This is a genomic window from Mycolicibacterium llatzerense, assembly GCF_025331195.1.
In the GTDB taxonomy this organism is placed as follows: Bacteria; Actinomycetota; Actinomycetes; order Mycobacteriales; family Mycobacteriaceae; genus Mycobacterium; species Mycobacterium llatzerense.
Map to the genome: position 1 here is coordinate 1,372,912 of NZ_LXOV01000001.1, position 54,781 is coordinate 1,427,692.

At 66.5% G+C, this 54,781-nt stretch carries 57 protein-coding genes and 2 pseudogenes; 32 read left to right on the plus strand and 27 right to left on the minus strand.

The window, feature by feature from the left end; genetic code table 11:
* The 3 genes and pseudogenes from A7G45_RS06905 to A7G45_RS06915 form a co-directional block, all read right to left on the minus strand.
* Nucleotides 1-410, minus strand: a pseudogene (locus A7G45_RS06905) (hypothetical protein); the annotation flags it as partial.
* A 61-nt stretch (nt 411-471) separates the two neighbouring features.
* The gene (locus A7G45_RS06910) at nt 472-1,041 is read right to left on the minus strand and encodes an orotate phosphoribosyltransferase (RefSeq protein WP_043402363.1); all 570 of its coding nucleotides are present in this window, start codon (nt 1,039-1,041) and stop codon (nt 472-474) included.
* Between the two features lie 10 nt (nt 1,042-1,051).
* Nucleotides 1,052-1,852 carry a HugZ family pyridoxamine 5'-phosphate oxidase gene (locus A7G45_RS06915; protein WP_260935211.1) on the minus strand — a complete coding sequence of 267 codons (801 nt, stop codon included), beginning with the start codon at nt 1,850-1,852 and terminating at the stop codon, nt 1,052-1,054.
* 38 nt (nt 1,853-1,890) lie between these two features.
* On the opposite strand from A7G45_RS06915, the gene treS reads away from it, so the two are divergent.
* Both treS and A7G45_RS06925 read left to right on the plus strand, forming a co-directional pair.
* A complete protein-coding gene (gene treS, locus A7G45_RS06920; protein ID WP_043402370.1) occupies nt 1,891-3,615 on the plus strand; it encodes a maltose alpha-D-glucosyltransferase in 1,725 nt (574 codons plus the stop codon).
* The gene (locus A7G45_RS06925) at nt 3,615-4,886 is read left to right on the plus strand and encodes a maltokinase N-terminal cap-like domain-containing protein (RefSeq protein WP_260935213.1); all 1,272 of its coding nucleotides are present in this window, start codon (nt 3,615-3,617) and stop codon (nt 4,884-4,886) included. The genes treS and A7G45_RS06925 overlap by 1 nt, the downstream gene beginning before the upstream one ends.
* On the opposite strand, the gene A7G45_RS06930 is transcribed toward A7G45_RS06925, so the two are convergent.
* Genes A7G45_RS06930 through A7G45_RS06940 form a run of 3 tightly spaced genes read right to left on the minus strand, consistent with a single transcriptional unit; the run spans nt 4,883 to nt 7,015 of the window.
* Nucleotides 4,883-5,956: a cellulase family glycosylhydrolase gene (locus A7G45_RS06930; RefSeq protein WP_260935215.1), complete on the minus strand. Its 1,074-nt coding sequence runs from the start codon at nt 5,954-5,956 to the stop codon at nt 4,883-4,885. The genes A7G45_RS06925 and A7G45_RS06930 overlap by 4 nt on opposite strands.
* A 54-nt stretch (nt 5,957-6,010) precedes the next feature.
* A complete protein-coding gene (locus tag A7G45_RS06935; RefSeq protein WP_260935217.1) occupies nt 6,011-6,304 on the minus strand; it encodes an SDR family NAD(P)-dependent oxidoreductase in 294 nt (97 codons plus the stop codon).
* A 45-nt stretch (nt 6,305-6,349) separates the two neighbouring features.
* The gene (locus A7G45_RS06940; RefSeq protein ID WP_260935219.1) at nt 6,350-7,015 is read right to left on the minus strand and encodes a TetR/AcrR family transcriptional regulator; all 666 of its coding nucleotides are present in this window, start codon (nt 7,013-7,015) and stop codon (nt 6,350-6,352) included.
* A gap of 101 nt (nt 7,016-7,116) precedes the next feature.
* Between A7G45_RS06940 and A7G45_RS06945 the strand changes: the two genes are divergently transcribed.
* Nucleotides 7,117-7,968, plus strand: a complete 852-nt coding sequence (locus A7G45_RS06945; RefSeq protein ID WP_260935222.1) for a hypothetical protein — start codon at nt 7,117-7,119, stop codon at nt 7,966-7,968.
* 3 nt (nt 7,969-7,971) lie between these two features.
* Nucleotides 7,972-9,345, plus strand: a complete 1,374-nt coding sequence (locus A7G45_RS06950) for a cytochrome P450 (RefSeq protein WP_260935223.1) — start codon at nt 7,972-7,974, stop codon at nt 9,343-9,345.
* A 16-nt stretch (nt 9,346-9,361) separates the two neighbouring features.
* Here the strand turns inward: A7G45_RS06950 and A7G45_RS06955 are convergent, their stop codons facing one another.
* From A7G45_RS06955 to A7G45_RS06965, 3 genes are read right to left on the minus strand one after another with little or no spacing between them, the layout of a single operon-like run.
* Entirely contained in the window at nt 9,362-10,102 is a 741-nt protein-coding gene (locus A7G45_RS06955) for an ABC transporter permease (RefSeq protein WP_276554991.1), read from the minus strand.
* 58 nt (nt 10,103-10,160) lie between these two features.
* Nucleotides 10,161-10,982, minus strand: a complete 822-nt coding sequence (locus tag A7G45_RS06960; RefSeq protein ID WP_260935227.1) for an ATP-binding cassette domain-containing protein — start codon at nt 10,980-10,982, stop codon at nt 10,161-10,163.
* A complete protein-coding gene (locus A7G45_RS06965; RefSeq protein WP_260935229.1) occupies nt 10,979-11,437 on the minus strand; it encodes a MarR family winged helix-turn-helix transcriptional regulator in 459 nt (152 codons plus the stop codon). Before A7G45_RS06965 ends, A7G45_RS06960 begins: the two co-directional genes overlap by 4 nt.
* A gap of 55 nt (nt 11,438-11,492) precedes the next feature.
* On the opposite strand from A7G45_RS06965, the gene A7G45_RS06970 reads away from it, so the two are divergent.
* Complete coding sequence (locus tag A7G45_RS06970; protein ID WP_260935231.1) at nt 11,493-12,293, plus strand: enoyl-CoA hydratase/isomerase family protein; 801 nt, start codon at nt 11,493-11,495, stop codon at nt 12,291-12,293.
* Between the two features lie 26 nt (nt 12,294-12,319).
* Here A7G45_RS06970 and A7G45_RS06975 read toward each other — a convergent pair whose 3' ends face one another.
* The gene (locus A7G45_RS06975) at nt 12,320-12,868 is read right to left on the minus strand and encodes an isochorismatase family protein (protein WP_260935233.1); all 549 of its coding nucleotides are present in this window, start codon (nt 12,866-12,868) and stop codon (nt 12,320-12,322) included.
* Between the two features lie 55 nt (nt 12,869-12,923).
* On the opposite strand from A7G45_RS06975, the gene A7G45_RS06980 reads away from it, so the two are divergent.
* Complete coding sequence (locus tag A7G45_RS06980) at nt 12,924-13,493, plus strand: TetR/AcrR family transcriptional regulator (protein WP_260935235.1); 570 nt, start codon at nt 12,924-12,926, stop codon at nt 13,491-13,493.
* Here A7G45_RS06980 and A7G45_RS06985 read toward each other — a convergent pair.
* Nucleotides 13,470-14,096 (minus strand): TetR/AcrR family transcriptional regulator, encoded by a 627-nt coding sequence (locus tag A7G45_RS06985; protein ID WP_043402388.1) that lies wholly within the window; start codon nt 14,094-14,096, stop codon nt 13,470-13,472. The two genes, A7G45_RS06980 and A7G45_RS06985, sit on opposite strands and share 24 nt — an antisense overlap.
* Nucleotides 14,097-14,199: 103 nt before the next feature.
* Here A7G45_RS06985 and A7G45_RS06990 point away from each other — a divergent pair, with 103 nt between their 5' ends.
* Entirely contained in the window at nt 14,200-15,543 is a 1,344-nt protein-coding gene (locus tag A7G45_RS06990) for a cytochrome P450 (protein WP_260935237.1), read from the plus strand.
* Between the two features lie 9 nt (nt 15,544-15,552).
* Entirely contained in the window at nt 15,553-16,371 is an 819-nt protein-coding gene (locus tag A7G45_RS06995; RefSeq protein WP_260935238.1) for an alpha/beta fold hydrolase, read from the plus strand.
* Nucleotides 16,372-16,416: 45 nt separating this feature from the next.
* Here A7G45_RS06995 and msrA read toward each other — a convergent pair whose 3' ends face one another.
* The gene (gene msrA, locus A7G45_RS07000; protein ID WP_260935240.1) at nt 16,417-16,920 is read right to left on the minus strand and encodes a peptide-methionine (S)-S-oxide reductase MsrA; all 504 of its coding nucleotides are present in this window, start codon (nt 16,918-16,920) and stop codon (nt 16,417-16,419) included.
* A 92-nt stretch (nt 16,921-17,012) separates the two neighbouring features.
* On the opposite strand from msrA, the gene A7G45_RS07005 reads away from it, so the two are divergent.
* The 3 genes from A7G45_RS07005 to A7G45_RS07015 all read left to right on the plus strand — a co-directional run bounded on the left by A7G45_RS07005 (nt 17,013) and on the right by A7G45_RS07015 (nt 19,426).
* Nucleotides 17,013-17,525, plus strand: a complete 513-nt coding sequence (locus A7G45_RS07005) for a nuclear transport factor 2 family protein (protein WP_260935242.1) — start codon at nt 17,013-17,015, stop codon at nt 17,523-17,525.
* Nucleotides 17,489-18,541, plus strand: a complete 1,053-nt coding sequence (locus A7G45_RS07010) for an NAD-dependent epimerase/dehydratase family protein (RefSeq protein WP_260935243.1) — start codon at nt 17,489-17,491, stop codon at nt 18,539-18,541. The genes A7G45_RS07005 and A7G45_RS07010 overlap by 37 nt, the downstream gene beginning before the upstream one ends.
* 63 nt (nt 18,542-18,604) lie before the next feature.
* Nucleotides 18,605-19,426, plus strand: coding sequence for a class I SAM-dependent methyltransferase (locus A7G45_RS07015; protein WP_260935245.1), 822 nt, complete (start codon nt 18,605-18,607; stop codon nt 19,424-19,426).
* Between the two features lie 16 nt (nt 19,427-19,442).
* On the opposite strand, the gene A7G45_RS07020 is transcribed toward A7G45_RS07015, so the two are convergent.
* Complete coding sequence (locus A7G45_RS07020; protein ID WP_043402412.1) at nt 19,443-19,913, minus strand: SRPBCC family protein; 471 nt, start codon at nt 19,911-19,913, stop codon at nt 19,443-19,445.
* Nucleotides 19,914-20,062: 149 nt separating this feature from the next.
* On the opposite strand from A7G45_RS07020, the gene A7G45_RS07025 reads away from it, so the two are divergent.
* From A7G45_RS07025 to A7G45_RS07035, 3 genes are all read left to right on the plus strand, one after another.
* Nucleotides 20,063-20,641, plus strand: coding sequence for a chitin-binding protein (locus A7G45_RS07025; RefSeq protein WP_260935247.1), 579 nt, complete (start codon nt 20,063-20,065; stop codon nt 20,639-20,641).
* A 99-nt stretch (nt 20,642-20,740) separates the two neighbouring features.
* Nucleotides 20,741-21,106, plus strand: coding sequence for a DUF427 domain-containing protein (locus tag A7G45_RS07030; RefSeq protein WP_260938036.1), 366 nt, complete (start codon nt 20,741-20,743; stop codon nt 21,104-21,106).
* 9 nt (nt 21,107-21,115) lie between these two features.
* Nucleotides 21,116-22,012: a DNA-3-methyladenine glycosylase family protein gene (locus A7G45_RS07035; protein ID WP_260935250.1), complete on the plus strand. Its 897-nt coding sequence runs from the start codon at nt 21,116-21,118 to the stop codon at nt 22,010-22,012.
* 7 nt (nt 22,013-22,019) lie between these two features.
* Here A7G45_RS07035 and aqpZ read toward each other — a convergent pair whose 3' ends face one another.
* The gene (gene aqpZ, locus A7G45_RS07040; RefSeq protein ID WP_260935251.1) at nt 22,020-22,724 is read right to left on the minus strand and encodes an aquaporin Z; all 705 of its coding nucleotides are present in this window, start codon (nt 22,722-22,724) and stop codon (nt 22,020-22,022) included.
* A gap of 563 nt (nt 22,725-23,287) precedes the next feature.
* Between aqpZ and gltB the strand changes: the two genes are divergently transcribed.
* Together gltB and A7G45_RS07050 are read left to right on the plus strand one after the other, a co-directional pair.
* Complete coding sequence (gene gltB, locus A7G45_RS07045) at nt 23,288-27,895, plus strand: glutamate synthase large subunit (RefSeq protein ID WP_260935253.1); 4,608 nt, start codon at nt 23,288-23,290, stop codon at nt 27,893-27,895.
* A complete protein-coding gene (locus tag A7G45_RS07050) occupies nt 27,888-29,354 on the plus strand; it encodes a glutamate synthase subunit beta (protein ID WP_260935255.1) in 1,467 nt (488 codons plus the stop codon). Before gltB ends, A7G45_RS07050 begins: the two co-directional genes overlap by 8 nt.
* A gap of 81 nt (nt 29,355-29,435) precedes the next feature.
* Here the strand turns inward: A7G45_RS07050 and A7G45_RS07055 are convergent, their stop codons facing one another.
* On the minus strand, nt 29,436-30,140 hold the full coding sequence (locus tag A7G45_RS07055) for a helix-turn-helix transcriptional regulator (protein ID WP_260935257.1): 705 nt from the start codon (nt 30,138-30,140) through the stop codon (nt 29,436-29,438).
* A gap of 76 nt (nt 30,141-30,216) precedes the next feature.
* Here A7G45_RS07055 and A7G45_RS07060 point away from each other — a divergent pair, with 76 nt between their 5' ends.
* The 3 genes and pseudogenes from A7G45_RS07060 to A7G45_RS07070 form a co-directional block, all read left to right on the plus strand.
* Nucleotides 30,217-31,923 carry an amidohydrolase gene (locus A7G45_RS07060; protein ID WP_260935259.1) on the plus strand — a complete coding sequence of 569 codons (1,707 nt, stop codon included), beginning with the start codon at nt 30,217-30,219 and terminating at the stop codon, nt 31,921-31,923.
* Nucleotides 31,920-33,356: an amidase gene (locus tag A7G45_RS07065; protein WP_260935261.1), complete on the plus strand. Its 1,437-nt coding sequence runs from the start codon at nt 31,920-31,922 to the stop codon at nt 33,354-33,356. The genes A7G45_RS07060 and A7G45_RS07065 overlap by 4 nt, the downstream gene beginning before the upstream one ends.
* A gap of 46 nt (nt 33,357-33,402) precedes the next feature.
* A pseudogene (locus tag A7G45_RS07070) lies at nt 33,403-34,239 on the plus strand (nitrilase-related carbon-nitrogen hydrolase); the annotation flags it as partial.
* A 229-nt stretch (nt 34,240-34,468) separates the two neighbouring features.
* Here A7G45_RS07070 and A7G45_RS07075 read toward each other — a convergent pair.
* The 4 genes from A7G45_RS07075 to A7G45_RS07090 all read right to left on the minus strand — a co-directional run bounded on the left by A7G45_RS07075 (nt 34,469) and on the right by A7G45_RS07090 (nt 38,028).
* Entirely contained in the window at nt 34,469-35,803 is a 1,335-nt protein-coding gene (locus A7G45_RS07075) for a 9-bladed beta-propeller domain-containing protein (protein WP_260935263.1), read from the minus strand.
* Nucleotides 35,804-35,867: 64 nt separating this feature from the next.
* Nucleotides 35,868-36,350 carry a hypothetical protein gene (locus A7G45_RS07080; protein ID WP_260935265.1) on the minus strand — a complete coding sequence of 161 codons (483 nt, stop codon included), beginning with the start codon at nt 36,348-36,350 and terminating at the stop codon, nt 35,868-35,870.
* The gene (locus A7G45_RS07085; RefSeq protein ID WP_260935266.1) at nt 36,350-36,673 is read right to left on the minus strand and encodes an ESX-1 secretion-associated protein; all 324 of its coding nucleotides are present in this window, start codon (nt 36,671-36,673) and stop codon (nt 36,350-36,352) included. The genes A7G45_RS07080 and A7G45_RS07085 overlap by 1 nt, the downstream gene beginning before the upstream one ends.
* A 20-nt stretch (nt 36,674-36,693) precedes the next feature.
* On the minus strand, nt 36,694-38,028 hold the full coding sequence (locus A7G45_RS07090) for an EspA/EspE family type VII secretion system effector (RefSeq protein WP_260935268.1): 1,335 nt from the start codon (nt 38,026-38,028) through the stop codon (nt 36,694-36,696).
* A 247-nt stretch (nt 38,029-38,275) separates the two neighbouring features.
* On the opposite strand from A7G45_RS07090, the gene A7G45_RS07095 reads away from it, so the two are divergent.
* Nucleotides 38,276-39,067, plus strand: coding sequence for a polysaccharide deacetylase family protein (locus tag A7G45_RS07095; RefSeq protein WP_260938038.1), 792 nt, complete (start codon nt 38,276-38,278; stop codon nt 39,065-39,067).
* Between the two features lie 246 nt (nt 39,068-39,313).
* Nucleotides 39,314-39,454 carry a hypothetical protein gene (locus tag A7G45_RS07100; RefSeq protein ID WP_260938201.1) on the plus strand — a complete coding sequence of 47 codons (141 nt, stop codon included), beginning with the start codon at nt 39,314-39,316 and terminating at the stop codon, nt 39,452-39,454.
* Between the two features lie 142 nt (nt 39,455-39,596).
* Here the strand turns inward: A7G45_RS07100 and A7G45_RS07105 are convergent, their stop codons facing one another.
* Nucleotides 39,597-40,448 (minus strand): LLM class F420-dependent oxidoreductase, encoded by an 852-nt coding sequence (locus A7G45_RS07105; RefSeq protein ID WP_260935270.1) that lies wholly within the window; start codon nt 40,446-40,448, stop codon nt 39,597-39,599.
* 71 nt (nt 40,449-40,519) lie between these two features.
* Here A7G45_RS07105 and A7G45_RS07110 point away from each other — a divergent pair, with 71 nt between their 5' ends.
* From A7G45_RS07110 to A7G45_RS07125, 4 genes are read left to right on the plus strand one after another with little or no spacing between them, the layout of a single operon-like run.
* On the plus strand, nt 40,520-41,521 hold the full coding sequence (locus A7G45_RS07110) for a PHP domain-containing protein (RefSeq protein ID WP_260935272.1): 1,002 nt from the start codon (nt 40,520-40,522) through the stop codon (nt 41,519-41,521).
* 10 nt (nt 41,522-41,531) lie between these two features.
* Nucleotides 41,532-41,954, plus strand: coding sequence for a hypothetical protein (locus A7G45_RS07115; RefSeq protein ID WP_260935274.1), 423 nt, complete (start codon nt 41,532-41,534; stop codon nt 41,952-41,954).
* Nucleotides 41,955-41,970: 16 nt separating this feature from the next.
* Entirely contained in the window at nt 41,971-42,294 is a 324-nt protein-coding gene (locus A7G45_RS07120) for a DUF4333 domain-containing protein (RefSeq protein ID WP_260935277.1), read from the plus strand.
* Entirely contained in the window at nt 42,291-42,683 is a 393-nt protein-coding gene (locus A7G45_RS07125; RefSeq protein ID WP_260935278.1) for a hypothetical protein, read from the plus strand. Before A7G45_RS07120 ends, A7G45_RS07125 begins: the two co-directional genes overlap by 4 nt.
* A gap of 15 nt (nt 42,684-42,698) precedes the next feature.
* Here the strand turns inward: A7G45_RS07125 and A7G45_RS07130 are convergent, their stop codons facing one another.
* Nucleotides 42,699-43,130 carry a pyridoxamine 5'-phosphate oxidase family protein gene (locus tag A7G45_RS07130; protein WP_043985817.1) on the minus strand — a complete coding sequence of 144 codons (432 nt, stop codon included), beginning with the start codon at nt 43,128-43,130 and terminating at the stop codon, nt 42,699-42,701.
* A gap of 28 nt (nt 43,131-43,158) precedes the next feature.
* Nucleotides 43,159-44,364 (minus strand): DNA polymerase IV, encoded by a 1,206-nt coding sequence (gene dinB, locus A7G45_RS07135; RefSeq protein ID WP_260935280.1) that lies wholly within the window; start codon nt 44,362-44,364, stop codon nt 43,159-43,161.
* A 76-nt stretch (nt 44,365-44,440) separates the two neighbouring features.
* Here dinB and A7G45_RS07140 point away from each other — a divergent pair, with 76 nt between their 5' ends.
* The 3 genes from A7G45_RS07140 to A7G45_RS07150 are packed head-to-tail and all read left to right on the plus strand — an operon-like array spanning nt 44,441 to nt 46,798.
* A complete protein-coding gene (locus A7G45_RS07140) occupies nt 44,441-45,103 on the plus strand; it encodes a TetR/AcrR family transcriptional regulator (protein WP_260935281.1) in 663 nt (220 codons plus the stop codon).
* Nucleotides 45,104-45,113: 10 nt separating this feature from the next.
* Nucleotides 45,114-45,617: a nitroreductase family deazaflavin-dependent oxidoreductase gene (locus tag A7G45_RS07145; RefSeq protein ID WP_260935284.1), complete on the plus strand. Its 504-nt coding sequence runs from the start codon at nt 45,114-45,116 to the stop codon at nt 45,615-45,617.
* A complete protein-coding gene (locus tag A7G45_RS07150; RefSeq protein WP_260935285.1) occupies nt 45,614-46,798 on the plus strand; it encodes an FAD-binding domain in 1,185 nt (394 codons plus the stop codon). Before A7G45_RS07145 ends, A7G45_RS07150 begins: the two co-directional genes overlap by 4 nt.
* Nucleotides 46,799-46,813: 15 nt before the next feature.
* Here the strand turns inward: A7G45_RS07150 and A7G45_RS07155 are convergent, their stop codons facing one another.
* A complete protein-coding gene (locus A7G45_RS07155) occupies nt 46,814-47,446 on the minus strand; it encodes a TetR/AcrR family transcriptional regulator (protein ID WP_260935287.1) in 633 nt (210 codons plus the stop codon).
* A gap of 78 nt (nt 47,447-47,524) precedes the next feature.
* Between A7G45_RS07155 and A7G45_RS07160 the strand changes: the two genes are divergently transcribed.
* Entirely contained in the window at nt 47,525-48,994 is a 1,470-nt protein-coding gene (locus A7G45_RS07160; protein WP_260935289.1) for a flavin-containing monooxygenase, read from the plus strand.
* 67 nt (nt 48,995-49,061) lie between these two features.
* Here the strand turns inward: A7G45_RS07160 and rraA are convergent, their stop codons facing one another.
* Genes rraA through A7G45_RS07175 form a run of 3 tightly spaced genes read right to left on the minus strand, consistent with a single transcriptional unit; the run spans nt 49,062 to nt 50,725 of the window.
* Nucleotides 49,062-49,541, minus strand: coding sequence for a ribonuclease E activity regulator RraA (gene rraA / locus A7G45_RS07165; protein ID WP_260935290.1), 480 nt, complete (start codon nt 49,539-49,541; stop codon nt 49,062-49,064).
* A gap of 24 nt (nt 49,542-49,565) precedes the next feature.
* Nucleotides 49,566-50,048, minus strand: a complete 483-nt coding sequence (locus A7G45_RS07170) for a hypothetical protein (RefSeq protein ID WP_260935292.1) — start codon at nt 50,046-50,048, stop codon at nt 49,566-49,568.
* Between the two features lie 20 nt (nt 50,049-50,068).
* Entirely contained in the window at nt 50,069-50,725 is a 657-nt protein-coding gene (locus A7G45_RS07175) for a DUF6474 family protein (protein WP_043402454.1), read from the minus strand.
* Between the two features lie 307 nt (nt 50,726-51,032).
* On the opposite strand from A7G45_RS07175, the gene A7G45_RS07180 reads away from it, so the two are divergent.
* The 3 genes from A7G45_RS07180 (at nt 51,033) to A7G45_RS07190 (ending at nt 54,189) form a co-directional block, all read left to right on the plus strand.
* On the plus strand, nt 51,033-52,475 hold the full coding sequence (locus A7G45_RS07180; RefSeq protein WP_260935295.1) for a hypothetical protein: 1,443 nt from the start codon (nt 51,033-51,035) through the stop codon (nt 52,473-52,475).
* A gap of 62 nt (nt 52,476-52,537) precedes the next feature.
* Entirely contained in the window at nt 52,538-53,029 is a 492-nt protein-coding gene (locus A7G45_RS07185; RefSeq protein WP_043402463.1) for an ImmA/IrrE family metallo-endopeptidase, read from the plus strand.
* On the plus strand, nt 53,026-54,189 hold the full coding sequence (locus A7G45_RS07190; protein WP_260935298.1) for a hypothetical protein: 1,164 nt from the start codon (nt 53,026-53,028) through the stop codon (nt 54,187-54,189). The genes A7G45_RS07185 and A7G45_RS07190 overlap by 4 nt, the downstream gene beginning before the upstream one ends.
* A gap of 48 nt (nt 54,190-54,237) precedes the next feature.
* Here the strand turns inward: A7G45_RS07190 and A7G45_RS07195 are convergent, their stop codons facing one another.
* Nucleotides 54,238-54,636, minus strand: a complete 399-nt coding sequence (locus A7G45_RS07195) for a helix-turn-helix domain-containing protein (protein ID WP_043402926.1) — start codon at nt 54,634-54,636, stop codon at nt 54,238-54,240.
* Between the last annotated feature and the right edge of the window lie 145 nt (nt 54,637-54,781).

Here is a 54,781-nt window from a genome sequence, read left to right on the forward strand (position 1 = left end):
GTCGTGGTCGTCGTCGTGGTGGTTGTCGTCGCCGGTTCTACCGGTGCCGGCTGGTCAGAATCGGAATCCTTGCGGGTGGCCAGGACCACCAGCGAGACGACGAGGGCGACCACCGCCACCGCCACCACGATCAGCAGCGTCCGGGCATCTTTCGTGCGATACCAGGGCGGCGGCGGTTCGCGGAAACGCCAGGTGTTGGTGTTGAACGCGTCGAACGTGTCGCCGGTCGGCTCCGGTTCGGGGATGACGAACGAGCCGGTCGTCGGGCCGGCAAACGGTCCGGTGCCGTGCGGGCCAGGGTCGACGGCGCGGAACGGATCGGTGTCCGGGTCGCCGCCGGTCGCCTCAGCGGGTGATTCCAGCACGCCACCCGGCGATGGATCGCGCTCTGGGTCGTCGCTGTCAGCCACCTTCCAGATGCTAGGGGTGGCTCGCGCCAATTGCTCGGTATCGGCGCGCGTGTCCCAAGCTTTAGACGTCCTGGACCGGTTCGATGCCCAAATCGCGGTAGCTGACCAGTGCGGCAAACGGCACGCCACGCTTGGCGAAACGCTCGGTGGCGATGTCGCCGCGGTCGACCATCGGGATGACACCGGTGACGACAGCGCCGACGGAGGTGACGCGCTCGTAGGCGATTTCGGTCGAGCCACCGGTGCTGATCACGTCGTCGACGAGCAGCACCCGGGTGCCGGGCTCGATGCGGGTGCCCTCGATCCACTGCTCGCGGCCGCGGGCCTTCTGTTCCTTGCGGACCGAGAACCAGGCCTTGCCGGTGACCATCGCGACGCCGTGCGCCAACGGGTCGGCGCCCATGGTCAGGCCGCCGACCGCGTCGAACTCGATGCCGCGCAGGGCGGCGAGTTCAGCCACGGCCTTGCTGACGACCGTCAGGCTGACGCCGTTGTCGATGGCGAACTTGCCGTCGATGTAGTCGTGGCTGAGCTGCCCGCTGGCCAGCCGGAACGGCTCCTCGCGGCGCTCGTAGCCGCGGGTGCGGATCAGGTCGAATGCGGCTTCCCAGCTCTGCGGGCGATCAGACATGATGCGAATCCTAAACCTGGCGGGACAGTCGAGCCAATTCGACTGTCGCTGAACGTAATTCGTCGATGGACTGCAGCGGCTGCGCGTATCCGATGCGGGTGTAGGCCATGCCGCGAGCGGTGTCGACCCGCAGATCCAGGCCGTATCGGTCAGCGCCGGTGCAGGTCGCGGACTCGGTGTCTGGGTATCCGCCCAGCACCCGGGCCATCGCCGCGAGCGAGTCGGCATGGTCGGCGTTCAGGTGCGCGACGGCCCCGGCGGCCGACGGTGTCACCGGATCCGGCTGGGCCGCAGCGTAATCCGCGCCCGTGGTCGAGTCCATGCGACCGTAGCCACCGACCCACCGGACGCGATCGACGTGCAGCACCCACAGTGCGAAGTCGCTGTAGTCGATGTAGTACTTCGCGGCCGGCACCGCGGCCACGTGGGCGTCCCGGGCGGCGTCACGCTCGGCGCCTTCTGGCCGCGCCACCCGTCCGGCCAACGTGACGCGACCACCGGCCAGGGGGTCCTTGTCGGTGCTGGCCGCAATGATCGAGATGCTGGCCCGCTGGTCGCCGGCGAGGTTGCGGCCGTGCTCGGCCAGATTCGACACGCACAGCACCGGAGCGCCGTCGAGCAGCCCATAGGTCACCATCGACGCCCACGGATCGCCGTCGGCGGTCAGGGTCGCGAGGGTTCCGGTGTTGGTCGAGGCCGCGATGGTGCGGGCCTCTTCGGCGGCCGAGGGCCGGGTCGGATTGACGATTTCAGCCAACGGCGGCGGGATCGTCGGGGCATCACCTGGGTCACCATGATCGCGTGTCGCCACGTTTGCACCCTACTGCGACGCGGGTACGTTGGTTGTCGATGGACGCCTCCAACGGTGGCGTGGAACATCCAAGCGCCGCGGACTTCGGACATGCGCGGGTCCTCCCCGAGGACCGCACCTGGTTCAAGCGCGCGGTTTTCTATGAGGTGTTGGTCCGCGCCTTCTACGACTCAGACGCTGACGGCTCAGGCGACCTCCGGGGTCTGACCGAACGACTCGACTACTTGAAATGGCTTGGTGTCGACTGCATTTGGTTGCCGCCGTTCTACGATTCGCCGCTGCGCGACGGCGGTTACGACATCCGCGACTTCTACAAGGTGCTGCCCGAATTCGGCACCGTCGAGGACTTCGTCGCCCTGCTCGACGCCGCGCACCGGCGCGGCATCCGCGTCATCACCGACCTGGTGATGAACCACACCTCGGACACCCACGCGTGGTTCCAGGAGTCCCGCCGCGACCCCACCGGGCCCTATGGCGATTACTACGTCTGGAGCGACACCAGTGAGAAGTACACCGACGCGCGCGTCATCTTCGTCGACACCGAGGAATCCAACTGGACCTTCGACGCGGTGCGCAAGCAGTTCTACTGGCACCGATTCTTCTCCCACCAGCCCGACCTGAACTACGACAACCCTGCCGTGCAGGAAGCGATGATCGACGTGCTGCGCTTCTGGCTGGGCCTCGGCATCGACGGCTTCCGCTTGGACGCGGTGCCGTACCTGTTCGAGCGCGAGGGCACCAACTGCGAGAACCTGCCCGAGACCCATGCCTTCCTCAAGCGCTGCCGCAAGGTGATCGACGACGAGTTCCCGGGGCGGGTGCTGCTGGCGGAGGCCAATCAATGGCCTGCGGACGTCGTCGCATATTTCGGCGATCCGGAGACGGGCGGCGACGAATGCCACATGGCCTTCCATTTCCCGTTGATGCCAAGGATTTTCATGGCGGTCCGCCGGGAGTCCCGCTTCCCGATCTCGGAGATTCTGGCCCAGACCCCACCCATACCCGACCTCGCTCAATGGGGCATCTTCCTGCGCAACCACGACGAGCTGACCCTGGAGATGGTCACCGACGAAGAGCGCGACTACATGTACGCCGAGTACGCCAAGGACCCGCGGATGAAGGCCAACGTCGGCATCCGCCGGCGCCTGGCGCCGCTGCTGGAGAACGATCGCAACCAGACTGAACTGTTCACTGCGATGCTGCTGTCACTGCCCGGCTCGCCGGTGCTGTACTACGGCGACGAGATCGGGATGGGCGACATCATCTGGCTGGGTGACCGGGACGGCGTGCGGACCCCGATGCAGTGGACGGCCGACCGCAATGCCGGGTTCTCCACCGCCAACCCCGGGCGGCTGTACGTGCCGCCGAGCCAGGACCCCGTGTACGGCTATCAGGCGGTGAATGTCGAAGCGCAGCGCGACAGCACGAATTCCCTGCTCAACTGGACGCGCACCATGCTCGCGGTGCGGCGGCGACACGACGCGTTCGCCGTCGGCTCCTTCCGCGAACTCGGGGGGCCCAACCCGTCGGCGCTGACGTACGTGCGTGAACTCGACGGTGACACCGTCTTGTGCGTCAACAATCTCTCCCGTTTCCCGCAGCCGATCGAACTGAACCTGCAGCATTGGAACGGCTACACCCCGGTTGAACTGACCGGCCGGGTTGAGTTCCCCCGAATCGGGGAACTGCCGTATCTGTTGACGCTGCCCGGGCATGGTTTCTACTGGTTCTCGTTGCGTGCGCCCGTCGGTGAGGAGCCGTGATGGATCCACAGTTGACCGAATACCTGACCCAGCAGCGCTGGTATGCGGGCCGCAACCGCGAGTTGACCGGCGCCGAGCCGGCGCTGGTGGTGGCGTTGCGCGACGACGTCGACCTCGTGCTGCTCGACGTCAGCTACGACGACGGCCCCGGCGAGCGGTACCAGCTGGTGCTGCGCCGGCTGGTGGACGGCGATACCGCGTTCGATGCCATGGGTGACCCCGAGGTCGCGAATCTGCTGCTGGGCCTGATCGCGGAGTCGGCGACGGTCGGCCCGGTTGCGTTCGCCTTGGAACCGGGTGCCCGGCTCCCACTGGCGGCGCCGTCGCGGGTGGTCAGCGCCGAGCAGAGCAACACCAGCGTGGTGTTCGGTGAGGCCGCGATCCTCAAGGTGTTCCGCCGCGTGACGTCCGGCGTGAATCCCGACATCGAGCTGACCCGGGTGCTGAGCCGGGCCGGTAGCCCGCATGTGGCGCCGCTGCTGGGGACGATGTCGCTGGAGGGCGGCCCGGAGACGGCATTGGGCATGGTGGCCCGATTCGCCGACAATGCCGCCGAGGGCTGGGACATGGCCGTCGCCAGCACTCGGGATCTGTACGCCGAAGGGGACCTGTACGCCGACGAGGTGGGCGGCGACTTCGCGGGGGAGTCGGAACGGCTGGGACAGGCCGTCGCGGCGGTGCACGCCACGCTGGCCGCCGAGCTGGGCACCGCCACCGCGCTGTTCCCGGTGGCGACGATGCTGGAGCGGCTGGCAGAGGTGACGGCGTCGGTGCCACAGGTCCGCGAGTTCGCCGCGGCGATCGAGGCGCGCTACCGCGCGCTTGAGGGGCAGCCGATCACGGTGCAGCGGATTCACGGCGACCTGCACCTGGGCCAGGTGCTGCGCACCCCCGAGACCTGGCTGTTGATCGATTTCGAAGGCGAGCCCGGACAGTCGTTGGAGCAGCGCCGGGCACCGGACTCGCCGCTGCGCGACGTCGCGGGCGTCCTGCGGTCCTATCAGTACGCGGCGTTCCAGCGGCTGACCGAGGGCGGGGGCAACGACCAGCGGCGCAAGCAGCTCGCCGCGCGCGCCCGCGAGTGGGCCGACCGGAACCGGACGGCGTTCTGCGCGGGCTACGCCGAGGGCGGCGGGACGGACGTCGACGCTGACCTACTGGTCGCCTACGAACTCGACAAGGCGGTGTACGAAGCGGGGTACGAGGCCCGGCACCGGCCGCATTGGTTGGACCTGCCGCTGGGCGCGATCGCGAACATCGTCAGCGGTTAGGTCATGGCCTTCACAGCCGCCTGAGCCGGCTTCGGGGTCCAGTCGGAGCGGTAGACGCCGATGGATTCCTCGGGGTTCGAGCTGCCGGTATTGCGGTCGCGGGTGGTGTAGATGTACGCCGGGCCGGCGTAGGGCAGGGTGCGCCACTTGGCCAGGAAGTCGCGGATGTAGTCGGCCTGGGTGGCCTCGTCGACGGCGGAGTTGGGCTCGCCGTACTCGGTGGCCCAGATCTTCTTGCCGCCGTCACCGTTGGCGGCCATGGCCTGGTGGATGCCGTCGGTCTGGCTCAGCGGCGAGTTGGGGACGCCGGCGCCCGCCGAGAACTTGAGGTTGTAGTGGTACGGGTGGAAGGACAGCGCGTCGAACGAACCGGCCGCCCCGGCGCCGTACATGCGCTGGATGAAGGTCACCGGGTCGAGGGTCAGGGAACCGAAGGACACCACGGCGCCGACCACACCGCCGATGACGACCGCGCCGCGATCGGCGGCCTTGATCTTCGGGTACGAGGCCTTGAGCATGTCGGCGTAGACGGCGGGCTCGGGGCCCTGCGGGCCGGACGTCCAGGACATCACGGCGTTGGGCTCGTTCCAGATTTCGTAGGCGTCCACGCGGCCCCGGTAGTGGGCGGCCACCGCGCCGGCGAAATCGCCGAACACCGCGGCGGAGGCCGGCGGGCTGCTGATCGGGAGGGCGCCGGATGCCACCGCCCAGGCCGGTGTCGCGACGATCGCGCCGACCACCGACATGTGGTGGGCGTTGGCTGAACCGACGACGGTGTCGACCTGGCCCCAGTTGAAGCTGCCCTGGGTGCCCTCGATGCCGGCCCACGGAATGATGATGCGGACGGTGCGCACGCCGGTCGCGGACATCAGGTCGAAGGTGTGGTTGATGTCGTCGGCGTTCATGCCGTAGACGTCGGAATCAGCGAAGCCGACGCTGCTGGCCGACTGGCTGATGCCGGTCGGGATGAACGGAATGGTGGCCGGGGCGCCGGCCAGGGTTTCGGTTGCGGCGGCGGAGACCGCCGCGACGGTGAAGACGGCTGCAGCGATCTTGAGGGCGTTGCGCAACGTTCGCTCCAATCTGTGGCCAGGCTTGGCCGATTGGCTCGAACCTAACAGGATTCAGGCCGACGCCGGCAGGACTGATCGATACAGCTTGGGGTCGACGATCATGTCGACGCGGCCGAACCGGGCGCGAGTCAGGGCCAGCACTTGATCGAACTGGCGCCGGTCGTGGGTGTCGGCGGCCAGCGCGTAGACACGATCGGCGGGGTAGCCGTGGGTGATGCGGACGAGTGCGCCGGGCTGCCGGGCGGTGACCACCACTCGGTGTCCGTCAGCCAGCAGGCTGTGGGCGGTGGCCAGTCCCGCGTCGGTGCCGGCGTCCAAGACGACCGCGACGATGCCGTGCTTCATGACAACGAGTCAACCCGCGTCGCCTAGGCGTCAGATGAGAACCGACTAGGTGCTCGAACAGCGTTCGACGAGTGGCCCGATGATCGCCTCGAGGTAGCGCTCGCGCCCACCGCAAGCGGAGTCGACATATCCGGCGTCCGGTACGAGCACCAGTGACATGACCACGCGTATCACGACATCGGCGACGAAATCGGCAGGGCCCGGCGACAGCGGGTCTGCGAGATGTTGATCCTGCAGCAGGTGTGAGAGGAAAATTCGGCCCAGCGTCTGGCCGGGGCGGTCGCCGTCGCGCCACAGCTGGATGACCGCCTCGGGCTCCACTTGGACGAAGCGAAGTACCGCAGGCATTTTCGTCGAGTGGACGACCAGGCTGGCGCCCACGGCTGTCGCGCATTCCAGCGCTGTGGTTGCTGCTTGGGCTTTTTGCGCCACGTCACGCAGCACCGTGGCGACGCCGCGCCGATTGGCGGCGTGCAGCAGATTCTGTTTGCTCCCGAAGCGCCGGAACACCGTTTTGCGCGACATCTGCGCGCGCTTGGCGACCAGATCGATGGTCAGCGCTTGTTCTCCGTGTGTGCCCAGCACGTACATCGTGGCGTCGAGGATCTTGACGTCCGACGCGGTCAATTCAGGCTCGGTGGCATCGGTGTCACCCAACAGAGCCAGGGCGATCAGCGCCTCCGGTCCGTCAGATGGCTCGTCAGCGGGCATGCGACCGATGATGTCACGGCGCTTTTCGCCGGCACTCGAACGCGCTCGAGTTGGGTATTGACTAATGTCCCTCATTGAGTGACTCTAGGGACATGGTTATGGTGACAACAGATGTAGTCAAACTGGCCGGCGCGTTGTCGCCGGGTGAGGGTGGGGTGCCGGTCGCGCCGGTGCTGCACGCCAATCAGGCGATGGCGTGGCTGATCCATGTCGCGGCGTACGGCGGCTTTGCCGCCGCGTTGGGGTGGGCATTGTGGCGCCTGGCGCGGCGACGCGAGGTCCTACCGTTGGTGCTGGTGATCGCCGGCACGGTCGCGGCGAACATTGAACCGCTCGGCGATTTCGTCGGCGCCATCGTTTATGCCAACGACATCCCGTGGTTCGGCTACACGGTGATGGGCCATCGCATGCCGGCATTCATCTTGGTCGGTGCTTCGACCTACGTGGCGTTCGGCGGCTACCTGGCGTATCGGTACCTACAGAACGGTAGGTCCCTGCGGGACATCTTCGTGCTGTCCGCGGTGTATGTCGGGATTCCGGAAATCGTGCTGGAAATGGCCTGGCACCACTTCGGCATCATCGCCTACTACGGAGACAATCCGACGCGGGTGCTCGGCATTCCGCTGTACTCGATCGTGCAGAACACGACACTCTTGCCGGTGTACGGCGTGGTGATCTACTTCGCCGCGAAATACCTTACGGGCGCGCGGATTTGGTGGCTGGTGCTCTTCATTCCGGCAACCACCATCGGGTACATCGTCGGGGTGAGCTGGCCTGCCTACCAGGCCGTGCAATCGTCCGCGCCGGCACCGGTCGTATGGGCCGCCGCCGCGATGGTGATCGCCACCTCGATCAGTGCCACCTATGCGCTGCTGCAGATACCGGAACTGCGACAACTCCGCGATGAACACGCGCGTGGCCGCCACGGCGTCTTGTCTGTCAGCGGGGTCTGAGGCATGTCAGTTATGTTGCCGCAGGAGACATCTGGACTCAGCGCTCCGCCACCCGGGCCGACCGGCGTCGGAAAGTACGCGACTCTCGCGCACCTGCTGCGCGACCCGTGGTTCTACCCGCTGGAGCTGACGAAGAAATTCGGCGACGTCGTCACCGTTCCCGCACCGTTCGCCAAGGTCGTGTACATCAGCCATCCGGACCACATCGATCACATTCTGGTCAAACATGCTGACAGGTACCGACGTTCGGACATGGTGGCAGCGCAGATGGTTCCGCCGGAATTGGGGCACAACTTCTTCGCCTTCGCGGACGACGCCGAATGGCAGCGCGGGCGGTCGTTGTATCGACCCAGTTTCACCCACAAGAACCTGGGTGCACTCGGGGATCTGTTTACCCAATCGATCAGCGAGCAAGTCGGTGGCTGGGCCGATGCGGCCGGCCACGACGGCGTCGTCGACATCGAAGAAAAGACCCGTGAACTCGCGTTGGCGGCACTGTTCAATGCGATGTTCGACGAGTACCTGTCGCCGCGGCTACTGGGGTTGTCCAGCAGCATTGCGATACCGGTCATGCTCGCCACCACCGTGCGCGTGGCGATGTCGTCATTGCCGGGTTGGGTGCCAAGGCCGTTCCAGCGCAAGGCCGCGGCACTGCTCAACGCCGGATTGGCTGCCGCCGACCACGTGATCGAGACCCGCCGGCGGCACCCCACGGGACGCGCGGACATCCTCAGTCTGTTGGTGAACGCCACCTACGACGACGGCACACCGTTGGAGAACGAGAAGATCGCCACAGAGATGATGGGCATGGTCGTCGGCGGCCACGAGACGACGGCGGCCGCACTGGCGTGGACGTTCGCGCTGCTGGCCCAGCATCCCGACATCGAGGAGCGGGTGGTCGCCGAGGTCGATGCGCTGGGGTCCGGCCGCGTGACATTCGATGACATGAGCAAGCTGCCGTTCGTGCGGGCCTGTTTCGACGAAGCGCAACGCATGCAGGGCGGTCTGGTGATCAATCCCAAGACCGCGGTGGTCGACGATGAGATCGGTGGCTACCACATCGCAAGCGGGACAACGGTTCTGTACTCGTCGCTGGCAATGCAGCACGACCCCAGGTTCTGGTCGGAACCGCACCGATTCAACCCGGACCGGTTCAAGGACACCGCCAATAACGATGTGCGCGCCTTTGTCCCGTTCGGCCGCGGGCAGCGCATGTGCCTGGGCAAGAACATGGCCTACATCGAAGGGGTGCTGACCATCGCGACCGCCTATCGGCGGTACCGGTTGACTCTCGAGCCGGGATACCGGATACGGCGCCAGTACCGGATGTCGATGGGGCTCAAGGGTGGATTGCCGATGACGGTCGTGCCGCGATGATCCCTCGGCGGGTGTGTCATCGGACCAGGCGGCGCAGCAGCGCCGATGCCGCGGCGATGCCGAGCACCGCGGCGACGGCCAGGACCGTGACGTCCAGCAGGGTGTTGCCCGGGGTGCCCAGCAGTAGCGAGCGCAGGGCGTTCACCTCATAGGACAGCGGGTTCACGGTGGACAACGCGTGCAGCCAGCCCGGCATGATGTCCACCGGATACAGCGCGTTGGAGGCGAAGAACAGCGGCATGGTGATGGCCTGGCCGATGCCCATCAGGCGGTCGCGGTTACGGACCAGTCCCGCCAAAGTCATTGACAGGCAGGAGAAGAACGCCGACCCGAGCATCACCACCGCCATGGCGGCCAGGATGTGCAGCGGGTTGAAACTCAGGTGGATGCCCATCAGCAGGGCGATCACCAGTACCCCGATCACCTGGGCTATCGATCGGACTCCCGCCGCGAAGGCCTTGCCCGTGATGAGTGCCGAGGCCGGCGACGGGGTGACCATCAGCTTGGCCAGGATGCCGGCATCGCGGTCCCACACGATCTGGATGCCGTAGAAGATCGAGATGAACAGTGCCGACTGCGCGATGATGCCGGGCGCCAGGAACGACAGATACGGCACGTTGCCCGTATTGATGACGTGCAACCGCGAGAAGGTCTGGCCGAAGATCAACAGCCACAAGGCAGGCTGAATGGTCCGGGTGACCAGCTCCGTGCGGTCGTAGCGGAGCTTCTGCAGTTCGACCAGTGCGAACGCGCCCATGCGGCGGGCCAGGCCGGCGACACGCTTGGCGCCGCGGGGCGCGAGGACCAGTGCGACGTCAACTGACACGGCGGGCCGTCTTCCTGCCGGCGCGGACCTCCCGCAGGGACTGACGGTCGTCGTCTCCTGCGCTGTCTCCCGACAGGTCCGACTCGGCATAGTGCCGGAACACGTCCTCGAGACTGGCCGACGGGCCGAGTTGTGCTTTCAGATCCGTGGGGGAGCCGACGGCCTGCAGCGTGCCGCGGTGCATCAGGGCCACCCGGTCGCACAACGCGTCGGCCTCCTCCATGTAGTGAGTGGTGAGCAGAACCGTCATGCCGAACTCCTGCTGCATATTCGCCACCTGGGTCCAAACGCTGTCGCGGGCAATGGGATCCAGGCCGACCGTCGGCTCATCGAGGATCAACAGCGAGGGCCGGTTCACCAGGGCCTGCGCCAACTCGAGCCGGCGGACCATGCCGCCGGAGAACGTCTTGGCGGGGCGATCGGCGACCTCGAGCAGCTGCATGGCACGGAGTGCGTCGTCGACCCTGGCTCGGCGCTCCCGCCGCGGCACGTCGTACAGGCGCGCGAACAGGTCGACATTCTGGCGCCCGGTGAGGGCGGACTCGATCGAAAGCTGTTGCGGCACATAACCGAGGTTCTGGCGGATGTCCATGGTGCGGCGTCTCGTGTCGAGTCCGAAGATGCGGACCTGCCCGTCCTGCACCGGCGTCAGAGTGGTGAGCAGCCGCACCAGCGTGGTCTTGCCGGCCCCGTTGGGACCCAGTAACCCCATGGTTTCGCCCACGGCGACGGTCAGACTCAGGTCGTCGATCGCGGTGAAGTCGCCGTAGTGGTGGGTGACGTGGTCGCATTCGATGGCGGGAGTGCTCATGGCTGACTCTCCTGAAGCATGCGGGTCATCTCGGCCAGAACGTTCAATCCTTTTGTCAGATCGTCGATCTGCTCGTCGTCGAGTTGGTTCAGCACAGCGCCGAGTGCCGACCGGCGGGCGGCACGGGTCTGGTCGGCGAGTTGTTGAGCAGGTTCGGTCAGTTGGAGCCGGCCGATCCGGCGGTCGCCGGGGTCGGTGCTGCGAACCAGGAGGTTGTCGGCGGTCAGCTTCGAAACCAGCGTCGACGCGGTGTTGGCGGCCAGACCCAGTTCCTCTGCGGCCTCGCGTACCGAGATGCCGGGCTGACGGCCGACGAGCCGGAGCAGCTCGGCCTGTGACTGGGTGACGCCCGCGAAGCTCCCTCCGGCGGTCCGGCGCAGTTGCCTGCGGAACCGGCCGACGGTGTGGAACAGGTCGGTGGCGAGGTCGGCGGTGAGGTCAACGCGGGCGGGCACATGTCCACAATACCTCTGTTGCAGAGGTATTGCAGCGGCGTGGTTTACTCGGGCGGTGTTCCCCGGATACCGCACGTTGCTGACGGAGCTCGACGGCGGTGTGGTCACGCTGACGCTGAACCGGCCGGAGCGGCGCAACGCTTTTGGCGACGGGATGCGTGACGAACTCGCCGACGCTTACACCCGCTGCAACGAGGCCGACGACGTCCGCGTCATCGTGCTGACCGGGGCGCCGCCGGCGTTCTGCGCCGGTGCCGACCTGGCCGCGGGAGACCAGACATTCGCCGAGCCCGGCCCGGAGTTCAGTGCGGCCGGTATCCCGGTCCCGGCGTGGTCGTTGAGCAAGCCGGTCATCGCGGCGGTCAATGGGCACGCCATCGGGTTGGGGCTGACCCTGGCACTGCAGTGCGATATTCGGATCTTCGCCGCAGATGCGCGCTACGGCGTAGTGCAGGTGCGCCGCGGCGTGGTCGGCGACGCCTACTCGCACTGGGCGCTGCCCCGTCTGGTCGGCATCGCGCGGGCCGCCGAAATCCTTTTGACCGGAGCAACTTTCGATGGTCACCGCACGGCGGAGCTGGGCATCGCCAGCCGGGTGCTGCCCGCCGATGAGGTGCTGCCGGCCGCTCTGGCGGTGGCCCGTGACATCGCGGACAACACCGCGCCGATGTCGGTGGCGGCCAGTAAGCGGCTGCTCTGGGATTCCTTCGAGCTGTCGCGGTACGAGGTGGGGGAGCGGGAGACCGAGATTCACCGCGCGGTGATGGCACACGACGACGCGAAGGAAGGCGTGCGGGCCATGCAGGCGGGGCGGCTGCCGCGGTGGTCGGGCCGGCCGGTGGATCCGACGCGCTAGGGGCGAGCGGAGCGACGGGAAGGGCTTCAGGCCACTGTCACGCCGGAATCTTTCAGGGCAGCAATGGCATTCGCGGTGCCGTCGGCAGACACGCCGGCGGTGTAGTCGAGCAGGACTCGGGTACGGAACCCGGCCTTGGCGGCGTCGGCCGCCGTCGCCTTGACGCAGTAGTCGGTGGCGATACCGACCACGTCGACCTCGTCGACACCACGGGCGTGCAGCCAGTCCGCCAGCGGAGTGCCTGCGCCATCGGCTCCTTCGAACCCGCTGTAGGCCGCGGAGTACCGGCCTTTGCGGAAGACGGCCTCGACCGCGGTCACATCCAGATCGGGGTGGAACTGCTCGCCCGGGGTTCCGGCGACACAGTGCGGCGGCCACGACGTCAGGTAGTCGGGTTCGTCGGAGAAATGCGCACCGGGGTCGATGTGATGGTCGGCCGTGGCCACGACGTGCTGATACTCGCGCGCGCCCAGCAGACCGGTGATCGCGCGGGCCACGGCGCCGCCGCCGGACACCGCGAGGGAACCGCCCTCGCAGAAGTCGTTCTGCACGTCGACGACGATCAACGCCCGCATGTGTCCACGGTAGACCGGTTGCTGCGCAACGTCCGGTGCCGTAGCGTCCGGACACGTGTCTGAACAGGCGCTTGAGCCCACCCGGCGCCGGTTGACGGCCAAACAGGCCGATACGGTCGACCGGCTGAGCCGCGCCGCCCTCGATCTGCTGCGCCGCGATGGCTTTGCGGGTCTGACGGTCCGCCGGGTCGCGGCCGATGCCGGCGTCGGCGCGGCGACCGCCTATACCTACTTCTCGTCGAAGGAACACCTGGTCGCCGAGGTGTTCTGGCGCCGGTTGGCGGCCTCGCCGGCCGCGGCGCACGACTCCGACGACCCTGCCACCCGGGTGACCGAGGTGCTGCGGCACATCGCGCTGCTGGTGATCGACGAGCCGGAGTTCGCGGGGGCCGTGACCAACGCGCTGCTCGGGCGCGACCCGGACGTCGAGGTGCTGCGCCAGTGCATCGCCCGGGACATTCGCTCCCGGCTGGCGGCGGCGCTCGGCCCGGATGTGGACGAGGACGTCATCGAGTCGCTGGAGATGCTCTATTCAGGCGCGCTGGTCCGCGCCGGGATGGGGTTCACGTCGTACGACGAGATCGCCGAGCGGCTGGAGAAGTCAGCCCGGCTGATGCTGCGCTGACGACCTGGCACCCAGGATCGCGAGCGCCGCGGTGAGCGCGGGCTCGGTGAGATCCGCGACGTCGCGGCCGTCCTCGACGAGCAGTGCGGTGAGCTCGCGAAAACCCCCGAGCAGGATCAGGGCCACCGGCCGGCTGATCGGGGACAGACCCGCGCGCTGAAACCCCGCGCCGCTGCTGAGGTCGACGACCATGTCGGTGAGTTGCTCCATGGCGCGCCGGTTCAACGGCAGCGCCACGTCGCCGAGGGCCGGCGCCTCGCGGATCCAGCTCAGGGTGATCGCGGGCCGGGAGGCGATGTGCGCGACGTACGCGTCGACCGCCCGCCGCACCTGCTGTTCCCAGTCGGCGTCGGGGTCGATGGCCGCGCGGATCCGCGCGATGAGGTCCTCGTTGTTGGAGCGCAGCAGCTCGACGAAACACTCTTCCTTGCTGGCGAACTGGTCGTAGAACGTGCGCTTGGAGGTCTTGGCGTTGCGGACGATGTCGGCGACGGTCGTGTCCCGGTAGCCCCGGGTGGACAGAGAGGTGGCGAGCCCGTCGAGCAGCCGCCCGCGGAACGGCTGCGCACCCGATTGTGCTGCGTTGACCTCGCCGACTGCCATCTGTCTCCCAAAACCCTTGCCTACCTGTGGTACTGGCCGGTACCGTACCGGATAACCCCGTGGTACACCGTGGTACCACGTAATCAGTGGCTTGGAGCGTGCCATGACGGAAACTGTCACCGCCGAACTCACCGAGTGTGCCCCGGCGATCCACTTGCCACCGGCGACCGGAGTCCCCAAGTTTTTCCAGGGGGTGGCGTTCGCGACCAATCGGCGCAAGTTCGTCAACCGCGTGGTTCCACGGGTCGGCCCGGTATTCACCTGTGATGTACCGGTTTTCGGCCGCGCCGTGATGGTGACCGACCCGCAACTGGCCAAGCAGCTGTTCGCGGCTAACTCCGCCGACGTCGGCAACATCCAGCCGAACCTGTCCCGGGTACTCGGCAGCGGATCGGTGTTCGCGCTCGACGGCTCCGAGCACCGGCTGCGCCGCAAGCTGCTGACCCCGCCGTTCCACGGCAAGAGCATCAAGAACTACGAGCGCATCTTCGAAGAGGAGACGCTGCGCGCGGCCGCGTCCTGGCCCGAGGGGAAGTCGTTCCCCACGCTCGAGCCGATGATGCACATCACCCTCAACGCCATCCTGCGCGCGGTGTTCGGGGCTGACGGCCATCATCTCGACGAACTGCGGCGGATCATCCCGCCGTGGGTGACCCTGGGGTCGCGGCTCGCAGTGTTGCCCATGCCGCAGCGGACGTACGGCCGATTCTCACCGTGGGGCCGGCTGGCCGAGTACCGGCGCCAGTACGACGAGGTGGTCGGCAGACTGATCGACGCAGTGGCCGCCGATCCCGATCTCGAGAGCCGCGACGATGTGCTGGCGCTGCTGCTCCGCAGTACCTACGAGGACGGTACGGCGATGTCCCGCAGCGACATTGCCGACGAACTGCTGACGCTGCTCGCCGCCGGCCATGAGACCACCGCGGCCACCCTGGCGTGGGCCTTCGAGCGGATCTCCCGGCACCCCGAGGTGCTGCGGCGGCTCGAAGACGAGGTAAAGACGGGCGAGACCGACGAGTACCGTCAGGCCGTGCTGCTGGAGGTGCAACGCATCCGCACCATCATCGATTTCGCCGGCCGGCACGTGTACGCCCCGGTGTTCCAGCTCGGAGAATGGGGCATTCCGCGCGGCTTCTCGATCATCGTCGCCATCGACCACATGCATGAGGACGCAAAGGAATTCGCCGATCCGGAGCGGTTCAACCCGGAGCGTTTCGTCGGGCACCGGCCGCCGCCGGCGTTCCTGCCGTTCGGCGGCGGCACCAGGCGCTGCGTCGGAGCGGTGTTCGCGCAGGTCGAGATGGACGTCGTGCTGCGGACGGTGCTGCGGCATTTCGCGATTCAGGTCAACAGCGCACCAGGGGAGAAGGTCTTCTCGCGTGGCGTGGCGTATACGCCAAAAGGTGGTGGTCGCGTGACCCTACGCCGCCGCGTCAAGCCGCTGTAGGTTCATGCTGTGACCGAACGGATTTCGCAGTACCGCAACGACGGACTGACCTTCGACGTGGTCGATTCGGGCCCCATCGACGGCGACGTCGTGGTGTTGTTGCACGGCTTTCCGCAGACCGCCGAATCCTGGGCGGCGGTGTCGGCGCTGTTGCACGCCAACGGTTTCCGGACGCTTGCGCCCAACCAGCGCGGCTATTCGCCCGGTGCTCGGCCGAAGGGCCGGCGGCAGTACACGATCCCCAAACTGACCGGTGACGTCGCCGCGCTGATCGACCTGGTCGGTGGACCGGTGCACGTGGTCGGGCACGACTGGGGCGCAGCCATCGCCTGGGCGCTGACCGCGACGAGACCGGAGTTGGTGCGCACCCTGACCGCGGTGTCGGTGCCCCACACGGGTGCCTTCCTGAAGGCGATGGCCGTCGGCACCCAGGCGCTGCACTCGTACTACATGCTGATCTTCCAACTGCCGTGGCTCGGCGAGCGGTTCGCGCAGTTCGCCATGCCGCGCAGCGGAATGACCGATGCGGCGCTGGCCGTCACGCGCGCCGAGGTGTTCGACAGCGGGGCGCTGACGACTGCACTCAACTGGTACCGCGCCATGCCGTTCGTGAACCCGAAATCGGCGTTCACCCCGGTGACCCGGCCGACCACCTACATCTGGAGCGACGGCGACATCGCGCTCGGGCGCAAGGGCGCGCTGCTGACGGAGCAGTACGTCCATGCGCCGTACAAGTTCGAGATCGTGGAGGGCGCCAACCACTGGCTGCCCGATCAGCATCCCGAGCTGGTCGCCCGGCTGATCACCGAGCGCGCCGCCACCGTGTGATTCGTGCACGAAAATCCGCGGCAGGCGCGGAAAATCGTGCACAAATCACGCGCGCTTGGGCAGCTTCCAGCCCGGCCGCGGGAAGTGGCAGGTGTAACCGTTGGGGATGCGCTCCAGGTAGTCCTGGTGCTCGGGTTCGGCCTCCCAGAACGGGACTGCCGGCGTCACCTCGGTGACCACCTTGCCGGGCCACAGGCCAGAAGCGTCGACGTCCGCGATGGTGTCCACGGCGACGCGCTTCTGCTCGTCGTCGGTGTAGAAGATCGCCGAGCGGTAGCTCGTACCGACGTCGTTGCCCTGCCGGTTCACGGTCGACGGGTCATGGATCTGGAAGAAGAACTCCAGCAGCGCCCGGAAGTCGATCTGGCTGGGGTCGTAGGCGATCTCGACGGCCTCGGCGTGGCCGGGGTGGTTGCGATAGGTCGGGTGATCGTTGGTTCCGCCGGTGTAGCCGACCCGCGTGGTCAGCACTCCCGGCTGCTTGCGGATCAGGTCCTGCATCCCCCAGAAGCAGCCGCCCGCCAGGATCGCGGTCGCAGTGTCGGTCATGTACGTCTCCTCGCTTTGACTCCAGAGAACCGAACTCCCGGCGACTGCGCAAGTGCTCGACAAACGTCACTAGAACGTGTTCTAGTTTTCCTGTGACGGGCAACACCTTCAGCCGCGAGGAACTCATCGCGGCATTCGACGTCTTCGAGCAGACCGTGGACCGCGCCGCCCAGACTCGCGACTGGGATCCGTGGACCGACCACTACACCGAGGACGTGCTGTACATCGAGCACGCCATGGGCACCATGCACGGGCGCGAGGAGGTGCGGCCCTGGATCTGGAACACCATGGAGAACTTCCCCGGCAGCTACATGACGTCGTTCCCGTCGCTGTGGAAGGTCTACGACGAGGCCACCGGCCGCGTCATCTGCGAGCTGGACAACCCCATGCGCGATCCCGGCGACGGCACCATCATCGGCGCCACCAACATCTCGATCATGACGTACGCCGGTGACGGCCTGTGGAGCAAGCAAGAAGACATCTACAACCCCATGAAGTTCCTCGAGACCACCATGGCGTGGTGCAAGAAGGCGGAAGCGCTGGGCACGCTGCCTGAGGTGGCGCAGGAATGGATGCGCAAGGTCAGTGGCAGGGGACGCCGGTGACGGTCCTCGTGATCGGGGCCAACGGCTACCTCGGTTCGCATGTGACCCGGCAGCTGGTGGCGGCCGGGCAGGATGTGCGGGTCATGGTGCGGGCCGGCGCCAACACCATCGGCATCGACGACCTCGACGTGACCCGGTACGAGGGCGACATCTGGGACAACGACACCCTCCGGGCCGCGATGACCGGAGCCGACGTCGTCTACTACTGCGTGGTCGACACCCGCGGCTGGCTCCGGGACCCGGCACCGTTGTTCCGCACCAACGTCGAGGGCACCCGGAACGTGCTGAACGTCGCGGTAGAACCCGAAATCGCCTCGGGCCTCAAGAAATTCGTCTTCACCAGCAGCTACGCCACGGTGGGACGCAAGCGTGGCCTCGTCTCCACCGAGGACGACATCGCCGACGAGCGCACGCTGCCGCCGTACGTGCGCTCGCGCGTGCAGGCCGAGAAACTGGTGCTCCAGTACGCCCGCGAGCGCGGGCTGCCGGCCGTCGCGATGTGCGTGTCCACCACCTACGGCGGCACGGACTGGGGCCGCACGCCGCACGGCGCCATCATCGCCGGCGCCGCATTCGGGAAGCTGCCGTTCGTGATGAGCGGCATCGAGCTGGAAGCGGTCGACGTCAACGACGCCGCACGCGCGCTGATCCTGGCGGCCGACAAGGGCCGGCCCGGCGAGCGATACCTGATCTCCGACAAGTTGATCAGCAATGCCGAAGTGGCGCGGATCGCCGCAGCCGAGGCGGGGGTACCGGCGCCGGCCAAGTCGCTCTCGCTGCCGGTGACGTACGCCCTCGCCACCATGGGCACGATCAAAGGCCGACTCAAGGGCAGCGACGAGCACATGTCGCTGGCGTCGCTGCGCCTGATGCGCGCGGAGGCGCCGGTCGACTGCACGAAGGCCAGGAACGAATTGGGTTGGGAGCCAAGGCCGGTGGAGGACGCGGTGCGGGACGCCGCGCGATTCTGGGTCGGCCTCCGAAAGGCCCGCCAAGCCCAGAAATTCAAGGGCTGAACAACGCGCCGTGCGGCGTTAAGTCGTGGCGCAACGGTGTGGGTCACGGTTAGCGTCGAAGCCATGACGGACAGATTGCAGGTGGACCTGACCGGTGCGCCGCAGACCATGCTGGCTACGCTGTACGGCAAGGCGCTCGACGCCGATCTGCCGAACTCGGTGCTGCACGACACCTACGCCAGGGATGTCGTTGCCCGCATCGACTACGACTGGTCGCAGACCACGATCACGGCGGCCAATTCACCGGGGGTCACCCTGCGGTCCGCCTATTTCGACCAGACGGCCCGGCAGTTCTTCGCCGTGCATCCGGAAGCCGTTGTGCTGCATCTGGGTTGCGGGCTGGACAGCAGGTACTACCGGTTGGACCCGGGGCCTGGCGTCGACTGGTACGACATCGACTACCCGGAGGTCGCGGACCTGCGCCGCAAGCTGTATCCGGCCCGCGAGCACTGCCACATCGTGTCCGCGTCGGTGACGGACCCGGCGTGGCTGGCCGATATCCCCACAGATCGCCCGGTGCTGATGCTCGCCGAGGGGCTCACGATGTACTTGAGTGAGGCTGACGGCCAGGCGCTGCTGCGCCGCATCGTGACGCATTTCCCAAGCGGGGAACTGCAATTCGACGCGTTCAGCCGGCTGGGCGTCAAGTTGCAATGGACCAACGGGGTCGTCCGCCGTTCGGGTTCCACGTTGAAATGGGCCATGGACGGCCCAGACGACGTGCTGTCAGTGGTGCCGGGGCTGCGGTTGCTGTCGTGGGTGTCGGCCTTCGACGCCGACGGCTACGACCTGCTGCCGACGGGGCTGCGCGTGATGGCTGCGGTCATGCGCGCCGTGCCCGGTATGCGTTATATGTCGCAGTACCACCGGTATTCGTGGGGCTGACCGCTGAGCCTGACGGCTAGGCGGCTTCGGCGCGCGCCTTCAGGCGCTCGAGCGTCAACCGGATGTTCTCCGCATTGGCCGCGTCGCGGTCCTGCACACCGGTGAGCGTGCTGGCGAACATCTTCAACAGACCGGGCCGGTTGTCCCAGGTGGACTCGACGACGCGGCAGCCGCTCGCCGTCTCGGCGATGTCGTAACGCCAGTGCGCGATGGGCACGATCGAGGACTTCACGGCGAAGCCGAACGTCTTGCCTGGCTCGGCTTCGGTGACGATGCAGCTGGTGGTCCACGTCTTCGAACCGTTGCGGTTGTGCCCCTTGAACACCGATCCGGGGGCAGCCGACGATCCCTTCTGCCACTCCATGGTGTGCGCCTCCTCGGCCAGCGATGCCAGCGTGGGCAAATCGGTGAGCAACGCGTACACAGCTGACGGGCTGGCGGCGATCTCGATGGCAGCGGTGACGGTGGCAGGGCCCTGTGCGGTCATGGGGCGATCGTAGACAGACCGTCAAGGGTTCTGGCAAGCGGTAATTGTCGGCGGCGCAACAAGAATGCGCGATCTTGCCGGTAACTGATTCGGGGTATCCCGGCGATATACCGCGTGACGGCACCTTCCAACGAAGGAGTTGGGTTGATATGAGCAAAAAAACATTCGTGGTAGCGACTGCGCTCACCAGTGGGGTGAGCGCGGCGATTGTGGGATTGGGAGTCAATATCGCGCAGGCGAAGCCTGGACCGCCCTGCCCGCCGATGCAGGTGTGCAACGGTCCCGGCAATGGGCATGGGCCAGGCAGCGGCGGTCCGCCTGGGAACCCCGGCGGACCACCTGGAAACCCTGGGGGCCCACCCGGAAACCCCGGCGGTCCTGGCGGTCCCGGTGGGCCGCCGCCCGGTAACCCGGGCAATCACGATGACTGGCACCCAGGTGATCAGGGGAACTGGCATCCGGGGGACCAGGGCAACTGGCATCCCCGACCCGGCGATCCGGGTCCTGACGACTGGCACTGGCGCCATGGCCCGCCACCATGGGGCCATGGTCCGGGGCCGTGGGGCTGGGGACCGCCGCCGCGACCGCAGATCATCTGGGTGGCGCCGCCGCCGTGGGCACCACCGCCTCCGCCGTTCGATTACTGGGGCTACACCGTGTACCCGGTGTGGGACCCAGGATTCGTGGCGTGGGGTTTCTGGTTCTTCGGCATCTGGATTGCGTTGTAATCCGTCAGTAGTTGCCGTCTGATGACTGGGCCTGTCACTCGTGACAGGCCCAGCGTCATGTCGGGAATCGGCGCTGCCGAGAAAGGTGTTGCAATGAGCATGACCGAGCGCCCCGTGCTGCAGCCCAGTGCGGCTCACCCCATCACGATCACCCCGACCGGCGGGCGCGTCACCGTCACGGTCGACGGACGTGTGGTTGCCGACACGACTGACGCGATCACCTTGCAAGAGTCGAATTATCCAGCGGTGCAATATCTTCCGTTGGCTGATGTCGACCAATCGGTGCTCACCCGGAGCACCACCACCAGCTACTGTCCGTACAAGGGTGACGCCGGCTACTACCACGTCGGCGACGTCGAGGACGCCATCTGGACCTACGAACAGCCGTACCCGGCGGTGGCGGAGATCGCCGGCCGGGTGGCGTTCTATCCGCAGAAGGCCGACATCGTGGTGCGCCCCGCCTAACCTGAATCCGTGCCCACCGCCAGCCTGGTCCTGGACGGCCCGGCCGGCCTGGGCCTGACGTTGTCGCCGCTGCGCCGCGGCGGGTCCGACCCGACCTTCCGGACCGTCGACGGCGTCATCTGGCGCACCAGCCTGATGCGCACCGGCGGGGTGACGGCACGGCTCAGCTCTCCGCGGCTCGATACCGTCGACTGCGAGGTCTGGGGCGACGGCGCCGCCGAGTTCCTCGACCGGTTGCCGGGGCTGATCGGCGCCGACGACGACCCGACGGGATTCGCGCCGACCGAATCGACCATCGCCGAAGCCTGGCGCCGGGCTCCGCACCTGCGGTTGGGCCGGACCGGCCGGGTACTGGAGGCGCTGGTCCCCGCGATCCTCGAACAGCGGGTGCACGGCATCGATGCGTGGAGCGCGTTCCGCAAGCTGACCACCAAGTACGGCGCCCCGCCGCCCGGCCCGGCGCCGGCCGGGATGCGGCTGCCCCCGACCGCTGACGCCTGGCGGCGTGTCCCGTCCTGGGAATTTCACCGGGCCAACGTCGATCCCGGCCGGGCCCGGACCCTGGTCGGCTGCGCGCAGCGGGCCGATGCGCTGGAGCGACTGACGCCGGATACCGCCACGACGGCACTGATGTCGCTGCCGGGCGTCGGGGTCTGGACGGCGGCCGAGACCGTGCAACGCGCCTTCGGCGACGCCGACGCCCTCTCGGTCGGCGATTACCACCTGGCCAAGATGGTCGGCTGGACCCTCTTGGGGCGCCCGATCGATGACGCCGAGATGGTCGAACTGCTGGCACCCTTGCGGCCGCACCGGCATCGGGCGGTGCGGCTGCTGGAGGTCAGTGGCCTGGCGCGCAACCCGAGATTCGGTGCGCGCCAGGCGATTCCAAACCTGAAGGAACTTTAGTCCCGATCTAGTCGTCGGCCTTGCCGAACAGCAGCGGGTAGGCGACACCGGCGACCGCGGCTCCGACCAGCGGTGCCAGCCAGAACGCCCACAGCTGCGTCGGCGCCCCGTTGCCGTTGGAGAACGCCACAGCGGTGGAACGGGCGGGGTTGACCGAGGTGTTGGAGATCGGAATCGAGATCAGGTGGATCAGGGTCAGGGACAGGCCGATGGACAGGCCGGCGAACCCCTTGGGCGCCCGGGCGTCCGTGGAGCCCAGGATCACGAACAGGAACATCGCGGTCAGGACGATTTCGGTGATGAGCACCGACACCAGGCCGAAATGTTCCGGTGAGTGGTCACCGAAACCGTTCGCCGCCATGTTCCCCGTTGCCGACCAGCCCTGCTGCCCGCTGCCGATCCAGTAGATCACCCCGCCTGCGATCAGTCCGCCGACGACCTGAGCGATCCAGTAGGCGGGCAGCGCCTTCCACTCGATCCGGCGGGCCAGCGCCGCACCGAGCGTGACTGCCGGATTGAAATGACCGCCCGAGATGCTGCCGAACGCGTACACGCCCGTCAGTACCGTGAGGCCGAAAGCGATTGCGACACCGAGGAATCCGATGCCGACAGAGGTGTGCTCGCTGGGGTTGGCGGCAAAGACCGCTGCGCCGCAGCCGCCGAGGACGAGCCAGAACGTGCCGACGGCCTCCGCCGCCAATTTGTGTGTCATCGTGGGAGCACTCATTTGGTGAAACCCTCCAGTTCGAGTCGAAAAGCCGGGTCAGCAAACCGCCATTCGAGCGTCCCACCCATTGACCGCGCAGCCCGCCGTCGTTGCTGAACAGCGGCTCAAAGGTGACCGGAGGTTGCTCCGCGGGAGCCCGCGAATCTAAGAATCTGAGCAATCTTTGCAGCAAATAACCATTTGATAACAGCCAGCGGAGATGTGATTTATAGCAAACTTAGATGAGGCGTGGTGACCAGTGGTGCGGGTGGGCGTCGCCCGGGTGTGACGGGAATCGATTAGCGAAAATGCAAGTGCTCCAATAAAATTGGCCCTACCGACGGGTAGCTTTCGAGTGTTGTGAACCACGTTCGCAGCAACCTCATTAGGCCTACCTAAGTTGGCATGTCAGGCCGGGTTTGTCATATCGTTTTGTCTCAATCGAGGCGAGCGGGACGGCCCGTCGTTCAGTGCTGCACGCTGGCATACCGTCGCTCAGTCCGCTGGCGCCGCCATAAGCGGCGGTCAAGCGATGCTTCGTAATGAAGATGGTGAAGGGTTAGGTGGGAATGACGCCGCAGCACGGCGGACCCAGCAAGGTCGGGCTGTACAACCCCGCGCATGAGCACGACGCCTGTGGCGTCGCCATGGTCGCGGACATTCACGGACGTCGGAGCCGCGACATCGTCGACAAGGCGATCACGGCACTGCTGAACCTGGAGCACCGCGGTGCTGCAGGTGCCGAGCCGAACACCGGCGACGGCGCAGGCATCCTGCTGCAGGTTCCGGACGAGTTCCTCCGCGCCGTCTGCGCGGAGGAAGGCATCGAGCTGCCCGCCGAGGGCAGCTACGCCACCGGCATCGCGTTCCTGCCGCAGTCGGCCCGCGACGCCAAGCTGGCGTGCGAAGCCGTCGAGAAGATCGTCGAAGCCGAGGGCCTGCAGGTCCTGGGCTGGCGCGACGTCCCGTTCGACGAGTCGTCGCTGGGTGCGCTGGCGCGTGACGCCATGCCGACCCTGCGTCAGATCTTCATCGCCGGCGCTGACGGCATGCAGCTCGAGCGCCGCGCCTACGTCATCCGCAAGCGGGCCGAACACGAGCTGGGCACCAAGGGCCCGGGCCAGGACGGCCCCGGCCGCGAGACGGTGTACTTCCCCAGCCTGTCCGGCAAGACCATCGTCTACAAGGGCATGCTCACCACCCCGCAGCTCAAGGCGTTCTACCTGGACCTGCAGGACGAGCGGATGAAGAGTGCGCTGGGCATCGTGCACTCGCGCTTCTCGACCAACACGTTCCCGTCGTGGCCGCTGGCGCACCCGTTCCGGCGGGTCGCCCACAACGGTGAGATCAACACCGTCAACGGCAACGAGAACTGGATGCGGGCCCGTGAGGCGCTCATCCACACCGACGTGTTCGGGTTCCACAACGACCTGAACAAGATTTTCCCGGTCTGTACGCCGGGCGCCTCGGACACCGCACGGTTCGACGAGGCGCTCGAGCTGCTGCACCTGGGTGGTCGTCCGCTGCACCACGCGGTGCTGATGATGATCCCCGAGGCGTGGGAACGCAGCGAGACCATGGACCCCGCGCGGCGGGCGTTCTACCAGTACCACTCGTCGCTCATGGAGCCGTGGGACGGCCCGGCGTCGGTGTGCTTCACCGACGGCACCATCGTCGGCGCCGTCCTGGACCGCAACGGCCTGCGTCCGTCGCGCATCTGGGTCACCGATGACGGCCTGGTCGTCATGGCCTCCGAGGCCGGCGTCCTGGACCTGGACCCGTCGACCGTCGTCAAGAAGCTGCGCCTGCAGCCCGGCCGCATGTTCCTCGTGGACATGGCCGAGGGCCGGATCGTCGACGACGAGGAGATCAAGGACAAGCTGGCGGCCGAGCACCCCTACCAGGAGTGGCTCGACAACGGCCTGTTCCACATCGACGACCTGCCTCCGGGCGACTACGTCAAGATGCCGCACCACCGCGTGGTACTGCGGCAGCAGGCGTTCGGTTACACGAACGAAGAGGTCACCCAGCTGATCGTGCCGATGGCACGCACCGGCGCCGAGGCGCTGGGCTCCATGGGCACCGACACCCCGATCGCTGTGCTGTCGCAGCGGCCGCGGATGCTCTACGACTACTTCCAGCAGCTGTTCGCGCAGGTGACCAACCCGCCGCTGGATGCCATCCGGGAAGAGGTCGTGACCAGCCTCTCGGGTGTCATCGGCCCCGAGGGCGACCTGCTGAACCCGGACGAGAACTCGTGCCGGCAGATCGTCGTACCGCAGCCGATCCTGCGCAACGGTGACCTGTCCAAGCTGATCTGCGTCGACCCCGACCACGAGATCCGGGGCCGCAAGCACGGCATGCGCGCCGCGGTCGTCAGCTGCCTGTACCCCGTCGCCGACGGCGGTGACGGCCTGCGCCGGGCCCTGGAGGACGTGCGCACCAAGGTGTCGCAGGCCATCCGCAATGGCGCCCGCATCATCGTGCTGTCGGACCGTGAGTCGAACGAATGGCTCGCACCGATCCCGTCGCTGCTGTCGACGGCGGCCGTCCATCACCACCTGGTCCGGGAACGCACCCGCACCCAGGTCGGTCTGGTGGTCGAGTCCGGTGACGCCCGTGAGGTTCATCACATGGCCATGCTGGTGGGTGTCGGCGCTGCCGCCATCAACCCGTACATGGCCTTCGAGACCATCGACGACATGGTCGACCGCGGCGTCATCTCCGGACTGACCAGTGACAAGGCCAAGGCCAACTACGTCAAGGCCGCCGGCAAGGGTGTGCTGAAGGTGATGTCCAAGATGGGCATCTCGACGCTGGCGTCCTACACCGGCGCCCAGCTCTTCCAGGCCGTCGGTATCAGCCAGCGCGTGCTCGACGAGTACTTCACCGGCATCTCCTGTCCGACCGGCGGTATCGACCTCGACGACATCGCGGCCGACGTCGCGTCGCGGCACAGCCTGGCCTACCTGGACCGGCCCGACGAGTGGGCTCACCGCGAGCTCGAGGTCGGCGGCGAGTACCAGTGGCGTCGTGAGGGCGAGTACCACCTGTTCAACCCGGACACGGTGTTCAAGCTCCAGCACTCCACCCGCACCGGGCAGTACTCGGTGTTCAAGGAGTACACCAAGCTGGTCGACGACCAGAGCGAGCGCATGGCCTCGCTGCGTGGCCTGTTCACATTCAAAGACGGTGTGCGCGAGCCCATCTCGATCGACGAGGTGGAGCCCGCCAGCGAGATCGTCAAGCGCTTCTCCACGGGTGCGATGAGCTATGGCTCGATCTCGGCCGAGGTGCACGAGACCCTCGCGATCGCGATGAACCGCCTTGGCGGACGGTCGAACTCGGGCGAGGGCGGCGAGAACGTCGAGCGATTCGACCGGGACGCCAACGGCGACTGGCGACGCAGTGCCATCAAGCAGGTGGCGTCGGGCCGGTTCGGTGTCACGTCGCACTACCTGACGAACTGCACCGACATCCAGATCAAGATGGCCCAGGGCGCCAAGCCCGGTGAGGGCGGTCAGCTTCCGGGACACAAGGTGTACCCGTGGGTGGCCGAGGTCCGGCACTCGACCCCGGGTGTCGGCCTGATCTCGCCGCCGCCGCACCACGACATCTACTCGATCGAGGATCTGGCGCAGCTGATCCACGACCTGAAGAACGCCAACCCCGAGGCCCGCATCCACGTGAAGCTGGTGTCGGAGAACGGTGTCGGTACGGTCGCGGCCGGCGTCTCGAAGGCGCACGCCGACGTGGTGCTGATCTCCGGGCACGACGGTGGCACCGGTGCCACCCCGCTGACCTCGCAGAAGCACGCGGGTGCCCCGTGGGAGCTGGGCCTGGCCGAGACGCAGCAGACCCTGCTGCTCAACGGTCTGCGCGACCGGATCGTCGTGCAGGTGGACGGCCAGCTCAAGACGGGCCGTGACGTGGTCATCGCCGCGCTGCTCGGCGCCGAGGAGTACGGCTTCGCCACCGCGCCGCTGGTGGTCTCGGGCTGCATCATGATGCGCGTCTGCCACCTCGACACCTGCCCGGTGGGTGTGGCCACCCAGAACCCGGTGCTGCGTGAGCGGTTCACCGGCAAGCCGGAATTCGTCGAGAACTTCTTCCTGTTCATCGCCGAAGAGGTCCGCGAACTCATGGCGCAGTTGGGCTTCCGCACCATCAACGAGATGGTCGGCCAGGTCGGCGCGCTGGACACCAGCAAGGCCGTCGAGCACTGGCGGGCGCAGAAGCTGGACCTGACCCCGGTGCTGTACGAACCGGAGTCGGCCTTCATGAAGCAGGATCTGTACTGCACGTCGGGCCAGGACCACGGTCTGGACAAGGCGCTCGACCAGCAGCTGATCGCCGAATGCCGGGACGCCATCGAGTCCAAGGTCCCGGTGAGCCTCGCCATGAAGATCACCAACGTGAACCGCACCGTCGGCACGATGCTGGGCCACGAGGTCACCAAGGTCCATGGCGGCCAAGGGCTTCCGGACGGCACCATCGACATCACGTTCGACGGCTCGGCGGGTAACAGCTTCGGCGCCTTCCTGCCGAAGGGCATCACTCTCCGGGTGAACGGCGACGCCAACGACTATGTCGGCAAGGGTCTTTCGGGTGGACGCATCGTGGTCCGCCCGTCGAAGAACGCGCCGGCCGGTTACGTGGCCGAGGAGAACATCATCGGCGGCAACGTGATCCTGTTCGGTGCCACCAGCGGCCAGGCGTTCCTGCGCGGTGTGGTGGGCGAGCGGTTCGCGGTGCGTAACTCGGGTGCGCAGGCGGTCGTCGAGGGTGTTGGCGATCACGGCTGCGAGTACATGACCGGCGGCAAGGTGGTCATCCTCGGTGCAACCGGCCGTAACTTCGCTGCGGGTATGTCGGGCGGTATGGCCTACGTCTACGACCCGCAGGGTGCGCTGCCGGGCAACATCAACGGCGAGATGGTCGATCTCGATGCGCTCGACGCCACTGACGAACTGTGGCTGCACGAGATGATCACGGCCCATGTCGATGGGACCGAATCGGCTGTGGGACAGCGGATTCTGGCTGATTGGCAGAATCAGAAGGAGCAGTTCATCAAGGTGATGCCTCGCGACTACAAGCGGGTACTGGAGGCGATCGCCGGGGCCGAGGCCGCCGGCGAGAACGTCGAGCACGCGATCATGGCGGCCGCTCGTGGCTGATCCGAACGGCTTTCTCAAGCACACCGCCCGTCAGACCCCTACCCGCCGGCCGGTCGACCTGCGCCTCAAGGACTGGAAAGAGGTCTACGAGGAGTTCTCGAAGGACACCCTGCAGGTCCAGGCTTCGCGCTGCATGGACTGCGGTATCCCGTTCTGCCACAACGGTTGTCCGCTGGGGAACCTGATCCCCGAGTGGAACGACCTGGTGTACCGGGACCGCTGGCGTGACGGCATCGAGCGCCTGCACGCCACCAACAACTTCCCGGAGTTCACCGGGCGGCTGTGCCCGGCGCCGTGCGAGGCGTCGTGCGTCCTCGGCATCAACCAGGACCCGGTGACCATCAAGCAGGTCGAGGTCGAGCTCATCGACAACGCCTTCGACCAGGGCTGGGTCAAGCCGATGGTTCCGGACGTGAAGACCGGCAAGACGGTCGCCGTCATCGGTTCCGGACCGGCCGGTCTGGCCGCTGCCCAGCAGCTGACCCGCGCCGGCCACGACGTGACCGTCTTCGAGCGGGCCGACCGCATCGGTGGTCTGCTGCGTTACGGCATCCCGGAATTCAAGATGGAGAAGCGGCACATCGACCGCCGTCTGGAGCAGATGGAGGCCGAGGGCACGAAGTTCCGCGCCAGCGTGAACGTCGGTGTGGACATCACCGTCGAGCAGCTGCAGGAAGACTTCGACGCAGTGGTGCTGGCCGGCGGTGCGACCGCATGGCGTGACCTGCCGATCCCGGGCCGCGAGCTCGAAGGCATCTACCAGGCCATGGAGTACCTGCCCTGGGGTAACCGGGTGCAGCTCGGCGACGACGTCGTCGACGCCGACGGCCAGCCGCCGATCACGGCCAAGGGCAAGAAGGTCGTCATCATCGGTGGTGGTGACACCGGCGCCGACTGCCTGGGCACCGCCCACCGGCAGGGTGCCGAGAGCATCCACCAGTTCGAGATCATGCCGCGTCCGCCGGAGGAGCGCGCCGAGTCGACCCCGTGGCCGACCTACCCGCTCATGTTCCGGGTGTCCTCGGCACACGAAGAGGGTGGCGAGCGCGTCTTCTCGGTCAACACCGAGGAGTTCGTCGGCGCCGACGGCAAGGTCACCGCACTCAAGGTGCACGAGGTCGTCATGAAGGCCGGCAAGTTCGAGAAGGTCGAGGGTTCGGACTTCGAACTCGCGGCGGACATCGTCTTCCTGGCCATGGGCTTCGTCGGCCCGGAGCGTGAAGGCCTGCTGAACGAGCTGGGCGTCGAGCTGACCGACCGCGGAAACGTGGCCCGGGACAACGACTTCCAGACCACCGTGCCCGGCGTCTTCGTCGCCGGTGACATGGGCCGCGGCCAGTCGCTGATCGTGTGGGCCATCGCCGAGGGTCGCGCCGCGGCCGCCGGCGTGGACCGCTACCTGATGGGCGAGTCGGCGCTGCCGAAGCCGATCCGGCCGACGGCTGCTCCTCAGCGATGAGCGCTTGCGCGAAGAGCCGATGACACAGCGGTAAGTCGTATTTGGTTCGCCGGTCCCAGGTTTCCTGGGGCCGGCGAACTGCTATCTGAGCCGGGTCACCAGCTCGGTTCGTGAGCGCACGTTCGACTTCCGGTAGATGTGCTGCAGATGGCTCTTCACCGTCGGCACGCTGATGAACAGCGCGCGGGAGATATCGCTGTTGCTCGCGCCCTGCGCCAGGAGTTCGACGACGTCGCGCTCGCGGGCCGACAAGCCCCAATGTTCTGGCACCGCAGCAGGATTCGGCGCACTCGGCAGTTCGCCGAGCATGCAGTAAGACTGTTCGACGAACGCGTGAGACTTCTGCAGGAACCCGATCTCGTCCTTCGTGAAGTCGCCGTCCTGCGCGCTCTTCAGCAGCGAGATGCCGGCGACGATGCGGCCGGCATGGCGGAGGTACAGCTCGGCTTCGTACCGGTAGCCCATGGGGCGGAAGAACTCCGCGTAGTAGTCGGTGCGGTCCAGGCGCTCGCCGAGGTCGTTCGAGGTGGCGAGGTCCGCGCCGGTCGCGGCGAATCTGCGGGGATGGAACGGGTCCAGTTCGTGGAAATAGCCGTTGTAGCGGCCGTTCTCCTCGGGGTGGATGCGGTCGAACACGTGGTCGCCGGCGTTCATGCCGTGATCCACCGAGTAGAAGACCAGACCCGAGACCCGGACGAACCGGGACAGGAACCCCATGGTGTTGCGCTTGAACTGAATGTTGCGCTGGACCGGGTGATCGGTGAAATCCGCGGCGGCCACCGACATCTCGCACTCCTCGATACCCGTACTTCATCCTTTGGGATGATTCTCCCCAGAGTAGGCCGCTCATAGAGTTTCGCGTGTGAGCAGAACAACATTGATCCGGTCGTCGAAGATTCTGACCTTCGACGAGACCATGCCCGTCGTCGAGGCCGTCCTCGTCGAGGACGGCGTCATTCGCGAGGTCGGCAGCTTCGCGGAGCTGGACAAGGGCGATGCCGAGATCATGGATGCCGGCGACGCGGTGGTCATGCCGGGACTGATCGACACTCATCCGCACGTCATGCATTTCGGTGCGCTGCGCGGTGGCCTCGTCGATCTGAGCGACGCCGTCGACCACGCGGACATCGTCGAGCGGATCCGGGCCCGTGCCGCCGAGACCCCGGCCGGGGAATGGATCTTCTGTACGCCCGTCGGTGAAGCCCATTACTTCGTCCGCCGGTCCTGGCGCGACCTTGCCGAACGGCGTCTGCCGGACCGTCATGTCCTCGACCTCGCCACGAGCGGGCATCCGGTGCTCATCCAGGCGTGGGCGCCGCGGACGCCGAACATCGTGGCGTTCAACAGCGCCGGCCTGCGCGCCGTCGGACTGTCGGACTTCATCCCCGATCAGGTATGTGACGTCGAGATCGACAAGGACGAGGCCGGCCGGTTGACCGGCATCCTGCGCGGGCCCGTCAACAACTACTACACATACGACCCCTTCTGGGGCCAGATTCTGCTCAAGCTCCCGCCGATGGACCCGGCCCACGCCATACCCGGCGTCGTCGAGGAAATGGCGCGGTTCTCCGCCAACGGCGTCACCACGCTGTACGAGGGGCACGCGATGGAGCCGGTTCATCTCGCGGGGTATCAACAGCTCCGTGCTGCCGGGATGCTCACCATGCGGGTACAGGCGACGCACGACGTGGAGTCGGCCATCTTCTATCCCTTCGATCCGTTGTCGCTGGCGGATTTCAATGAGCGCCTGAATTCCCTTGCGCCGCAGTCGTTGGACCTCTCCGATGACCTGTTCCGCATCGCCGGCATGACCATCAGTCCGGGCGGGCCCTGCTTCGCAGGCCATTTCGCGATGCACGAGGCGTATTCGGATCCGTTCGGGCGGCCGACCAAGGGAAATCGCTTCGTCTCGCTGGAGAAGGAAGAGTCGTTCGTCCGGTTCTGTGCGCAGCACGGCATCAGGGCGAACATCTGTGTCGGCTCGTACCGGGAGCACGACGACTTCCTCGAGATCGCCGAACGGGTGGTGCGCGAGTACGACTTCCGGGACAAGGCGTGGATTCTGCAGCACGCCATCACGATCAGCCCCGATCATGTGCGCCGATACCAGGCGCTCGGTTTTCAGGTCACGACGTCCGTCGGATTCGCGTGGGGCAAAGGCGCGATGTACGACGAGCGCATCGGCCGGCACATCTGGCGCGACATGGTGCCGCTGCGGCGGATGCTCGACGCGGGTCTCGACGTGTGCGGTGGATCGGACTGGGGGCCCAAGAACCCGTGGGAGCAGATCACCCTGGCGCAGACACACGAAATCGCGGGTACCGATCTCCGCAACGACGGGCCCGATCAGGTCATCACGCGCGCGGAATCGCTGGCCATGTGGACGACGAATGCGGCGAAGGTCCTGGGCTGGAACGAAATCGGGTCCATCCGGCCGGGCAACCACGCTGACCTGATCTTCGTCGATCGGGATCCGTTGACCTGTGGTGTCGAGGATTTGAAGGAGACCCGCGTCCATCGAACCCTGTTGGCGGGGAACGTTGTTCACGATGACGGAGCCCTGGCGTGAAGGCCAGCGAGTACGCGGGATACGACGCGACCGGACTGGCTGCCCTGATCCGTGCCGGCGAGGTATCGGCGGCCGAGGTGCATGACGCGGCCCGCGCCGCGATCGAGGCCGTCGACGAGACGCTCAACGCCGTCGTCTCGGGGCCATGGGACGCTCCGCTCGCCTACGACTCCGCGGGGACATTCGCGGGGGTTCCCTTCGCGCTCAAGGATTTCGCGATCCACGCGGCCGGGGTGCCGACCTACTTCGGCAGTCGCCTTGCCGGAGCGGGGGTGGTGTTCCCCCACGACACCGCGCTGATGACACGGTTCCGCGCGGCCGGCTTGGCCACCGTGGCGTCGACCACCACCCCGGAGTTCGCGTTCAACGGAAACACCGAACCCGTGGCGCACGGGTCGACCCGGAACCCGTGGGACCCGACGCGCTGCGCCGGCGGTTCCAGTGGTGGTTCTGCGGCGCTGGTCGCCGCGCGCGCCCTGCCGATCGCACACGCCACCGACGGCGGCGGCTCGATCCGAATTCCCGCTTCCGCCAACGGCTTGGTCGGATTGAAGCCGAGCCGCGGACGCGTGTCTCCGGGGCCGGATGAGAGCGAGCCGCTGTCGGGGCTGGGTGTCGAATTCGGGCTGACCCGGTCGGTACGTGACTGTGCAGCACTGCTCGACGCCGTCAGCGGTCCGGTTCCCGGTGACAAGTACGTCGTTCGTGATCCGGTGCGACCGTATGTCGAGGAGTTGAACCGAGAGCCCGGCAGGCTGCGTATCGCCATCCATACCGAGTCTTGGGCCGACGGCCCGGTCGACGAGGAGGTTGTTGCTGCGGTGACCGCCGTCGGGGCAGCGCTGGAAGGTCTGGGGCACCGCGTCGTTCCGGACTCGCCGGTGTTCGATTGGGAGCAGTTCGTCGACGCCAACCTCCCGGTGTGGAGTGTGTCGCTCGCCGAGGGAATCGACGCCCTCGCAGCGGCTTTCGGCACCGCACCTGGCCCGGACAACCTCGAGGCCACAACCCTGGCCTGCGCCGAATACGGCCGCCGCGTCACCGCCACACAACTCGGCGCCGCCCTCGCCGTCTTCAATCAGGTGTCCCGCTCCGTCGGTTCGTTCTTCACCGAATACGACCTGCTGCTGACGCCCACGCTGAGTGCGCCGCCGCAGCTGCTGGGGGAACTCGACGCCAACGACGCGTCGCTCACGCCCGCGCAGTGGATACAGAAGCTGCTTGGCGCCTGCGCCTTCACGCCACTGTTCAACGCCACCGGGGGACCGGCCATCAGCCTGCCGCTCGGCTGGACCCGGTCGGGGCTGCCCATCGGCGTGCAGCTGGCCGCGCCCATGTGCGACGAAGGCACGCTGATTGCTGTTGCGTCCCAACTGGAGACGGCGATGCTGTGGGCTGATCGGATGCCGGGGGTGAACGCCGGTGGCTACTGAGCACGGGACGCCGATCGCGCCGTATCTGGCCGTGGGCCTGTCGACGGTGGTCCGCAACATCGAACGACGCTCGCAGATTCAGGCGAATCTCGACGTCATCGAAGAGACCATTCATGCTGCGGTATCGACGGTTTCGATCAACATGCCGGTCAAGCTGGTCGCCCTCGCCGAGGGGGCGCTGACCGGCTTCGGCGACGAAGCATTCGACATCCCGCACGTGCAAGCCGCGCGGGAGATGTTCATCGACATCCCCGGTCCCGAGACCGAGCGCCTCGGCGCGCTCGCCCGGGAGCACGGCGTCTACCTCATCGCGCAATGCAAGGCGCGATGGCCCGAGGTGATGCCGGACCGCTACTTCAACTCGATGATCATCATGTCGCCGGCGGGCGAGGTGGTGCACCGGGCGACGAAGAATCACGTCTGGTGCCGCGAACGCTCCTGCACGCCGCACGACGTATACGACCGGTGGGTCGAACTGTTCGGCGACGGGCTCGATGCGTTCTATCCGGTGCTGCGCACACCGGACATCGGGACGATCGGGACCATCTGCTGCAGCGACGGTGAGTATCCAGAAGCGGTACGTGCGTTGGCATTTCAGGGTGCGGAGGTGGTGTATCGGCCGAGTGAGGCGGTACCCATGACGCAGGCCGGTCCCGATCCCGGCGGCACGTGGCTGTTACAGAACCGCGCCCACGCGCATTTCAACAGCCTCTACATGGTGTGCCCGAACACCGGTCCGGTCTACGCGACGCAGGGTTCCGCACACCCCTTCGACATCGCCGGCGGCAACTCGCACATCGTCGACTACAACGGGGCTGTGCTCGGCCACACGGTCTCCGGATTCAACTCGGTCGTCGCCGGCGTGATCGACATCGAGGCACTACGCCAGTTCCGGGTGATGAACCTGAACTCCAACTGGCTCAAGGACCTGCGCACCGAACTCTTCCGTGACATGTACGACGCACCGATCCACCCGAGGAATCTCTGGCTCGACCAAGAGCCGGTGCTGCATGCCGAGGCCGACGAGATCTACCGGGCGAACATCGCGCGGCTGATCGAGCGCGGGGCCTACACGCTGCCGGCGCACCGGTTCCCGGGTGCCGGCATCGCACCTACCGGTTGACGAGAGAGAACAGTTCGGTGCCGTCGTCCGACAGTCGCACGAGGGTGTCGCCGAGCCGGGTCACCGTGCCGAGGGAGCCGGGCGGTCTGGGTATCGACCACGCCACTTCACAGGTGGTGAGGTCGTAGGCCTGGGCCAGCAGCTTCCAATCAGGCGAGGTGCGGTCATGGGGCGCCCGCACGATGACCTTGCCGTCGGTGCCCACCGTTCGAAAGAAGTCGAACGCGCACGGTGCACCTGTCGCGCCGGAGCGCATGTCGTACGGGCGATAAGCAGGTGGTGCGTCGCTGGCGCTGTCGTTGACCCACAGGGTGCTACCGATCAGGTATGTGTCGCGGTATGCATTCCCTGGAATCTCCAGAAGTTTGACACCACGGAGGTCATGGACCGACATGGCGTTACGGCCCACGACGGTGACGAGGTTTCCGGGCACTCCGGTCAGATGACCCTGGATTCGTTTGTCGCTGAGGGGCTTTCCCTCGGCGTTGAAGAGTTGGACGAATTCGTTGTCGGCCTTGGTGCTGAACTGGCCGGCGAAGCCGCCTTCGAAGAAGTTCCAGTTCGACATGTACGCGTCGGCGGGTAACTGAGGTGTCCACTGACGGCCGTCTTTCACGGAGAACATGACGGTGTCGTTGGGCGGGTTGTCGTGTGTGCCGCCAATTGCGATGTCGTCGCTCATTGGACCCAGGTGGTCCCCGATAAGGGCTACGTGCCAGGTCTTTTCCGCGTGCGCACCCACTCCGTAGGCACCGCGACCCTTGTCCATGGCCACCAGGTAGTTGGGCGTCCGCTCGGCCTGAGGTTGCGCGCCGTTGGCATACCGGAGGTCGGTGGGTCCGGTGTACGTCAATGCACCTGTATTTCCATCGATCACCCAGGCGGTGGAGGGCTCGACGACATGGTCTGAAATGCACACCACATCGGTGCCATTGGGGAAACACCTTGGTATCTGCCGAGTTTCGCCCAGCGGCACGGCTGGAAACAGTGGGCGTCCGATGGTGCTGTCCATCCCGGCGAGCCACCACTGTTCCGGAGGCCCAGGCGTGCTGGCCAGCAGATACGTGCGGTGCGAGGTCGTCTTGATGGTGGGGTATTCCCAGGAGTCCTTGCCGGCGTTGATCCGCGCATCTGCGGGTAGCCCGAGATCTGAGATGCTGGTCCGCCAGCCGGGTACCGGCTGTGACCGCAATGGCGACAACAGGTCCTGCCTGGGCGGAGTCCATTTTGAACGTGCCCAAGACTCAGCGCCGCCGAGAAACCACCACCAGATTCCGCTACCGATGACCACTGCCAGCACCGTCGCGATGGCGGCGGCGATCATAGGCCAGCGGCGTCGTGGGTTCGTCACCTGGACAGGCGGCGACGGCGACGGGATGTACATCGCCTCAGTCCTGTTCGTGTTCGTATCGCGTGGCGAAGACTTCAGCCTTTTCGGCGAGCGCTGTCTCCATCGATGGCAGGCCAAGATCGCGCTCGAGGTAGCCGTTGACGGCCACCCGATCCATGCCTGTGCGTGACATCAAGCTGGCGACGATCAAGCGCTGCCCAGCCAAGGCATTCTGCCGCGCGAGCCGGGCGATCACCGAAATCTCCTCGGCCAGTTGATCTTCGGTCATGCCAGTGACCTGGGGAGCCAGCTCGATGCGGTACGGCCGGCCATTGGGCAACGCGCTCACCGAGACCGTGCCCGGAGGATTGGTCACCGTGAAGATCATGGTGTCGACCGTGTCTTCGGCTTCTGGGTCAGACGATTCCGAGCCTGAGGCGACGGACTCCACTCCTGCCGAGTAGAGATCGTCGAGCACCGCGTCAGGCTCGAAGTCGTCGGGCTCGTCATCCCAGCCCGAATGGTCCTGCGGCAACTCCATCAGAGCATCTGTTGGCGGAGCATCTGGGCCGAAGCGTCATCGGTGTTGTCGTAAAGATCGGCGGCCGAGTCGAGCTTGGAGCTCAATTCGGACGACACCTTCTGCATCTGCGCGCCGGCGGCCCGTCGCGCCTCGAGGGCAGTTGAAACAGCAGAAGATGTTGCCACGCAGACCATTCCGTGTGTTTCTTCAACGTGTCGGGCCGGGTCGACGAGAGCCCGATTGGCGCCGATGAGTTTGTCCGAGGCTTTCTGTTGCTTCAATGCCAGATGCCGGACGTGCTCGGTCAGTACGACGAGGTTCTTTTCCTGGTCCGTTGCCATGTCGATCCGTTCGTTGATGTTCAGGACTGGTTGGTCGCCGGCTGCGTGGCGCTTTCAGGGTCCACGGAAGTACCAGGGATAGGGGCTCGTTCACCCGAGCTACGTGCGCTGGGCCCAGCCGATGCCGATGGTTGGGTGACTGGCGCGGGACCTCTTGGCGCCTGCGGCGCTGGATTGGCCGGTGCCGTTGCCGCTGCGGGTCCGGCGGCCGGAGTTGCCGGCTGTGCGAATGCTGCGGGTGCCACGGGCAGTGGAGTCGCCGCGATCTTGGGGGCGGCGCCAGGTCCCGGTCCTGCCGGCTGTGCTTGTGCCGAGGCAGGGACCGCTGGCGGAGTGCCGGACGGAAGCGGCGCCACCGGTGTCGGCGTACTCGGTGCGTCGTACGGGGTGGCCGCGGGACCGTGTTGCTCGGGTTCCTCCGGGGACGGCACCGTGTAGGGCGTCCGCGGCTGGGACCGTTCTGGGGGGACGTCTTGGCCCTTCTCGGGCATTCGGCTGCCGGGTTGCCGGGAATCGGCGCCCGGCAACTTGTCCTCGGGAAACGGCGGGAACACGCCCTCGCTCGCAGGAGGGCCGGACGTGTCACCTTGTGCCTTGGTGTAGTCGCCCGTCCGTCCGGTGATCCGTCCAGCGTTTTCGAGACTGTTCTTCACGAGGATGACCATCGTGCCGCCGGCGATGTCGAGTGCGGCGACCGATGCCGCTGTGTCGAGGACGACCTTGATGGCCCGGCCCGGGCCGCTGGCCTGCATCCAACACGTTGCGAGGTCGTATGCCTTGAGCCAGTCGTTCTGGTCCTGCAGGGTTTCTCGGGTACGCGCCACCTGACCGGCTTCGGTATCCAGGACTCCGGCGATCGTTTCATCGGCTGCTTGGACTCGAGATGTAAGTCGCCGGTGGGAGGCGTTGGTGGCGGCATAGACCTCGGACGCGGTGCCGTTCCAGCGGTCGCCGTGTGGTTCGGCGCTGATGAGGGTGAGGACCACGTCCTCGAGGCGCTTGCTGGATTCCCGGAATTCGTCGCCGTTGACCGGAGTCCCGGATCCTGTTGTCAGTTTCATGCCGTCGATCAGCATTTGCGCGGCCCAGATGATCTTGGAATCGGCGATCTGGGTGCCTTTCGAGGCGCCGAACGCCGTGGGTAGGGGAGCGACGGCGGCGCCGAGAGTGGTGAGCCCCTCGACGAGGTCATTCGCATCGTTCATGAGTTTCAGGCCGTCCTGCATGACCCCACCCATGTCGCCCTTGCGCGCATTGTCGACGAGGCTGACCCCGTCCTTGACACCGTTGACCACGCCGCTGGCGATCTTGAACGGCGCCTCGAAGACCTCGGTCATGCTCTCGAACATGCCCATGGCAAGCACCCCCTGTTTCCCCACTATGAGCGTAACCGCGCCGTGGACAGCGTCTGGACAGCAAGTTCACAACGGGTGTTGGCGCCGGGTGATGGCGTTGGTAACAGCTCGATACCACCGGGTGTGTCGCATGAGGCTGATGTGACTGGAGTTGCACAATGAATCGGTTCGGGTCCCGATCGACCAGAACTGAATACTTATGGCGAACTACTCCACTACCCACGGACCCCAGTTCGCCGGCTCCGAGCTGAGCCGGCGACGCTTTCTGGTCGGCTTGTCCGCCTCGGTGGTGGCCGGGGTGGGCCTGGCACGGTGCGCTTTCGACGGGCCGACAGCTGCTGTGGCTGCGGCACCGCCGACGTCTCCGTCGGAGCCGGTGCGGCACGGCATGGGATTGGCGTTGCCCGGTGGCGGCGAGCTCAGCAGCCTGCCGGACGTGGCCGGTAACCGGGTGGCGATCACCCTCGATGACGGCGTGAGTTCCGAGGTGGTGCGCGCGTACACCAAGCTCGCGCGGGACACCGGGATGCGGCTCACCTATTTCGTCAACGGCAGGTACCAGTCGTGGACCGAGAATCGGGACCTGATGCTGCCGTTGGTGGAGTCGGGGCAGATTCAGCTGGGCAACCACACCTGGTCGCATCCGGACCTGGCGAAACTCTCCAAGGATGAGATCGTCGATCAGCTGGAGCGCAACCACAAGTTCCTGCAGTCGACCTTCGGGGTCGACTCCCGGCCGTACTTCCGGCCGCCCTACGGCAGCCACAACGCGATCGTCGACAAGATCGCCGCGGAGCTCGGCTACTCGACGCCGACAATGTGGACGGGATCGCTCGGTGACGAGAACATCGTCACCGAGGACTACATCCTCAAGATGGCGGGCAAGTACTTCACGGAGCAGACCGTGGTCATCGGTCACCTGAACCATCTGCCGGTGACGCACGTGTACGGCCAACTGGTCGACCTGTTGAAGGAGCGCAACCTGCGGACGGTCACGCTCGACGACGTGTTCCGGAAGCCGCGCGAACTGCCTGTCTGATCCGCATGGTGACGTAGCTCATATTGTCTGGTAGGTCACTTAGGTCGACGCGCCACTCTTAAATTAAGAGGGCGTTAAGGGCATCTCGCGCAACATGAATCACATCAGTCACACCAGAAACGCGAATGTTACTTTCGGCGCGCCTCCGGAGGTTTGCCGGTGACCGGCGTTGTAATGAAATCGCGAGGGCCTTGCGATAGTCTGGCCCCACGGTGCAACCAAACGCCGACCGCAGGAGTGATCACCGTGTACAACAACCCGCTAGCGCGCACGCGTATGGGACGTATTGCCTGGTCCCTGTTCCGCCATCCAGTCAAGAGCCGCGAGTTTCCGGCCAAGAACGAACGCCTGGTCACTGCAGCGGACATGGTCCGCTTCGGCGTCTAGCGCCAGATTGACCGTCGCGGCCGACCGTAATCGGCGGTAACGTCAGCTGCTTTGCTGACCGTTATCAATTTGTGACCTCCGCGATAATTAAGAACCCAGCCCGCCCGGAACCGATCTCTCGGCTCCGGGCGGTTGCCGTATCTCAGGCGGTCAGTAGCCCGGAGTCCCGGATGGCTTCGGCCAACGGCTCCAGCACGGCCGGGTCGTGCGGTTGTGGGATGTAGATGATCGCCAGATCCAGGCCCTCGGCGGCCAGCCCGGCAGCCTCGTCGACCACCTTGCGGTAGTCGCGGTCCTGGCCGAGCCGGACGTGCGCCGACAGAGTGATCTCCTTGGGATCGCGACCGATGTCGGCACAATGCGCGGCGAGCACGTCGCGCTTGCGGGCAAACTCCTCCGGCGTGCCGCCGACGAAGTTCCAGTGATCGGCGTACTTGGCGGTGATCTTCAGGGTGCGCTTCTCGCCGCTACCGCCGATGCAGAACGGCGGATGCGGCTGCTGTGGGCCCTTCGGCTCGTTGCGGGCGTCCTTCAGTTGGTAGAACTTCCCGTCGAAGGTCGTGGTGTCCTGGCTGAGCAGGCCTTTGAGCACCTCGCAGGCCTCTTCGAAGCGGTCGAACCGCTCTTTGATGGAGCCCAACTCGATGCCGTAGGCGCCGGACTCCTCCTCGTTCCAGCCGGCGCCGATGCCCAGCTCCAGCCGGCCGTTCGAGACGATGTCCAGCGCGGACGCCATGTTGGCCAGCACTGCCGGGTGTCGATAGTGGATGCCGGTGACCAGGACTCCGACCCGCAGCCGTTTGGTGGCCTGCGCCAGCGCGGTCAGCGTGACCCAGCCCTCCAGGCAGGGGCCGGTGGAGTCGGAGAAGATCGGATAGAAGTGGTCGAAGGTCCAGCCGGACTCGAATACGTCGATGTCGTCGGCGGCCTGCCAAACGGCGAGCATGTCCGACCAGGTGGTGTCTTGCGGTGAGGTTTTGAAGGCGAATCGCACAATTACTGAAACTAGTCAGGACCGTCGACTAATTCCTGTGAGTTTCCTCGACGCGTTGGCAGACTGGACCCATGGACCCGGTGGCCGCGCTGCGAGAGATCGCCTTCTACAAGGATCGTGCGCGTGAGGAATCCCGCCGCGTCATGGCCTATCGCAAAGCCGCGGACGTGGTGGAGGCGCTGACTCCCGAACATCGCGAGAAGCTGGGCCGGACCAACGGCTGGCAGACGCTCGCCGGCGTCGGACCCAAGACCGCCGCGGTGATCGCTCAGGCATGGGCGGGTCGTGAGCCCGAAGCGCTCCTCCAACTTCGCACTGCGGCAGCCGATTTGGGTGGGGGAGCGCTGCGTACGGCGCTGAAGGGGGATCTGCACCTGCACTCCAACTGGTCCGACGGATCGGCGCCGATCAGCGAAATGATGGCTACCGCACAACGTTTGGGCCACGAATACTGTGCACTCACCGACCACTCGCCGCGGCTGACCGTCGCCAACGGCCTGAGCGCGGACCGGCTCCGTCAGCAGCTGGACGTCATCGACGAAATCCGTGACCGATTCGCACCAATGCGGATCCTCACCGGCATCGAGGTCGACATCCTCGACGACGGTTCGCTGGACCAGGAACCCGAGCTGTTGGAGCGGCTCGACGTGGTGGTGGCCAGCGTGCACTCGAAGCTGTCCATGGACGCCGCCGCGATGACCCGACGCATGGTCCGCGCGGTGTCCGGTGGCCGGGCGAACGTGCTGGGCCACTGCACCGGCCGTCTGGTCGAAGGATCGCGCGGCACTCGGCCCGAATCAAAGTTCGACGCGGCAGCGGTGTTCGCGGCATGTGCCGCCAATGATGTTGCGGTGGAGATCAATTCGCGTCCAGAACGGCGTGATCCGCCGACCCGACTGCTGAACCTGGCATTGGACACCGGTTGTCTGTTCTCGATCGACACCGATGCCCATGCGCCCGGCCAGCTGGACTTCCTCGGCTACGGAGCGCAGCGCGCACTGGATGCCGATGTGCCGCAGGAGCGGATCGTCAACACCTGGCCGGTCGAGCGACTGCTCGCGTGGACCGCGTAGCGTCGGACTCATGGTTCTCGGTACCGCCACCGTCGTCACGATCTTCGCGGCCGGCCTGATCTTCCTGCTGGCCCTGATCCTCGGCATCTGGAAGTACCGGCAGATGGCCGTCAACCCGAATCATCTGGCGCACCCCTACGTCGACATCGCGCACCGGGCCGCGCTGCTGTACTCGTTCTCCACGTTGCTGGTCGCCGTGTTCGTGCAGCTCTCTGCCTGGCCGATGTGGGTGAACCTCACGGCCGCAATGGTTTTGGTGTTCTTCTTCGTGATCGCGATCGCCGCGTACATCCAGCACGGATTTCGGCAGGACACCACCAATCAGTTCGAGCACCCGAGCGGCGGTCTGCACGCCGGCATGGTGGCGCTGATCCTCGGTGAGGTCGGCGGGTTTCTGGTGCTGCTATCGGGTTTCGTGGTTGCACAACTCTGAGCCGAGGGAGCTCGACATGATCGGTCGATCGAAGACGCGGTGGGCCGCGGCACTCGCGGCGGCGGTGGGCATCCTGGCTTCGTGCTCCGTCCACGTCGGCAATCAGGCGACCACCATGCCGAAAGAGAAGCTGGAGGCTGCGGTCAAGGCCAAACTCAGCCTCAAAACCACATCGAACATCGACTCCGTGGTCTGCGATGGCGGTCTCGAGGCCACGGTAGGAGCGGCTCAGGCCTGCACCGTCGTCACCGGCGCGACGAGTCGGCGGGCAACGGTGAGAGTTGCCGACATCCGAGGGTCCGACATCGGCCTCAGCATCGAACTCATCCCGGGCAAGTGACACTCCACGACTGCCTGCTGCAGCTGAACAGCCCGGCGCGCCCATGGTTGATCCGTGACGGTGCACCGGAGGGCGTCGACCTGGTGGCCGAATGGAAGTCCGACGACCCGGACTGGCGACAGGTGCTCGAAGACCTTGCGGTGACACTGACCTTCCAGATTCACCTGAGGCTGGATGCCGAGGCCCGACTCCTACACGCGGTGGATCACCTGGTCGAATGGCGACAAGACGCCGAGGGTCAGTGGATCGAGTGCCACGACACCGGCGACCTGCAGCTGTTCTGGTCAGGAAACTCGAACTGCATGCACCACTTGATCACCACCGATGACATCAAGATCCCGATCCAGCAGTGCGTCGCCGAATCAGGGTGGACGTACCGCGTGGGTTAGTGGGCCGTCGCCCGGTCAGACCTCGTCAGAGAAATCGGCGGTGAGCCACCGGTCGGGACGGACGGTGAACAGGACGGTGGCAACGCCTGCCATCGAGCGGACGAACTCGCGCCCGGCGTCTTCACCCAGATAACGGACCGCGATTTCTTCACGAGCGTCCTCCGGTGCGGGGGTGGCGGTCTCGATGACCGAGCCCTCGACGATCACGTACTGGTAGGGCGGCTCTTCCCGCTGGACCACGAGGGAGACCACGCCCGCCTGCTCGATCAGCTTCGCCTTGCGACTGCCGGCCCCGGTGTTGATCCGGATCAACCCGTCAGGGGTGTAGTCGTACCAGATGGGGACACTCGACGGCGGCCGGCCGTCTTCGGCGGCCACGGACAGCACCGCTACGTGCTTGTCGGCGAGGAACTGTTCGCGTTCTGCTTTGGTCAGGTTTCTCGGCATGACCCCGGCAACACCGCGTTGCCCCTCGCTATTCCGGCAGCATCGGCATCTCCCAGCCCGGGTCCGCGCCGACGAGCACACCGCGGGTCAGGCACGCATTGCCGAACTTCTGCCGCACCAGATCGACGGCGCAGTCCACCGCGGCGGTGTCGGGCTCACCATCGAACGGCAGCTCGAGCTGTTCGGTGCCGGCGGTGTCGACATTCGACACCGAGAATCCCAGCAGGGTCAGCCCGCGCTCAGTGAGCAGCGGCCCCGCGGCGGCCACCAATCCACGTGCGGCCGTGAGGATTTCCTCGGTCGACGCCGTCGCGCGACGCATGGTGTGCGAGCGCGTGGCGCGACTGTAGTCGTCGAACCGCAGGCGCAGGACCACCGTGCGTCCGGTCCGGCCGCTGCCGCGCATGCGGCGGGTGATGCGGTCGATCAGGTTGATCACCATGGCGTCGATCTCGTTGTCGGACATCGTGTTTCCGCGCCGTCCCACCGCCCGCTGGGCGCCGACCGAACGGCGCCGGACGCCCGTCGTCACCCGCCTGCGGTCGATGTTGTGCGACAGCGCGAACAGTTGGCGGCCCATGCCTGCGCCGACCATGGCGCCCAGCGCCGACTCGGTCAGGGCCGCGACGTCGGCGACGGTTTCGACGCCGTGTTCGCGGAGTTTCTCCGCCGTCTTCGCCCCGACGCCCCACAGGTGCTGCACCGGCAGCGGATGCAGAAACGCGAGCTCACGATCCGGCGGCACCAGCAGCAGCCCGTCGGGCTTGGCTTCCCGGCTCGCGACCTTGGCCAGGAATTTGGTGCGGGCGATGCCGACGGTGATCGGCAGCCCGACGCGCTCGCGAACCGCGTCACGCAGCGCCGCGCCGATCTGGACCGGGGTGCCCGACACCCGGCCGAGGCCGCTGACGTCGAGGAAGGCCTCGTCGACCGACAGCGGCTCGACCAGCGGGGTGGTGTCGTGAAAGACCTCGAACACCGCCTTGCTGGCTGCCGAGTAGGCCGACATCCGGGGCGGCACGACGATGGCCTGCGGACACAGGCTGCGGGCCTGATGCCCGCCCATCGCGGTGCGGACGCCGAACGCCTTGGCCTCATAGCTCGCGGCGAGCACGACACCGGCACCGACGATCACCGGTCGACCACGCAGTGCGGGATCATCCCGCTGCTCGACCGAGGCGTAGAACGAGTCGAGGTCGGCATGCAGGATCGCAGCTGCTTCGGCGTCCGACACCGATCAATGTTCGCACATATGTTCGCACTCCGCGTAGGCCTGGCGGTCGACTAAACAATTGTTTACATTGGTGAACATGCATTTACCTTCGGTCGACGATCGGACAGCGCGGGCAAGGATTCGCGATGAGGCCCTGCGCCTGTTCGCCGAGCGCGGTCCCGACGCGGTCACCATGCGCGATATCGCCGCCGCCGCCGGCGTCTCACCAGCGCTGCTGATCCGGCACTACGGCTCCAAAGACGGACTCGTGGAGGCGGTCGACGGTCACGTCGTCCAGACGCTGGAGGCGCTCCTGGCTCAGGTGACGGGACAGGGCGACGCCGACGACCCCCAGCCCTCCGCGATGCCGACGATGCTCGAGGCGTTTGCCGTCCATCTGCCGCCGCAGTCGCCGATACCGGACTACCTGGGCAGATCGCTGATCGCTGGTGGTGTGGTGGGATCAGCCCTGTTCGCGCGGCTGTACGACATCAGCAGGGACGCGCTGGATGCGATGGTGGCGGCCGGGACCGCAGACGCCGGCGACGATCCCGCGATGCGGGCAGCCTTCTTGATGATCAACGACCTGGCGGTGCTCATGCTGCGTCGGCGTCTCACCGAAGTGCTCGGCGTCGACCCGCTGACTGCCGCCGGCATGGAGCGCTGGGCCACCGAGGTTTTCGCCATTTACCGCGACGGACTGACCGGATCGTCGGGCAACACACGAGCGACCGCACCGACAGTGCACGAAGAAAGGTAGGGAAATAATCGTGTCCGACAACCCACCCTCCGGTGATACTGGTGCGCTGGCGGCCGGCGGCGCCAGGCTGCTGCGGTGCCGACGCCTCGTGCGCGCGCCGATCTGGATCTATCGGGCCCGCGGGGGCGCGTTGTTCGGTTCGCGGATGCTGATGCTGGAACACACCGGACGCACATCGGGGGCCCGCCGCTACGTCGTCCTGGAAGTCATCGACCATCCGTCGGCCGATACGTACGTGGTGGCCTCCGGATTCGGTACGAAAGCCCAGTGGTTCCGCAACATTGCGGCCAATCCGCGGGCGAGTGTCTACGCCGGGAGCCGCCCGGCGGCCGCCGCGACGGCGCGGGTGCTGGATCAGTCGGCCGCCGACCGCGCGCTGGCGGCGTACATCGAGCGTCATCCGCGCGCTTGGGCCCGACTCAAAGGCGTCCTCGACCAGACCTTGGGCACCGAGGTCAGCCCAACCCACACGCAGCTGCCGATGGTCGAGCTGCGGCTCGACGCGACCTCATGAAGATCGCCATCAGTGGTGCCGGTATTGCCGGACCGACATTGGCTTATTGGTTGGCTCGCAGTGGCCACGAACCGGTGCTGATCGAGACGGCGCCGCAGTTGCGCACCGGCGGCTACCTCATCGACTTCTGGGGCGTCGGCTACGCGATCGCAGAGCGGATGGGCCTGGCGGAGGCGATACAGCGCGCCGGCTACGGGATCGAGCAGGTCCGGCTGGTCGACGAACGCGGTCGCAAGGCGGGCGGGTTCGCCGTCAGCCCGTTCCGGCGGGTTTTCGACGGGCGATACATCAGCTTGCCGCGCGGCGAGCTCGCGCGGCTGATCCGTGGAGCTGTCGACGGCGACGTCGAGACGGTGTTCGGCGACCGCGTCACGGCGATCGATCAACATGACGACAGAGTGCACGTCGCGTTCGAGCACGGCAGGCACCGCGAGTTCGACTTGGTGATCGGCGCCGACGGTATTCATTCGGCGGTGCGCGGCTTGGCTTTTGGCGCCGAATCCACCGTCGAGAGGCGACTGGGCTATTGGGTCGCGGCGTTCGAATCCGACGGATACCGCCCGCGCGATGAACTCGTCTACCTCGCCCACGGCAAGCCCGGGCGGATGGTGGCCCGGTTTGCGCAGCGGAACGACCGGACCCTGTTCCTGTTTGTGGTGGCCGACGATCAGCTGGCCGGAATCGAGCCGGCTGACGACGCGGCTGCCAGGAGAGCCCTGCGGCAGGTGTTCGGCGGCGACGGATGGGAGTGCCCGGTGATCCTCGCCGCGCTGGATCGGACGGAGGACCTGTACTTCGATCGCGTCAGCCAGGTCAAGGTCGACCGATGGTCGGCGGGCCGCGTCGCGCTGATCGGGGACGCGGCATCATGCGTGTCGTTGCTTGCGGGCGAGGGGACCGGACTGGCGATGCTGCAGGCGTACGTGCTTGCCGGCGAACTCGACAGGGCCGGCGGCGACCACCAGGCAGCGTTTCGCCGCTATGAGCACCTGCTCCGACCGCTGATCGAGGGCAAACAGACATCGGCCCGAGCGTTCGCCGGCGCATTGGCGCCCCGGACCTTGGCCGGCCTCTGGATCCGGAACCGGGTCAGCCGGCTGCTGGACATCCCGGCAGTGGCCGCCTGGGCGATCCGACGAGAATTCCGCGACGACATCGAACTACCGGACTACGTGATGTAGCGCCCGCGCGACGGGTCAGCTGTAGATGCTGCTCAGCCAGATGTGGGTGAGGGTGTTCACGACGTCGTCGTGCGCGACGGCCCCGGGCTCACCGGCCAGGGTGGCCATGATCATGCGCTCGTTCATCAGGTTCAGCGAGGTAGCCAGGTCCCGGGCGGGCAGGGTCTCGGGCGCAGCGCCGCGCGTGCGCTCTGCGGTGATCAGGGCGGCGGTCAGGTTGATCCACTTCTGCATGAGGCCGGCCCAGACCTCGCGGAATTCGGGAACTGTTCTGACGGCTTCGACGCCGGCCCGGGCGGTGGCCGGGTGGGAGCCGAACGAGCTGAAGAAGATCTCGATGCCGTGCCGGATGGCCTCCCTGGGGTCGGCCGGCATGTCCTCGAGCGCGCCATCGAAGCCGGTGTCGGCCCGCTTGATCAGCGGATCGAGCAGCGACAGCAGCACCGCTTCTTTGGACGAGAAGTAGAAATAGAACGTAGGCCGCGAGATGCCGGCGCCTTTGGCCAGGTCGTCGACGGAAATCTCGGCGAAGGAGCGCTGCTGAAGCAGGGTGGTCGCGGTGGCCAGGATGGCCGCTTCGCGGTCGTCGCCCGAGGGTCGAGCCGCGCGTCTGCCCCGGGGTGCCCGGGTCTGTGCGACGGTACTCATGCAGCTGAGCCTAACAGTTTGTCGAACTTTTCAACACACTGTTGACCGACTCAACACCATGTTGATACCGTCGGTACCATGATCGAACACTTCGATGTTGTCATCGTCGGCGCCGGGATCTCCGGCATCAGCACCGCCTGGCATCTCCAGGACCGCTGCCCCACCAAGAGCTACGTGATCCTGGAACGTCGGGAGAACATCGGTGGCACCTGGGATCTGTTCAAGTACCCCGGCATCCGCTCGGACTCCGACATGTTCACCCTCGGCTTCCGGTTCAAGCCGTGGGAGTCCGCCAAGTCGATCGCCGACGGCGAGTCGATCTGGAACTACATCAATGAGGCCGCCGACGAGAACGGCATTCGGCAGCACATCCGCACGGGTCAGCAGGTCACCTCGGTGGACTGGTCGGACGCCGACAACCGCTGGACCATCGACATCGTGGCCGGCGGCGAAGCCAAGCAGATCACCGCGTCGTTCCTGTCGGTGTGCAGCGGCTATTACAACTACGACCAGGGCTACTCGCCCGAGTTCCCCGGCGCCGCCGACTTCAAGGGACAGGTCATCCACCCGCAGCACTGGCCCGAGGACCTGGACTACAGCGGCAAGAACGTCGTCGTCATCGGTTCCGGCGCCACGGCCGTCACGCTGATCCCGTCGCTGGTGAACGGCGGCGTGGGCCACGTGACCATGCTGCAGCGCTCGCCCACCTACATCGGCGCGCTGCCGTTGGAGGACCCGGTGGCCAAGCAGACCAACAAGTTCCTGCCGAAGCACTTGGCGCACTTCGTGAACCGCTGGAAGCAGATCGGTTACAGCACCAGCCAGTACCAGCTCGCCCGCAAGTTCCCGGCCGTCTTCAAGAAGGCACTGCGCCAGATGGCTGAGCGTCGACTGCCCGAAGGCTTCGACTACGACAAGCACTTCAGCCCGCGCTACAACCCGTGGGACGAGCGAGTCTGCTTGGCGCCCAACGGAGATCTGTTCAAGGCCATCCGCTCGGGCAAGGCCGGCGTCGTCACCGACACCATCGAGACCTTCACCGAGAACGGCATCAAGCTTGCCTCCGGCGAGGAGCTGCAGGCCGACATCATTGTCACCGCAACGGGTTTGAACATGCAGCTGTTCGGTGGCGCGACCGCGCACCGCAACGGTGAGCCGATCGACCTGCCCGGCTGCATGACCTACAAGGGCCTCATGCTCTCGGGCGTGCCTAACATGGCGATCACCTTCGGGTACACCAACGCGTCCTGGACGCTCAAGGCCGACCTGGTGTCCGAGTTCATCTGCCGCGTGCTGAACTACATGGACGCCAACGGTTTTGACCGCGTCGAGCCGCAGCACCCCGGTGGCAGCGTCGACGAACTGCCGTTCATGGACTTCACCCCCGGCTACTTCAAGCGCGCCATGGACAGCCTGCCCAAGTCGGGCTCGGAAGCGCCCTGGAAGCTGAAGCAGAACTACTTCTTCGACATGCGGACCATCCGGTACGGCAAGGTCGACGAGCAGTCCCTGCAGTTCACCAAACACCGTGTGGCCGTGAACGTTTAGTTCGCAGCCCAGCAGACGCAAACTGCCCCTTCTCGAACGAGAAGGGGCAGTTTGCGTTTGTTCGTGATTACGGGGTAACGACGACGATGCCGTCCTCGTCGCAGTAAGCGATGTCGCCGGGGACGAAGGTGACGCCGCCGAAGGTCACCTCGACGTCGCGGTCGCCCGCTCCGGTCTTGGTGCCCTTGCGGGGGTTGGTGCCCAGCGCCTTGATGCCGACGTCGATGGTGCGCAGCGTCGACGCGTCGCGCACCGGGCCGTTGACGATGACGCCCGACCAACCGTTGTCGTGGGCGAGACCGGCGATGATGTCGCCGACGAGGGCGGTGTGCAGTGATCCGTCGCCGTCGACCACCAGGACGCCGCCGTCGCCCGGCGTCGACAGGATCGACTTGAGCAGGGCGTTGTCCTGGAAGCACTTCACCGTGGTGATCGGTCCGGCGAACATGGTCCGACCGCCGTAGTTCTGCAACTGCAGATCGCAGCTGCGGACATCGGGATAGATCTCGTCGACGAGGTCAGCGGTGGCGCGGGGTTCGATGGTCACCCGCCGATTATCTCAGGGGCGCTGTCAGTCGGCGGCGCGGCGTCGGACCAGCAGCACGAGGAGCAGGGCCAGCACGGCCGCGGCGATCACCGCGGCCGCCGGCACCCCGGAACGCTGGGGAACGGGCGGAGCCAGCGTGAGGACGGGCAGTGGTGCGGGTGCCACCTCGACGGGCGTGGGAGATTCGGGTGCCGCTTCGGCGGGCGCTGCCGCTTCGGCGGGCGCCGGCGGTTCAGGGACCGGGAGTTGGGGAGCCGCGGGTTCGGGAGCCGGCGGTGCCGGTGGCGCGACCTTGGGCGGAGCCTTCTTCGCGGGGGCCTTCTTGGCCGGGGCGGTGGTCGCGGCCTTCTTGGCGGGAGTCTTCTTCGCCGGCACCTTTTTGGCGGGCACCTTCTTGGCAGCGGCCTTCTTCGCCGGCGCTTTCTTGGCGGGAGTCTTGTTGGCCGGCGTCTGATTCGCCGGAACGCTGGGCTGCGACTCGTCGGGGGAATTCTGCTCGTCTGCCATACGGGTGCTCCTCCGAGCGGTCAGGACACCCCGAGGCGGGCCAGGACGTCTGCGTCGATGCCGTTGAGCTGGTTGTCGATGGCGGCGTGCGCGGTCCGTCGCTGCGGGGCCGGCATGTTCTCTGCCGCGGTCACCGCGGCAGAGAGGTCCGCCAGCTTGCCCGTCAGCGTCGTCACGAACTGCTTGGTCTCGGCGTCCTTGGGCTTGTTCTCGGCCACCTGGCGCAGCGAGCGCTCTGCGCCGGCGATCCGAGCGGACAGCGCGCCGCCGGTGCCGGAGAACTGCCCGATCTGGCTCAGCGGAACGCCCAGCTGGTCCGCGCGGCGTTGGTCGATGACTCCGCGCGCGGAGATCGCCGCCCGGTAGGCCACCGGCACGACGACAGGCGCGAGGATTCGCGACACCATCAACAGCCGGCGAATCTTGGTCGGCGACAGCAGCTTGCCTTCGCGGACTGCTTGCAGCCGCGTTTCAGCAACTTTGAGTGCCACTTTGTCGCTGTCGCGCTGGGCCTTGACACCGGCCCGGTCCCGCTTGGTTTGCCGGCGACCGTCCGCCTTGATGCGGCGAGCCTCGTTCTTGGCAGACAGCCGCGCTTCGAGTTTTGCCTTCGCCTTGATCGCCTTCGCCTCGGCGCGGCGGGTTGCCCGGCTCTTGCGTCGCTTGAACAGGCCCATTCCGGCTGACCTCCCGGTCGTCTCGACACGTGTGCACGATCTTGCTGCGATGGTGACGCCACCTTATCGTCCGTGGGCTGGAATCGGGCACCGGGTCGCAGGTCGAATTACGCCGCAATTCCAAGGTGGAATTTCCCACATTTCTGACTACTTTATCCAGCAAACAAAGTCGGGCAGTTGTGCGACAATTATTCAGAATTCAGCAGAGCGGGTTTTCGATGCCATGAAAGCGGAGGGGACGATGGCGCCACGCCAACGAATAGCTACAGCTGCCGCTCTGACGGCATCTGGGCTGTTGATCGCTGGCATGGGCGGTGCAAACGCCTTCGCTGACTCTGCAGCTTCCGGTAGTGGCTCGAGTGACCACAGTGGCGGGGCTTCGCACCACGCCGACAAGCCCGGCGGCAGCTCAACCGCTGGTCGCGGGCACAAGGCCCCTGCGCGGCCGACCAAGCCGACGGACGGCCAGTCGCAGACGCCGTCGACCGGTAGTACGGGTTCGGGCGCGAAAACAGATAAGCGCGGCGCATCGGGCGGCGTTGCCAAGGGTGGCTCCGAAGCTGGTGTTCACGGCCCCGGCAATACCGGTGAATCCGGCAAGAATACGTCCGAAAGCAATCCTTCCAGCAAACAAAACAATGCAACTTCGCCGGGTCGATCCGAGGAATCTGGAACATCAAACCCGGCCGCTGGCGAACATCAGCCGTCGGCCGGCTCGTCGACGCAGCAGACGGAAACCGGAACGACCACTGGCACCACCGCGCCCGCCACAACGGGCGGGACAGGCCAACCGGAACCGGCCGCCACGTCGGGCCCGGCGCCTGCCACCGCCATCCACCTCCCCGGCATCAGCCTCCCCGGTATCAAGCTTCCCAGCCTGCCGAGCCTGCCCGGACTTCCTGGCCTACCGGCGCTTCCGCACCTGCCCGGTCTACCCGCTCCGGGCGGCGTCAGCCCAGGCAGTGGCTCGGCAAGTCCCGCGTCGCCGACGTCGCCCACCAAGACCCCGGCCAAACCGAAGCCGGCCGCCGCGACGACCACCATCAACCTGGGTGGTCTGACGTTCTCCCTGCCGTCCGCGGCGGTCCACACGTCGCCGACCGGCGCCGTGCAGGGCGTGGACCTGACGAAAATCCCGCTGGCGGCACTGATACCGAGGTTGCCGCGGTGGGATCAGCTCCCGCAGCTGCCCGACATGTCGAACATCCCGGTGCTGGCGCAGCTCGCCGCGATTCCGGTTTTCGTCCTCGCCCACATCGAGCCGGTCTATGACTTCGTCGCAGGGCTCACCAACGCCACGCTCGACGCCGCGACGTCGCTGCCGTTCATGCAGACGTCGATTTCGATGCTGAGCGAGCAAGTCGTGCCGGGCATGAATCTCGGACGCCCGAACCGCATGCCCGTGCCGACGGGGAGCCTGCCGGTGGCGCCCGTGCTGGATACGCCGGCATTTCCCGCGCTGAAACTGGACAGCCCGGTCGTCGTCAGCGCACCGGCCGAAGTTCCGGCGGTGCGGTCACCGCAACCGACCACTTTCGGCACAAAGAACGAGATCGTCGCCGAACCCGCATTCCGCGCCGGATATCCTGACTACCTGCGCGCAGCCGGTCTCAGTGAGGTGGCGGCGGTGGCCGTCCCCGGCTTCACCGGCATCCTCATCCTGACGGGCGCCGGTGGGCTGGTCGGGTACCGGCAAGCGCGCGCTGGTCACGTGGTCCGCCGCAGCGGCACTGCGCGATTTATGACCTGACAGAACGGGTCTGCGGCACAATTGATGGCAACCGTGCCAATCGCAGTGAAAGGGGGTTCGGCATGCCCGCGAGCCGCCGCGTCACACGCGCAGTCAATTCGGTGCTGGATCTTGCCCCGCGACGTGGTGAGGTCTCACTCGCCCGTCTCGTCGACGCGGTCAGTGAGGACCGTGGCCGCCCCATCGAGGTGACCATGGCCGACCTGCCCGCCGGTGTGTGCGGACAGTGGCGCCAGTACAACGACCGCGATGTGTTCCTCTTGCAGAAGGGACTCCCGGCCGGTGACCGGACCCTCGCCCACGAACTCGGCCACCTCGTTCTCGGCCATGACGGCGTCTCCGTTGTCGAGGCCGCCCGGGACTCCATGGAGCTGGCGAGTTCCGATCTCATCGGTTACATGCTGAATCAGCGGACCGGTTGCATGGGGCCGGCCGGTGAGGAAGCCGAACAGGAAGCCGAGGACTTCGCCGCGCTGCTGATCCACCGGCTGGGTCGGCTGCCCTCTGACCGGTCCTCGATCGTCCAGATCCGTCTCGGCGAGGCGTTTGGTTGATCATCTGGGTAATCGCCGGCCTGCTCGGCCTGGCGACCGGCCTTCGTATCGGTTGGGCACTGGTCAACAAACAGTCGCTCGTCAGCGCAGCGATGATCGTCGCACTCGGCAGCCTGGGCTTGGTCGCGGCGCTGAACTGGGAGCCGCTCACACTGCTGCTCGACACCATCCTGCACTGGCCGAACGTGTCCAGCATGCTCAGCCAGGTGGCGCTGATCGCGTGTGCCGCCGGCAGCTGCGTCATGATCACCTCGGCGTCGTCGAGCCGTAAACCGTTGGCGATCCGGCGCATCGCCATGGCCCAGTACAGCGTCGCCGCAGCCATCGCGGTGCTCACGCTGGTGCTGTTCTTCCTGACCCCGCGGCAGCCCGAGATGGCGCCGGAGGAGTACCTGCGCCGGAATCTCGGTTCGGGCGGCAACTCGCTGTCGTGGCTGCTGCCGTTGCTGTACGTGCTGTTGGCGCTGACGCTGGTCGCCTGGGCTGGGGTGCGTAACTCCAACCGGACCCGGCGCGGCCGGGCCTTGTTCGTCTTCAGTATCGGCATCGTGCTGATCGTGCTGGCCAGTGCGTTCATTCTGCTGCGCGCCGTGGGCAGCACCCAGCTGGTCGGAGTCGGCGCGGCAGCGACGATTCTCGGCTGCGCGATGCTGGTGGTGGCCAGTGGCTCGCTGATGCCCAGCGTCGAGGACTGGTTCGGGGCCCGGCGGGAACTGCGGACGATCGCTCCGCTGCTCGCTGAGTTGAGTCGCCGTCACCCGAACATCGGGATCGGCGTGCGCCCGCGCGGGCCACTGTTGTTCCGGGTTGCCGAGCAGATGTCGCTGATTTCGGACGCGCTGTACCTGGAGGCCACGGTCGTGCTGGATGGTGGCGGCGCAGGGGGCAGTCAACGGGTCGACGTCGCGCCCGATGCGCAGGCACGGCGGGTGGCCAGCTGGATCTATGACGGTCGCAGCGACCGGCCGAAGGGCGCGTCGCGCACGAAGTTTCCTGGGCCGAGCTGGCTGAGGCAGCCTGCGACGTATTCGGATCGGGAGTGGATTCTGGCGATTGCCGCGGAGTTCCGCGAGCTGGAGCGGCAGGGTAAGGCTGATGCGACCGGAGCGGCCGCCAAGGCGCCGGTAAGTCGGGTCAAAGCAGTACGACCAGCGGATTAACGGAATCCGCTGGTCGTAATGTGGTCTGGCCCGGTCGGGCTAACCGGATTAGCTGTCGAGGTTCTCTTGGCGACGCAGCTCGTCGACCTTGTCGGCGATGTCCTTCTTGGCTTCCGGGGACAGGCCGACGGTACGAGCGGCAATGCGGCGGATGCCCTCATCGCGCATGTTGGCGAGCCAGGTCAGCTCCCGGTCGAGCTTCTCGTAGTACTCGTCGTCGGTGAAGTAGGCCGGCTTGATCCTGAAGAAGTTGGCAAGCGCGGCCATGGTCGCGACAGACGGGTTGGTCCGGTTGCCCGAACGCAGCTGCGACAGGTACGGGGCGGACATGGTCACACCTTCGGCCTTGAGTGCAGCGATGACCTCGGCAGATGTGTGTGCACCGCGTCCTGGCGGGTAGACGGTGTCAAACAGCCGGTTCAGCCGGGCGGCGAACGTCATGCTCATCGGTTCTTCCTCCACTTAACGATATCTCTAGGCGTCAGTGTCACTATTTGCTGACTATCGTAGCGAGAGTTGCGCCGGGAGCCAAGTGCAAACCACGGAAAACTCGATCCAGCTACCAAATTTGTCGGCCTAAAGGCCTCCGAAC

What these genes read in the sequence shown, in the direction of transcription:
- A7G45_RS06955 (WP_276554991.1), bottom strand. Translation starts at nt 10,102, where the DNA reads ATGGGCGCGTTCGCACTGGTCGAACTGCAGAAGCTCCGCTACGACCGC.
- A7G45_RS07150 (WP_260935285.1), top strand. Translation starts at nt 45,614, where the DNA reads ATGAAGATCGCCATCAGTGGTGCCGGTATTGCCGGACCGACATTGGCT.
- A7G45_RS07180 (WP_260935295.1), top strand. Translation starts at nt 51,033, where the DNA reads ATGGGCGGTGCAAACGCCTTCGCTGACTCTGCAGCTTCCGGTAGTGGC.
- A7G45_RS06950 (WP_260935223.1), top strand. Translation starts at nt 7,972, where the DNA reads ATGTCAGTTATGTTGCCGCAGGAGACATCTGGACTCAGCGCTCCGCCA.
- A7G45_RS07110 (WP_260935272.1), top strand. Translation starts at nt 40,520, where the DNA reads ATGGACCCGGTGGCCGCGCTGCGAGAGATCGCCTTCTACAAGGATCGT.
- A7G45_RS07025 (WP_260935247.1), top strand. Translation starts at nt 20,063, where the DNA reads ATGAGCAAAAAAACATTCGTGGTAGCGACTGCGCTCACCAGTGGGGTG.
- A7G45_RS07030 (WP_260938036.1), top strand. Translation starts at nt 20,741, where the DNA reads ATGACCGAGCGCCCCGTGCTGCAGCCCAGTGCGGCTCACCCCATCACG.
- A7G45_RS07170 (WP_260935292.1), bottom strand. Translation starts at nt 50,048, where the DNA reads ATGGCAGACGAGCAGAATTCCCCCGACGAGTCGCAGCCCAGCGTTCCG.
- A7G45_RS07085 (WP_260935266.1), bottom strand. Translation starts at nt 36,673, where the DNA reads ATGGCAACGGACCAGGAAAAGAACCTCGTCGTACTGACCGAGCACGTC.
- A7G45_RS07185 (WP_043402463.1), top strand. Translation starts at nt 52,538, where the DNA reads ATGCCCGCGAGCCGCCGCGTCACACGCGCAGTCAATTCGGTGCTGGAT.
- msrA (WP_260935240.1), bottom strand. Translation starts at nt 16,920, where the DNA reads ATGACCGACACTGCGACCGCGATCCTGGCGGGCGGCTGCTTCTGGGGG.
- A7G45_RS06990 (WP_260935237.1), top strand. Translation starts at nt 14,200, where the DNA reads ATGACGGAAACTGTCACCGCCGAACTCACCGAGTGTGCCCCGGCGATC.
- A7G45_RS06940 (WP_260935219.1), bottom strand. Translation starts at nt 7,015, where the DNA reads ATGCCCGCTGACGAGCCATCTGACGGACCGGAGGCGCTGATCGCCCTG.
- A7G45_RS07010 (WP_260935243.1), top strand. Translation starts at nt 17,489, where the DNA reads ATGGATGCGCAAGGTCAGTGGCAGGGGACGCCGGTGACGGTCCTCGTG.
- A7G45_RS06960 (WP_260935227.1), bottom strand. Translation starts at nt 10,982, where the DNA reads ATGAGCACTCCCGCCATCGAATGCGACCACGTCACCCACCACTACGGC.
- A7G45_RS07175 (WP_043402454.1), bottom strand. Translation starts at nt 50,725, where the DNA reads ATGGGCCTGTTCAAGCGACGCAAGAGCCGGGCAACCCGCCGCGCCGAG.
- A7G45_RS07130 (WP_043985817.1), bottom strand. Translation starts at nt 43,130, where the DNA reads ATGCCGAGAAACCTGACCAAAGCAGAACGCGAACAGTTCCTCGCCGAC.
- A7G45_RS06925 (WP_260935213.1), top strand. Translation starts at nt 3,615, where the DNA reads ATGGATCCACAGTTGACCGAATACCTGACCCAGCAGCGCTGGTATGCG.
- A7G45_RS07160 (WP_260935289.1), top strand. Translation starts at nt 47,525, where the DNA reads ATGATCGAACACTTCGATGTTGTCATCGTCGGCGCCGGGATCTCCGGC.
- A7G45_RS07015 (WP_260935245.1), top strand. Translation starts at nt 18,605, where the DNA reads ATGACGGACAGATTGCAGGTGGACCTGACCGGTGCGCCGCAGACCATG.
- A7G45_RS06985 (WP_043402388.1), bottom strand. Translation starts at nt 14,096, where the DNA reads ATGGCAGTCGGCGAGGTCAACGCAGCACAATCGGGTGCGCAGCCGTTC.
- A7G45_RS07195 (WP_043402926.1), bottom strand. Translation starts at nt 54,636, where the DNA reads ATGAGCATGACGTTCGCCGCCCGGCTGAACCGGCTGTTTGACACCGTC.
- A7G45_RS07120 (WP_260935277.1), top strand. Translation starts at nt 41,971, where the DNA reads ATGATCGGTCGATCGAAGACGCGGTGGGCCGCGGCACTCGCGGCGGCG.
- A7G45_RS07020 (WP_043402412.1), bottom strand. Translation starts at nt 19,913, where the DNA reads ATGACCGCACAGGGCCCTGCCACCGTCACCGCTGCCATCGAGATCGCC.
- A7G45_RS06975 (WP_260935233.1), bottom strand. Translation starts at nt 12,868, where the DNA reads ATGCGGGCGTTGATCGTCGTCGACGTGCAGAACGACTTCTGCGAGGGC.
- A7G45_RS07140 (WP_260935281.1), top strand. Translation starts at nt 44,441, where the DNA reads ATGCATTTACCTTCGGTCGACGATCGGACAGCGCGGGCAAGGATTCGC.
- A7G45_RS06910 (WP_043402363.1), bottom strand. Translation starts at nt 1,041, where the DNA reads ATGTCTGATCGCCCGCAGAGCTGGGAAGCCGCATTCGACCTGATCCGC.
- A7G45_RS07080 (WP_260935265.1), bottom strand. Translation starts at nt 36,350, where the DNA reads ATGGAGTTGCCGCAGGACCATTCGGGCTGGGATGACGAGCCCGACGAC.
- A7G45_RS06935 (WP_260935217.1), bottom strand. Translation starts at nt 6,304, where the DNA reads ATGAAGCACGGCATCGTCGCGGTCGTCTTGGACGCCGGCACCGACGCG.
- A7G45_RS07090 (WP_260935268.1), bottom strand. Translation starts at nt 38,028, where the DNA reads ATGGGCATGTTCGAGAGCATGACCGAGGTCTTCGAGGCGCCGTTCAAG.
- A7G45_RS07055 (WP_260935257.1), bottom strand. Translation starts at nt 30,140, where the DNA reads ATGTCGGTGGCCGCCGCGGATTTCACCGATCACCCGGTCCAGCGCAAC.
- aqpZ (WP_260935251.1), bottom strand. Translation starts at nt 22,724, where the DNA reads ATGACACACAAATTGGCGGCGGAGGCCGTCGGCACGTTCTGGCTCGTC.
- treS (WP_043402370.1), top strand. Translation starts at nt 1,891, where the DNA reads ATGGACGCCTCCAACGGTGGCGTGGAACATCCAAGCGCCGCGGACTTC.
- A7G45_RS07155 (WP_260935287.1), bottom strand. Translation starts at nt 47,446, where the DNA reads ATGAGTACCGTCGCACAGACCCGGGCACCCCGGGGCAGACGCGCGGCT.
- gltB (WP_260935253.1), top strand. Translation starts at nt 23,288, where the DNA reads ATGACGCCGCAGCACGGCGGACCCAGCAAGGTCGGGCTGTACAACCCC.
- A7G45_RS07115 (WP_260935274.1), top strand. Translation starts at nt 41,532, where the DNA reads ATGGTTCTCGGTACCGCCACCGTCGTCACGATCTTCGCGGCCGGCCTG.
- A7G45_RS07075 (WP_260935263.1), bottom strand. Translation starts at nt 35,803, where the DNA reads ATGATCGCCGCCGCCATCGCGACGGTGCTGGCAGTGGTCATCGGTAGC.